Genomic DNA, 55,340 nt, shown 5'->3' on the forward strand with positions numbered 1-55,340 from the left:
ATACATCGCGCCGACCATGATTTTTGTGACTGCCATCGCGGTTTTTGGAGAGCAGATTGACCGTGGCCGCATGATTGCGTTTCCGCTGATCTGGGCCGCACTTGTGGTCTATTCGATCCCGATGATCCGGCAGATACGCGCTCAGGCCTGACGCAACAATTCGGCGGCCTCATGCGCCCAGATCGCATAGGCTTTGGGGCTGGGATGATAGCCGTCCGGTGCGGCCAACGCCGGGTCATCGGGTAAATCAATGGACAGATGGCGGATTTGCGGGAAGCCGGTCGCAATCTGTTGCAGGCCTTGGTCCAGGCGGGCTGCCTGACGCCCCAGCACCCAGGCAAGCGGTTGCGGCAAGGCGGGAAACCGACCCATCTGGGGAACGGCCGTTACAATGACACGCCGGGCTCCAAGCTGGTCGGTGATCAGGTGCATCAGACGGGATTGGTGTTCGACAAACCGCTTTTTAGTGACGCCACGGGTGACGTCATTGACGCCAAGCGCCGTAATGACGGCATCAAATTGATCTGTCAGACCCTCAAGGCGTTTCAGTGTATCCAGCGTTGTATGCCCTGTCGTAGCCTCGAGCCGCCATTCGACACTGTGGCTTTTTGCTAGTTGTGCGACCAACTGCCCGGACAAAGCCTGCGCCTGGGTGCCAGCGCCAACACCTGCTGCCGAGCTGTCGCCTGCGATTAGCAACCGCAAACGCGGGCCGCGCCCTTCACGGCCTTCGCGCGGCCCGGTCGGTTCGGGCAGGAACCGCGCCTTTCGTCGAACTGAAATCCCCTGTGCCGCCAATAGTGGCAACAGCGGTAATCTCAGAAACTGATCAGCTCCGATCCGGGCAGGCTTGGTCAACCCAAAGCGTCCTTGAAATTGATAAAGCGAGGGTCTTTTGCCACGCGTGCCATCATCTCGGTGCGCAGGGCTGCAATGGTTTTAAGTGGGCGCATGACCACTTCGAACTTTTCGATCAAGCCTTCATCATTCAGCCGGATCAAGTCCACACCAACCGCATCCAGATCACCAACCTTGCACTGAAATTCCAGCGCCCAGTCTTTGCCTTCACCCATGATCCGACGATAGCTGAAGTCCGAGAATACCTGCCCCACATGCCCCAGCAGAGCCGCCACGGGTTCGCGCCCGGCCCAAGTGCTGTAGTAGGTCGGTGGCAGAAAACGCACGTCTTCGGCCAGAAACTCGTGAATCAGACTTTCATCGCCTTTTGTGATGACATCTTTTAGTTGTTCGATTGTCGGGTGCATGGTTTCTCCTCCGAGTTGTCGCATGATTTGCTGAACTATTCAGTTCAGGCAAGCACGACGTTGCGGGAGGTTGTCGCTTGCGATAGGCAGACCCGCATGAGCGAGACCTACGATCCCCCGAAAACACCGCTGGATGTGCTGCACGAAGATGCGCATCTGATTGTGGTGAACAAGCCTTCGGGGCTTTTGTCCGTACCGGGTCGCGGAGAGCATCTGGCCGATTGTCTGTTGACCCGTGTGCAGGCGGCGTTCCCGCAGGCCCTGCTTGTGCACCGGTTGGACCGCGACACTTCGGGCGTGATGGTTTTTGCCCAAACCCCTCATGCGCAGCGCAATCTGAGCATGCAGTTCGAACAGCGTCAAACTCGCAAGACTTATATTGCCCGCGTCTGGGGCATAGTAGAGTCAAAGACCGGAACTGTTGATCTGCCGTTGATTGTGGATTGGCCCAACAGGCCGCTGCAAATGGTGTGCCATGAGACCGGCAAACCTGCGGTGACGGATTGGCGCGTGGTCAAATATGAAGGTAACACTACCCGCATACGCCTGTTCCCGAAAACCGGGCGCTCGCACCAGCTGCGGGTTCACATGCTGGCGCTAGGGCATCCGATTTTGGGTGATCCGTTCTATGCAAAAGGTGAGGCACGGGCCTTCCCGCGCCTCATGCTGCATTCCGAGGAATTGCGGCTGAAAAGCCCCGATAGCGGGACGTCGATGAAGTTTCGCGCCAAGGCCGGGTTCTAGGCTCAGGCGGGATTGGTCCAAAGCAGTTTGAGATTGCCCAGCGAAAACCGTCTGGTGCGTTTCTTTGGGGCGCAAGGCTGGCGGTTGGCCATGATCTCGCGTTCGATTTCAAAGGCGCGCAGGGTATGGTCCTGGGACCAGCGTCCCAGTTGCAGTGTCATCATTACGTGATTGTCGAGGCTAGGCATCAGTAATCTCCTGTGAATTGTTGAACCAGCATCCCACATCACTCCTGACAGCGCGTTGTCAGGGGGGTGTGCTAAGGTGTCAGCAGAGAAACCGGAGTTTGCCATGCGCCGTTCGTCCCGCCTGTTTGAAATCATCCAGATTCTGCGTGCCGCCGACGCTCCGGTTACTGCTGAGATGCTGGCGCAAAAGCTCGAAGTCTCGGTGCGCACGGTGTATCGCGACATCGCGGCACTGCAGGCCCAACGCACACCGATCGAGGGCGAAGCCGGCGTCGGGTATCTGATGCGGCGGGGCTATGACTTGCCACCACTGAACTTCGACGCTGAAGAGGTCGAGGCGCTTTGGGTCGGTCTGTCAATGCTGGCACGGACCGGCGACAGTACCCTGCAGGAAGCCGCCAAACGCATTTGCCGGAAAATAGAAGGCCTGCGCGCAAGTCCCGACTGGTTGCAGGTCGCGCCTTGGGGGGCTCCGGTTGATGATCCGGCCAAGGGCTGTATCCCGGTCGTGAATTACCGCGAAGCCATCCGGGACGAGCGCAAGCTTCGCCTCACATATGTCAGCTCGCAAGACGTTCGCTCCGAACGGGTCGTCCGTCCGGTTGCCCTGATCTATCACATCGAGTGCACGATGCTGGTTGCGTGGTGCGAATTGCGCAACGGTTTTCGCCATTTTCGGACCGATCGCGTCTGGGCCTGCGAAATGGTTGACGATCATTTCTGCGGCCAAGGGCAGCCGCTGCGGGAGATCTGGCAGGAGCAGAACCAATGGGGTTCCCCTGCCGAGGCCCATTGAGCGGCGGGTATTCGCCGATATCACCTGATTGTTGCTTGAGCCTGCGGGGGGGCAGCGCGATATACTGTGCCAAATAATGGGACCCGGCAAACGGGCCTCTGAGCAGAAGGTGATATCATGACGATTTCCAAGCTTGTTGTTTCTGCTGGGCTTTGCTCGGCCTTGTTCTTGGCGGGCTGCACCGACCCCGGAACGCTGAACTTGCCCTCGGACCCCAACCAAAATACCAAACAGGGTGCGCTTTTGGGTGGGTTGGTTGGTGCCGGTGTCGGGGCCATTGCGAACGACTCGGATCCGCTTCTGGGTGCGCTGGCTGGTGGTGCAATCGGTGCAGCAGGTGGCGGCCTTATCGGCAATCAACTGGACCGTCAGGCGGCTGAGTTGCGCCAGCAGCTGGCAAATGACGGCATCACAATCGTCAACGCGGGCGACCGCCTGATTGTTACTGTCCCCAACGACATCACCTTTGACACCGACAGCTCGACCGTGCGGCCTGCATTGCGTTCTGATTTGGTCCGGGTGGGTCAGAATTTGGTGAGATATCCCAACTCGGCCGTTCAGGTCATTGGCCATACGGACAGTGATGGCGAAGCCTCTTATAATCAGGCCCTATCTGAGCGTCGGGCTAGGTCCGTGGCGGATGTTCTGCAAGCCAATGGTGTGAACGGGGCCCGTATCAGCACCATCGGATTGGGTGAGAACCGACCTGCGGCCTCGAATCTCACACCCGAAGGGAAGGCGCGGAATCGTCGAGTTGATATCGAAATCATCCCCAACGGCAACACCTGATGTGACCGGGCACCGTCAAGGTGTCCGTTATTGCACATTGACTGCGCGTCAACTGGGCTTTGGCTGGCGGTGATCAGGGGCTACCTTCTGGAAAACGCCTGAACGGAGACCTTTTATGTCCGAACCGATCCTTCTGAGCCTGTCAGGTTCGCTGCGCCAAAATGCCACCAACCGAAAACTGCTTCGCGAGGCGGCGCGGCTGTTTGAGCCGGGCACTCATATCGAGGCCGATCTGAACTTGCCATTATATGACGGTGATCTTGAAGAAGGCGAAGGGGTTCCCGAGACCGTCCAGGTTTTGGCGGATCAGATTGCCCGTGCGGATGCGGTGATCATTTCGACGCCGGAATATAACAAAGCGCCGTCCGGCGTGTTGAAGAATGCGCTGGATTGGGTAAGTCGCACCAAGGATAAGCCCTGGGCGAACAAGCCGGTTGCGGTGATGTCTGCCGCTGCGGGTCGTGCGGGCGGGGAACGTGCACAGATGATACTGCGCAGCTATATGGTTCCGTTCCAGACGCGCATCTTGCAAGGGCCGGAAATTCATCTGGCCGACAGTTCGAACGAATTCGACGCGCAGGGCAAGCTGGTTAACGAACGCTATGAAAACGCCCTTCGGACCTTGATGCAGAACTTGCGGTCAGAGGCCGGTTTTTGAAACTGCCGGTTTGCTTGCCCGTATGGGGCAGGCCGCCTAATCTTGCGCTATGTCGATGGAAATTCAGACAGATGTGATGGACGCAGCCCGTGCTGGCGCGTTGCAGGTGACGCTTGGGAAACAGGCAACTGCGAGGGGCGGCACTGCGTTGCCGCCGTTTTTTCATCACCTGTATTTCTGGACTCCGCAGCCACCCGGCCAACTTGGGCGCGACGGACATCCCAAAGTCGGGGGCCTGATCCCCGATATGGGCCTACCCCGCAGAATGTGGGCAGGCGGACGCTTGGAGTTTTTCGCGCCTCTGATAGCAGGTCAGTTAGCCGAACGGCGATCGCTATGTGAAAGTTCGAGTTCGAAATCGGGACGCACCGGCCCCTTGGGCTTTGTCACGTTGCGCCACGAGGTTTGGCAGAGCGGTGCGCTGCGCCTGACCGAATGGCAGGATCTGGTTTACCGCCAAGACCCCTCGGCAGATACGGCCACCCCTCCGGCACCACTGGCCAGGCAGGATGAAACCGAACATCGCGAGCTGTCCTTCGACAGCACAATGCTGTTTCGCTACTCGGCCCTGACATTTAACGGACACCGTATTCACTATGACATCGACTATGCCCGTGATGTCGAAGGATATGCCGGGCTGGTCGTGCATGGCCCGCTTTTGGCGCAGCACCTGATGTTGTTTGCGGAAGATGTGATGGGCCCATTGGCGCAGTTTTCCTTCCGCGCAACCTCGGCATTGATGCATTTCGAAACTGCGAGCCTGTGCCGGAGGGGCAATACCCTGTGGGTGCGTGCGGCAGACGGGCGCCAATGTATGATTGCCGAAGCCTCAGCCTAAATGTTTCTGCATGGTAATCGAGGTCGCCCGGGTGAACCCGGGATGCGCCGTTTCCGCCGTTTTGACAAAGCCCATCCGGGCAAAGGAGGCATGGTTTTCGACCAATTCGACCCGTGTCTTCAGTTCCAGCGTCGCAAAACCTATTTTAGCCGCCCGCGCGGATGCCAGATCGACCAGACGCTGTGCCAGCCCCTGACCACGTCGGGTTTCGTCCACAGCCAGTTTGCTCAGATACAGACAGTCCTGTTTGGGTGTCAGAAAGACGACCGCATCCGGGCGATTGCCTATGATCCAAACCTCGTGGTCGCGGGCCTGTTGCCTAAGCGTTTCCTCGGTCAGGCGATGCATTGACGAGGGCGGGTCTATACGCCCCTCCATGAATGCAAAGCTGTGGCGGATCAGGCGTAACACCTGTGGCAATATCGGATCGTCCGGTTGCAGGCGAACTGGGGTGTCGTCGAGGGAGGTCACAAAGAAGCCTCGGGTTGAAAATCTGCGGGGATTTCATCGCGCCCTTCAAGCACCAGTTCGGCCATGACTTCTGCCACTTTGGGCGCCATACCAAATCCGATCTTGAACCCTCCATTGGCGATGAATTCTCCGGCGTACAGCGGATGTGCACCCAACATCGGCGCACGGCTTTTGCTGCGGGGTCGGACCCCGGCCCAGCGTTCGATCACTTCGGCACCGTGCAGGACCGGAACCGCCCGTGTGGCCCGGTCCAGGACATCATCCAGCGCCGCATCGGTGCTGGTCGGATTGTCATAATCCCGTTCCGAGGTTGATCCGATGGCCAATGTACCATCTGCATGCGGGACTATGTGAACGGCATCTGCAAACAGCTGGGAGACGTCCCCGGCATCGAACCGCAGCAAAGCCGCCTGTCCCTTGACGCCATTGCCGACCGTTTTGCCAAAGGCGTCGTTCAGTTCTAGCAGGCCAGAAAGCCCGGTGGCGTGAATGATATGCCCTTGATTGGCCGCATCGGTTTTGACCTCAACCCCCATCACCGCCAGCGCCGAAACCAGTGCAGAACATGCCCGCCTTGGGTGCATCCGGGCGCTAAGCGTGTCGTGGATCACAAAGCCGGTAGGGCTGGGAGGACACCACGACCCGACCTCATCCATTGCAACAACGCGCCATTCGGCCCGCCCCTGCCATAGCTCTGCGGCGGTGACCGTACGTGCATGGGCCAGATCCAGCGTGCGGCTATCTGCGATGGGCTGCAGCCTACCCAACCGGGCATATCCGGCTGAGACGCCTCCGGTCGCCTCAACCTGTTTCCAGAAGGGTTCGGCCATGATCAGGCTTTCGAATTGAAAAGCTTTCTTGGCATTCCAATTCTCGGGCACATGCGGGGCCAAAGCCCCGACAAGGCCGCCGCTGGACCCGGCACCGGGGCCAAAAGGATCTATGACCTGAACTTTTGCGCCGCGTCTAGCGCAGGCCCAGGCGATCGAAAGGCCAAAAATGCCCGCGCCTCGCACCGTCACATCGACCATTGCCATTCCCCTTTTCCTTGTTCAGTGTCGCGCCGCTTAGCTACAGGATTCCCCGATGGCAGACCAGCGCGCCGAACTGACCTGGAAAGACGGGCAGATACCTGTCTCAGGCCGTTTCGACGACCCCTATTTCTCGTTGCAGAACGGGCTGGAGGAGACGCGGCATGTGTTTTTGGCGGGCAATGACCTGCCCGCGCGGTTTGCGCCGGGGTTTCATATTGCCGAGCTTGGTTTTGGCACCGGCCTGAACTTGCTGACTGTCTGGTCCGAATGGGAAAAGGCTGGCCAAACGACCCCGCTGACATTCACCAGTTTCGAAGCCTATCCAATGGCGCCAGACGACATGACGCGTGCTCTGGCCGCCTTTCCTGAGTTGTCCCCTTGGGCCGACCGGTTCCTGTCCCAATGGCAGGGCGGTACCTGCGATCTGGGCACCCTGCAGCTTGAGGTTATCGAGGGCGACGCGCGGTCCACCCTGTCCGCATGGTCGGGGCAGGCCGATGCCTGGTTTCTGGACGGGTTCTCTCCGGCCAAGAACCCCGAACTTTGGGGTGCGGACCTGATGCAACAGGTATCCGATCACACGGCGCCCAATGGAACCGCCGCCACCTATACCGCCGCTGGGTTCGTCCGGCGCGGGCTCCAAGACGCGGGGTTCAACGTCACCCGCGCGCCGGGCTATGGGCGCAAGCGTCACATGACGCGGGCGGTCAAGCCATGACCCAACAGAACAACACTCGCGCCGGTATCGCGCTGATGATCGCGGCGACTGTGGTTTTTGCGCTGCAGGACGGTATCTCGCGCCATCTGGCCGGGACTTATAACACCTATATGGTCGTGATGATCCGCTATTGGTTCTTCGCAGCATTTGTCGTCGCTCTGGCGCTGCGTGCACCCGGCGGTATCGCGGCCACGGCCCGCACCAGTCAGCTTGGCCTGCAGATCCTGCGCGGGGTGCTTCTGGCCGGAGAGATTTGCGTCGCGGTCTATGCCTTTACCATCCTGGGCCTGATCGAAAGCCAGGCCGTGTTCATCTGCTACCCGCTGCTGGTGGCGGCACTCAGCGGCCCGGTTTTGGGCGAGAAAGTCGGTTGGCGCCGTTGGTCCGCCATCGGCGTGGGCTGCATCGGCGTGCTGATCATCCTGCAGCCGGGAGTGGGCGTCTTTAACCCTTGGGCGGTGATCCCGCTGATCTCGGCCCTGATGTTTGCCGTCTATGGCCTGCTGACCCGCTATGCGGCGCGGCGCGACACTACCGCCACCAGTTTTTTCTGGACCGGGATCGCCGGGGCGGTTGCCATGACGGCCGTGGGCGTGTGGTTTTGGGAACCTATGCAGGGCGGTGACTGGGTTTGGATGGGCCTACTCTGCCTGACCGGAGTTCTGGGACATTGGTTGTTGATTAAGTGCTACGAAATGGCCGAGGCCAGCGCCGTGCAGCCCTTTGCCTATTTTCACCTGATGTGGAGCGCCATTCTGGGAATCTCGGTCTTTGGTGAAAGCTTGCGACCCGCGGTTGTTGCAGGGGCCACATTGGTTATTGCCGCCGGACTGTTCACTTTATGGCGCGAACGACGCCAGAGTTGACCCGATCAGTTCCTCGGAAAATGGCACCGGCAACGCCTGCTGCCCCAACCGTGCGCGATACACAGGCAGGCTTTCGGCGACGCGCATGACATAGTTGCGGGTCTCGCTGAAGGGTATGAATTCGATCCAGTCGACGATATCGGCCTCACCCCGGCGCGGGTCACCATTGCGTTTCATCCACGAGATCGGCCTGCCCGGCCCGGCATTATACCCCGCAGCCATCATCACCACATTGCCGTTGAATTCTGCTGCCAGCTCGGACAGGTAATTCGCCCCCAGCTTGGCGTTATATCGCCAGTCCGAGGTCAGTTTTCCGGTTTGGTGGCTGCTTAGGATGCCCATATTCCGAGCCACAACTTTCGCCGTTGCGGGCATCACCTGCATAAGCCCGCGCGCGCCCGCGCCGCTGATGACAACCGGGTCAAACTCGCTTTCGCGCCGGGCGATTGCTAGCGTCATTTCCTTTGCCATAGGCAGGCCTAGATCTGCCACCGGATGAACCGGGTAATACGCGGCGGGCAGGACAACGCCGGTGGTCGCGGCGCGCTTGGCGATCATCACCGCCAGATGTGGTTCGTTCAGTTCGATGACCAAATCGCCCAGTTGACTTGCCTGAACGGGGTCGAGCCCCTCAACCAGATGGGTCAGGAACCGCTCGGATAGGTTTGCCTCACCTGCGCGCAACAGCAATAGCCCCGCTTCCAGAACGCTGGAATCGGCAAACTCCGCTTGTTTCCAGTGCGGTGCCCTTCGCGGGTTTGCCAGATCGCTGTCGAAGGGGCGCCCTATCCGTTCGGCGGCAAGAAGCCCGTAGAACGAGGTCTGGTGATCAGCACCCATGGCATAGGCCTCATAAGCCTTTTCCGCATCCCCCTGCGCGGCATAGGCCCGACCTAGCCAATACCCGCCGCGTCCCTTGGAAATCGGTGACTGCACCGCGCCCGAGAAGTTCTGGAAATGCCGCACAGCCGTTGCCGGATCATTCAACCGACGCAGGGCAAGGAATCCGGAAAGCCATTCAAGATCGGCATAAGCATAGCCCATGTCCGGCGTCATATGGTGTCTAGAGGCAATCTTGTATGCGCGGCTCACATCACCGTTGCGCATCTCAAGCCGTGCCAGTCGGCGACGGCCCTCGGCCCATTTGCCTGGCTCGCCCAGAGCATCCGGGCTGGATGACCGCGCCAGCATCAGATCAATCGCGCTGTCATCCAGTTCCTTTTTATCTCGCCAGACAAAGCGGTCAAAGGCAAGCCCTGCCGATCCGGCCACGGATTCGGGAACCGCCCCTACTTTGGCATCAACACCCGGCGCACGTTTTTGCAATGCAATCCGTGCCTCGGCCAGCTTGCGCTGATCGTCATTCACCAATGGCAGCATTTGTCCTGCGCTGATCAGATGACCGTCCCACAGCATCCGGTCTAACCGCGCCGCGTGGTGGGGTTTCAGCAATGTCGCGAAGTTCTCGATATAGTCTTTCTGCAGGCCCGATCCCATCGGCATCGTACGCCAGGCGGTGACGATATCCGCCTGCGCATCGCCCTGTCGCCCTTTAGCCTTCAGCGCTACGGCGAAATTCAGCGCCCCTTCCGCTGTTTGCGGGGCAGTGCCGGCGTAGAATTTCAACACCCGGTCCGGGTCAGCTCCGGTAAAGGCGGGTTCGCTTTCGCGCCGTAACCATGCCAGCCCCGGCCAATCCGGCCTGCGGTTCAGAAATACCAGCACATCGCCCGAGCTTCCGAACCCCTCGCGCAGCCAATGCCATACGATGATGTCACGTGACACAGATCCGCGCGGACCTGCCTCTTGCAGCGCGGCGTTCCAATCGCCCTTGCGCATTTCATACATGCCAGCGCGCAGATCGCCCACCGAGTCGGCTTGGGCCGGCCCGAAGGATGCCAGAATCACCGCTGTCAAAAGCGCCAGAACGCGTGTCATGCCTTGCATTTCCCAACCAACCAAGGATAGAGCCATTTAGGATAAACCTTGCGCCGGCGGGATCAACACACATTGCTAGGAATGTGATTGCCCAAGGCGCAAAAATTGCTAACCGCACAGCAAGGAGCGTGTCATGTTCAAAGGCTCGATGCCAGCCCTCGTTACCCCGTTTTCGAATGGCGAGTTGGATCTGGGCACGCTCAAACGTTTGGTGGAATGGCAAATTCAGGAAGGCTCGACCGGTTTGGTGCCGGTGGGGACCACCGGTGAAAGCCCCACCCTCAGCCATGAAGAACACGAAACGGTGGTGGCAGAAGTTGTCAGTGCCGCAGCCGGTCGTGTCCCGGTGATCGCTGGTGCGGGTTCGAACAACACGGTCGAGGCGATCCGATTCGTTCAATTTGCGCAGCAAGTCGGCGCGAATGCCGCTCTAGTGGTGACCCCGTATTACAACAAGCCGACCCAGAAGGGCCTAATTCAGCATTTCCGCACCCTACATGATTGTGCCGATATTCCGATCATCATCTACAACATTCCGGGCCGTTCCGTCATCGACATGACGCCCCAGACGATGGGTGAGCTGGCCGAGTTGCCAAGGATCGTTGGGGTTAAAGACGCAACCGGAGATTTGGGGCGTGTCAGCCAACAGCGCGCCTCTTGCGGGCCTGAGTTTTGCCAACTGTCGGGCGAAGACGCCACGGCGCTGGGTTTCAATGCGCATGGTGGTGTGGGCTGTATCTCGGTCACGGCGAATGTTGCGCCCAAGCTATGTGCCGAATTCCAGCAGGCCACCCTCCAGGGGGATTATGCCAAAGCGCTGACTTATCAGGACCGCCTGATGCCTCTGCATGAGGCGATCTTTATCGAACCCGGTCTGGTCGGGGCCAAATACGCCCTCAGCAAGCTGGGCCTATGCAGCGAAGAAGTTCGCTCGCCCCTGACCACGTTGGACGACAGCACCAAAACTACTATCGACGCAGCCATGAACCACGCAGGTCTGCTGTAACCAGGGGTGTTCTTGGCCTGATCCGATCTTCATCTGGCCAAAAATACCTCGGGGGATGAATTGGCCTGTCTGGGCCAAGAAGGGGGCTGGCCCCCTTCTTTACCGTTTGCCGTAATACAGACCCACGACATGCTCGGCCTGCGCAAAGAACAGCCAACGCGAAACTGCAACGCCGGCCACATGCGACAGCGCAGCCAGAAGAGCGAAGAAGTGGTTGAACGGCAGGATCAGCAGGATGACCGGCAATAGGAAGGCCAGCACAAACGAGATGACCCGCAATTTGTCCGCATGTTTCCTGCCAACCACGTGGACAAATTCGCGCAGAAGATAGTTTGTACCTGTATGTGGAGGCTCAAACGCACGCACTGCCCCGCGCTGCCCCAAACCCGTAGCGGTGCCAAGGTTTGTTCCTGAGTTCGCAAATGCCTTATCCCCTTGCCACCAGTATAATGTCTGCGCAACGGCAGCGATCACCAACAGAGGGACGGCAAGGCTGACCTGACCGGCCAGAAGCGAGCCACCGGCAAGGCTGAAGCTCAGAAACATGATTGGTGTCAGTTTCATGTTCCAACGTGGGATTGTCTTGAGCTGGGTGTAGATCATTGAGGTGGTGAAAACTGTTGCCAGCGAAAACAACGCGCCAAGGACGCCCAGAACACCCCAACGCTGACCAAAGATGACAGCGCCCAGCGCGTAGAAGCCCATAAGAATCAAGGCGATCACTGCGCACCAACCCTCACGGCTGAGCCAGCTTGACCGCCATTGGGTGAATGCTTTCCACGCACGTTCAGGATGGCCCAGGTGAAAGGTCGAGGCCATCAGCCCACCCACCGACAGGCCAAAGGCCATGGCATAGAATACGAAGGCCACCCACCCGGTGACATCCGGCATCCCAAGGCCCAGAAAAAACAGCAGCCCAAAGCCCAGACCGGACAAGGTAGTGAAGATAATGACGGATGGGGCCGGATGCATCAGAGCTTCTCCAGTGTCTTGTCGAGCCAACCCAGAAAGCCCTTGGGCTCTTCGGCTACCGGGGCCAGAAGGGGCGCGAGAATGTCGATCTGGTCCTCGATCTGATCTTTAGGGCGAGGTGGCAGGTATTTGTTGACGGGCTTGGTGCCCATTTCAGGCATCAGATCCATGCCACCACGTTCGGCGACCAATTTGCTGACATCGCTATCTGCGTCGCCCAGATCACCGAAATGGCGGGCTCCGGCGGGGCAGGTCCGCACACAGGATGGCACGCGGTCCACTTCGGGTATGTTCTCGTTATAGATGCGATCCACGCAGAGGGTGCATTTCTTCATCACGCCCTCGGCCATATCCATCTCACGCGCGCCGTAAGGGCAGGACCAGGCGCAAAGCCCGCAGCCGATACAGTCGCTTTCATTGACCAATACGATACCGTCCTCGACCCGCTTATAGCTGGCCCCAGTGGGGCAGACGGTGACGCAGGGCGCGTCCTCGCAATGGAGGCAGGATTTGGGGAAGTGGATCAGCTGGGCGTGACCCTGTTCGGGTTGGACCTCGTAGGAATGTACCCGGTTCAGGAAGGTGCCGGACGGGTTGCCGCCATAAGCGTCCTGATCCGACAGGGGCGCGCCGTAGTTTTCAGTGTTCCAACCTTTGCAGGAAATCACGCAGGCATGGCAGCCGACACAGGTGTCCAGGTCGATGACCAGACCCATTTTCTTGTCTGTGGATTGGGGGAGCTGGGTCATTTTCCTACCTTCCACGCCAGATCTTTTGGTCCGGTGCCGACCGGTGATTTGATCGGTTTGAATTCGGGCTGGCTTTCTGCATCCGAAGGTGGCGCCGCCTTTTCGATCCTGACCTTCAGGTCGAACCAAGCAGCCTGACCTGTAATCGGATCAGAATTGGCCCAACGCATTCCATCGCCTTTTGACGGCAGCAGTTCGTGGATCAGGTGGTTCAGCAAAAAGCCTTTGGTGGCCTCGGGCGCGTCTTCTTGCAGGGCCCATGCGCCTTTGCGTTTGCCGATGGCGTTCCAGGTCCAGACAGTGTTTTCGTTCAACGCGGCCATCTCCATGACCGGCACGGTGATCTCCCCGTGCGGAGAGGTGACTTTGGCCCAGTCGCCGTCCTGCAGCCCGTGTTCGCGCATCAGTTTGGTTGGGACGTATAGCGGGTTGCGCCCGTGTAGCTGGCGCAGCCAGGCGTTTTGGGTGCCCCATGAGTGGTACATCGCCATCGGGCGCTGGGTCAGGGCGTTGATGGTGAAGCCTTCGTTGCCCTGTTGGTCGGTTTCGTACCAGATCGGCAGCGGGTCCATGGTGTCTTTGAGGCGTTGACGCAGATTTTCCGGGGGCTGGCGGTCGCCATGACCCTCGGCGGCCAGTTGGAATTTGCGCATCGGTTCTGAGTAGAGCTGGAACAGATAGGGTTGCGGGCTGTCGTAGATTCCCATGCCCACGGCCCAATCCTGATAGGCAGCGTTCCAGGGTTTGTAGTAATCCGCCCCTTCGGGGATATGCGCGACGTAGAAGCCGCCATTTTCGATGTAGCGATTCAGCTGGTCGGGGTTGACCTCGCCACGACCTTCCTTGTCGCCATTTTCGCCTCGAAACCCGGCCAGTGGGCCAATACCGGGCTTTCGCTGATGGTTAACGATATAGTCAGCGTAGTCTTTCCACTTCGGCGTACCATCTTCGTTGGTAAAGCCTGGCAAGCTCATGCGGTTGGCCAGTTCCACCAGCACCGACTGAAAGCCCCGCACGTCGCGGTCGGGCTCGATCACCGGCCAGCGGATTGCGTCGGCGGCGGCGTCTGCCTCGCAGATCGGGCGGTCGAGCAGCGAGATGCAGTCGTGCCGTTCAAGATAGGTGGTGTCGGGCAGGATCAAGTCGGCATAGGCCACCATTTCCGAGGAATAGGCATCGGAATAGATGATGTTTGGGATGACATATTTGCCGTCTTCGGTCTTGGCGGTCAGCATCTCCATCACACCTTTGGTGTTCATGGAGGAGTTCCACGACATATTCGCCATATACATGAACAGCGTGTCGATCTTGTAGGGATCACCGGCGGCGGCGTTTGAGATTACCATATGCATCAGCCCATGGGCTGACATCGGGTTTTCCCATGTGAATGCTTTGTCGATCCGTTGGGGAGTGCCGCAGTCGTCCAGCAACAGGTCTTCGGGCCCGCGGGGGAAGCCTAGATGGGGGCCTTCCAGCGGTCTGCCGGGGCGGCGGTCGCCATGCGGGGTTGGGTGTGCCTCGACTGGTTTGGGATAGGGCGGTTTGAAGCGGAAACCGCCTGGAACTTCGACGGTGCCGAGGATGATCTGCAGCACGTGCAGCGCGCGGCAGGTCTGGAACCCGTTGGCATGGGCCGAGATGCCACGCATGGCGTGGAAGCTGACCGGGCGACCGATCATCTTAGCATGGGTTTCGCCGCGGAAATCGGTCCATTCCTGATCCAGCTCGATCGCCTCGTCAAAGGCGACGCGGGCGATTTCCGCCGCGATGGCGCGAATGCGACTGGCCGGGATGCCACAGCGGTCAGCCACGGCCTCAGGGGCGTGCTCGTCGCTTAGGTATTTCTCGGCCATCAGGTGGAAAACCGGGCGATGGGTGACGCCGTCCTTTTCGTAAGTAGCCGACAAGTCCGGGCGTACGCCCGGCTTGTCGAACGCAGTGAGTTCGCCTGTGGCCCGGTCGATCACCAGCGGTTTGCCGTCACTATCGCGCAAGAACAGACCTTTGTCGGGGCCTTCGGATGCGTTCACCAGAACAGGCGCGTTGGTATAACGGCTGAGGTAATCCAGGTCGATCTTGCCGGCCTTCATCAGCACATGGATCAGCGACAGGATGAACAGCCCGTCGGTGCCGGGCGTAATCCCGACCCAGTCATCGGCGACGGCGTTATAGCCTGATCGAATCGGGTTCACACCGATCACCCGTGCGCCGCGTGCCTTGATCTTGCCGATGCCCATCTTGATCGGGTTGCTGTCGTGGTCTTCGGCTACGCCGAACAGCATGAATAGCTTGGTGTGGTCCCAGTCGGGCTGGCCAAACTCCCAAAACGCGCCGCCCATGGTGTAGATGCCGCCTGCGGCCATGTTGACGGAACAGAAGCCGCCATGGGCCGCATAGTTTGGGGTGCCGAAATTCTGAGCCCAGAAGCTGGTGAAGCTTTGGCTTTGGTCGCGACCGGTAAAGAAGGCCAGCTTTTGCGGCGCTGTCTCGTGCAGCTCATTCATCCAGCCGACGGCTGTGCTGATCGCTTCGTCCCACTCGATCTCGCGGAACTCGCCCGATCCGCGCGGGCCGACACGGCGCAGCGGTTTGCGTAGGCGCGACGGCGCGTTGACCTGCATAATGCCTGCGCTGCCCTTGGCGCACAGAACGCCTTTGTTCACCGGGTGGTCTCGGTTGCCCTCGATATAGGCGACCTTGCCGTCTTTCATGTGAACGTTGATGCCACAGCGACAGGCGCACATGTAACAGGTGGTCTGCCGGATCTCGTCCGAGACTTTGGGCGAGGTGTCAATCACTGGCTGGTTCATAGGCGCCCCTGTAGTTTGCAGACTGGTATTCCCCCGAGCATTGCCGGGAACCGGAATAAAATTTGTTTTTCACGGACTTGTCGAGACTTATATTCCGTTTTCGCCATGTTGCGCTTGAACAGCAGTCACGGCGATCATGTGAAGGATGTCCTCTGCCGTACAGCCGCGCGATAGATCATTTGCCGGCTTGGCCAGGCCTTGTAGGACTGGCCCGATTGCCTCAACCCCTCCGATGCGCTGTGCGATCTTATAGCCCAGATTGCCCGCATTCAGGCTGGGGAAGACAAAGACATTCGCTTCGCCCTTCAGTGGCGAATCCGTCGCCTTTTGCGCCGCAACCTCGGGGACAAAGGCGGCATCGAACTGCAGCTCTCCGTCGATCAGAAGGTTCGGATCTTTTTCGCGTGCGATCCGGGTTGCCTCGACGACCTTGGATACTTTTGGATGTTCGGCGCTTCCCGAGGTGGAAAAAGACAGCATCGCCACACGCGCCGTGTTTCCAGTCAAAGCTGAATAGGATGCGGCTGATGCGCGGGCAATTTCCGCCATTTCTTCGGCGTTTGGATCCACCACCAGGCCACAATCGGCAAAGATGCGCGCGCCTTTGACCTCGTGATGATCCTGACAGAACAGCATGAGAAAAAAACTGGATACCATTGTTGTACCCGGCGCTGTTCCGATGATCTGCAACGCCGCGCGAACTGTGTCAGAGGTGGTTTCAACCGCTCCGCCCACGGTGCCGTCAGCGATACCCTGATGCACCAGCATGGCGGCAAAGGTCAGCCGGTTGGTGATCTGTTGCCCTGCCTCTTCAAGGGTCATGCCCTTGTGCTTGCGGCGATTAAACAGCGCTTCAGCCAGTTCCGTGGTGATTGAGGAATGCGCCGGGTCAAGAATGTCTATCCGAGTGGGATCAAATCCTTCATGCGCATCCAGAAGGGCCGAAATTTTGGCCCCGTCGCCGATCAGGATGATCCGTGCAATGTCCTCTTTTACGGCCCTGACCGCACCTTCCACGACGCGGGGATCATCGCCCTCTGACAGGGCGATGATCTTGTCCGACGCGCTGGCCGTCCCAAGAATGGCGCGCAGCGGTTTCACGCGGATTATACCCCGGCCTGCGGTTCCATGTCGTCATTGCTGATGCCTGCCACCGCGACCGGTTTCTTCATTGCGTCCCGACGGAACGGCTCGCCCAGTTCCTGGTTGATCATGGCTTCGATCAGCGTGGTGATCCCATTCTTCTGATCCTCAATGGCCTGATTCAGGGCTGCAGTCAGCTCATCCTGTGTGCGGGCCACGACACCTTTCAGGCCACAGGCCTGAGCGATACCGGCATAGGACACTTTGGTGTCCAGTTCGGTTCCGACAAAGTTGTCGTCGAACCACAGGGTCGAGTTGCGCTTTTCAGCACCCCACTGATAGTTGCGGAAAACGATCTGGGTGACTGCGGGCCATTCATCGCGGCCGATTGCGGTCAGTTCGGTTACAGCAATACCAAAGGCGCCGTCACCCGAGAATCCAACGACAGGCACATCCGGGCAACCGATCTTGGCACCCATGACAGATGGCAATCCGTATCCACAGGGGCCGAACAGCCCGGGGGCCAGATATTTGCGGCCCGCTTCAAAGGATGGGTAGGCGTTGCCGATGGCACAGTTATTGCCGATGTCGGACGAGATGATCGCCTCTTTCGGCAGGGCTGCCTGAATGGCGCGCCACGCCATGCGCGGGCTCATCCAGTCGGGCTTGGCTGCACGGGCGCGTTCGTTCCAGGTTGTGCCCGGATCGTCCTGCTCGTGGTCCATCGAAGTCAATTCCTGCGCCCAGCGTGACTTGGTTTCCGCGATTTTCGCTTTGCGTGCATCGCGTCCTTCGTCACCTGCGGTGTCTGACAGCTGTGCCAGGATATTGGTTGCAACGGTGGCTGCGTCGCCAACAATACCGACAGATACCTTCTTGGTCAGGCCAATGCGGTCGGGGTTAATGTCAACCTGAATGATCTTTGCATTCGCCGGCCAGTATTCCATACCATAGCCAGGAAGAGTCGAGAACGGGTTCAGGCGAGTGCCGAGACACAGAACCACGTCTGCTTCTTTTATCAGCTCCATACCGGCTTTCGAGCCATTGTAACCCAACGGGCCAGCAAACAGCGGGTGCGAGCCCGGGAAGGCGTCATTGTGCTGGTAGCCAACACAAACCGGGGCGTCCAGACGCTCGGCCAGTGCTTTCGAGGCTTCGATGCCGCCCGCAGACAGAACCGTGCCCGCTCCGTTCAGGATGACAGGGTTCTTGGCATCCGACAGCAGCGCGGCGGCTTCGGTAACGGCTGATGCGCCGCCAGAAGGCAGTTCAAATTCAACTACGGCAGGCAGCTCGATATCCACAACCTGAGTGAAGAAATCACGTGGAACATTGATCTGTGCCGGTGCCGAGGCGCGCTTGGCTTTGGTGATAACGCGACTCAGAACTTCGGCCATCCGCGAAGGGTCGCGTACTTCTTCCTGGTAGCAGACGCAGTCTGCAAACATGCGCATCTGTTCCATCTCCTGGAAACCGCCCTGACCCATGGTCTTGTTTGCGGCCTGCGGGGTTACCAGCAGCAGCGGGGTGTGGTTCCAGTAGGCGGTTTTGACGGCAGTAACAAAGTTGGTGATCCCGGGTCCGTTCTGCGCGATCATCATCGACATTTTGCCGGTGGCGCGTGTGTACCCGTCAGCCATCATCCCGCCCGAGCCTTCATGTGCGCAATCCCAGAACGTAATGCCAGCTTTTCCAAAAATATCCGAGATCGGCATCATCGCCGAACCGATGATCCCAAACGCATGCTCGATCCCGTGCATCTGCAGAACTTTAACAAAGGCCTCTTCGGTGGTCATTTTCATCTGATTTGTCTCCGCGGATTTGTGGATGAAGCCGGACGATCAGCCCAGCCTTTGGGTACGGTTGTGGCCCAAGGGACGGAATGGCGTTAGGTCCAAAACGAAATGCGGATTAGGTCCAGACGCGGGCTACTGCGTTTGGATGGCATCCGCGATCAGCTTCACGCCCGGAGCGATGCGGTCGGGCGCGATGGATGAGTATCCGAGCCGGTAGAAGTTCTGTGGCCTATCCGGCCCTGCGAAAAACGGTGCACCAGGCTCGATGTGAACGCTTTGGTTTTGCAGGCTGCGCGCCAGCTGGGACATGTCGACATGTTCGGGAGCGGACATCCACATCGAAGATCCGCCCATCACACCGCGCCCCGCCACCGACAGCCCGTATTCGTCGATAGCCTTGTCCATTGCATCCCGCCGCTTGGACAGCTCTTTGGACATGCGCCTGATCTGAGCATCGTAATGACCCAGAGACAGAAAATACGCTGCAGTGCGCTGAATGTGGCCCGGCGGGTGGCGCAGCACCAAAGAGCGCAGCGCGCGCGCCTCGCGGATAAATGGCTCGGATCCAACCATGTAACCAAGGCGCAATCCAGGGAACAGCGATTTTGAGAAGCTGCCCACATAGATGACACGTCCATCCCGGTCCATGGACTTCAGCGCGGGTGAGGGCGCCCCCAGAAACGCCATTTCGAATTCATAGTCATCCTCGACCACCATTGCGTCCAGATCCCGGGCACGATCCAAAAGTTGGCGGCGACGGGTGATCGGCATGGTTGCGGTTGTCGGACTCTGATGGCTGGGTGTGGTGAAAATGACATCCGTTTTATCGGGCAGCGCCTCGGGTGGCAGGCCATCCTTGTCCACGCCAATGGGTACGACCGCGCAGTCCCAATGGTTCAACAGGCTGCGCAGCGCATAGTAACAGGGGTCTTCGATGACGGCGGTGTGATTGTGAGTCAGCAGAATGCGCGACGCCAGCCAAAGTGCGTTCTGCGCCCCCAGTGTGATCAATATTTCTTCGGGGCGGGCCGAGATTCCACGGCGGGGCAGAGTGTGGCGGGCGATGAACTCGATCAGCAACGGATCGTCCTGATCGACATAGTCGCGGGTCAGCGATTCGAAATCCTTGTGCCCCAATGCCCGCACTGCACATAGCCGCCAGTTGGCATGATCGAACAGGGTTCGGTCCGCCTGACCATAGATAAAAGGATAGGTATAGTCCCGCCAATTCCAGGGCTTGGGCAACACATCTGAATCTACAAACCGGCGGGCCAGCGCCTTGTCCCAATCCACGGTCTCAGTGCCCCGTTGGATGGGCGTGTATTTAGGCGGTACTGGCGCATTTTCCGACACATAGTACCCAGATCGGCCCCGGGCGGTCAGGTAGTCATTGGCCAACAGCTCGGTATAAGCCAATGTCACGGTGATCCGGCTGACACCCAGATGCGTGGCCAGTTTACGCGACGAGGGCAGTTTTTCTCCGACATGGAACCGGCCTGACAGGATGCCTTCTGCAATCATCTGCTGAATCTGGGCCTGCAAGGTGCCTTGCCCATTCAGCTCTAGAAAGAAGGTATCTACTGAAATCCCCATAAGACCTTATAGAGTGGCCTTATTGATTGAGCAATCTGGACTCACGATCTTTTCACGAATTCTGACCAGAAATTGTTGACGGCAGCTTTCGATATATCTATATAACTAGAAATCTAGTTTATTGGAGTTGTGGATATGTGGGAAACCGCTGCAGCAGGATTCTCGGCGATGGGGTCAGAGGCGCGACTGAAAGTCCTCAAGACACTCGTTCGCGCCGGAGAGGCCGGGCTCACCGTAGGTGAAATCCAGGAGAGAACCGGCATTGCCCCGTCGACGCTGGCCCATCACCTCCGGTTTCTTGCGGCCGGTGATGTTGTCGAACAGGAAAAGATCGGGCGCACCACGATCAACCGTGCCCGGTATGACCATCTCAGAAACCTCGCGCAGTTCATTCTGTCGGAATGTTGTGCGGACGAAACTGGAAAGGCGGCAAACGATGGCTGACCTTACTCAGAGCCCTCGGGCCCCGTTCAAAACCGTCTTCGACCTGATCAAAACCCCATGGGCGGTGATTGTCGCCATTCTGATCGCGGTGGCGATACTCGACCCAGGCAATCTAACGGAGGTGATAACATTTGCCGGTAAGGCACTGGCCCATACCGGCCAATATATTCTGTTTGCTGTGCTGCTGTTGTCATACCTCAAGGCCACCGGTGCCGAAGTCATGGTGGCCCGAGCCTTTGAAGGCCGCGAGACGCGGATGATCCTTTTGGCTGCCCTGTTTGGCGGGTTGGCCCCATTCTGTTCCTGCGAGGTCATCCCGTTCATTGCTGGTTTACTGGCGCTTGGGGCGCCACTGTCTGCGGTTATGGCGTTCTGGCTCAGCTCTCCGCTGATCGACCCGCCGACGCTATTGATTACGGCTGGCGCATTGGGATGGCCCTTTGCTATCGGAAAAGCCGTAGCCGCAGTGGCACTTGGCCTGTTTGGCGGATTCGTCGTGCGCACCATGACGCGCAGCGGTGTGTTGACCCAACCTTTGCGGAACTACCAACCAACTGGATGCGGCAGTTGTGGACCTAAGCAAGAGGACAAACCGGTCTGGAAATTCTGGCATGACCCTGCGCGCCGGAATAGATTTCGTAGCGAGTTCTTTCGAAACGGCCTGTTCTTGTTGAAATGGCTGGCGCTTGCCTATGTTCTCGAGGCGTTGCTGATCAATTATGTACCCGCTGATCTGATCGCACGCGCGGTCGGAGGAGACGGCGTGTTGCCCATAATCATCGCAGCACTTGTTGGGATGCCGGCCTATCTGAACTCATACGTCGCGCCGCCGCTATTGGCAGGTCTGATGGAGCAGGGGATGAGCGCCGGGGCAGCAATGTCCTTTATGATCGCGGGTGCGGTCAGCTCGATCCCGGCCATGGCTGCGGTATGGTCGCTGGTCAGGCCGAAAGTGTTTGCGACCTATCTGGGTCTGGGAATAATCGGCGCAGTGATCGCAGGGATCATCTTTCAGATGATCTGAAGGAAAAACCGCCCGGTGTGGACACCGGGCGGTTTTGCTTTGTCAGCTTGCTTCGCAATAACGCGGAAGTTTGAAGCGATACCTTGGTTCGCCACTTTCCACATAGACCCGCTTTTCGACACAGGCGCTTTGGCCGACGGTCTGGGAAATCGGGGCCTCGGTCGAAGTGATCGACGTCGCGGACCCGTCGGGTAAACGTACCGAGGCAATCACCCCGTTCTTGAGGTCGCCGTTGATAGCGGTGGCGGACAGAACCGGGACGGTCATGAAGGCTTCGTGTTCATGCGTGCCGTCGTCGTTCAGCAACAGCAGGGCTGCGGCAACCGCGATAACGCCTACGACACCGAACACGAGCAGGCCCCAGGTTCTTAGGAAGGCATAGATTGTCACGGCGCGGTGTGGGCCAAAAATGGCAGACAGTATGTTCAGCATCAGAGTCTCGTCAAAAAAGCCCCGGCCAGTTTGACCGGGGCTGTCTGCGTATCAGAAACGCGGATCGCTTTCGTCTTCATCCTCGGCCTCGCCTTTGGGCAAGTTGAAGAAACTGTCGGCGTCGATGATCGGCTCTTCTTTCTCCTCGGGGGAGTCATCAGACAACGAGAAGGTCTCGAGACCCTCGATCGCCGTTGGAATTTTGGGCGCTGCGTCCATTTCCAGTGACTGCTCGGTCGAAACCAGCTTGCGGCGCTCATCATCGCTCATGACGCCACCTTCAGCGGCTTTCTTGGCGGCGGCTTTCTGCACGATTGCGTCCAGCTCGGACTGTTTACACAAGCCCAGAGCGACGGGGTCAATCGGTTGCATGTTCGAGATGTTCCAGTGCGTCCGCTCGCGGATCGACTGGATGGTCGGCTTGGTGGTGCCGACCAGCTTGGCAATCTGACCGTCGCTGAGTTCGGGGTGGAACTTGACCAGCCACAGGATCGAGTTCGGACGGTCCTGACGCTTGGACAGCGGGGTATAGCGCGGGCCACGACGTTTTTCCTCGCCACTGGCAGCGGGGTTGAACTTGAGCTTCAGCTTGTGCAACGGGTTGCCCTGCGCCACGTCAATCTCTTCCTGCGTAAGCTGGTTGTTGGCGATCGGGTCGAACCCTTTGACGCCAGCGGCCACGTCGCCATCGGCGATGCCCTGCACTTCCAACTCGTGCATTCCTACGAAATCCGCGATCTGCTTGAAGCTGATCGTTGTGTTGTCTACTAGCCATACGGCTGTTGCCTTGGCCATAAGCGGTTTTGCCATCAGCCCGTCTCCTATGCATACATCTTTCCCGTCGCCGGAATTCGGCGGCCCCGTGATCTTGGGGCAGGTTTCCGTTGTCGGGGAACTTGGGCTGTATATAGTCGCGGCAGGGCAAGAAGGGAAGAGGCGAATGCGCTGGCTGGTTCTATGGGTTTTCAGTGCAATGACGGCGCTTGCCGAGGGTGAAAAACCGGGCGCGTTCGACTACTATGTCCTGGCACTTAGCTGGTCGCCGAACTGGTGCGCGCGCGAAGGCGACGCGCGTGGGTCCGATCAATGCGATGTACGGCATGATCACGGCTGGATTCTACACGGGCTTTGGCCGCAATTCCATCAGGGCTGGCCATCTTATTGCCGCACGGCCGAGGCCCCGCCGACGCGGACCATGACCCGTGAAATGGAAGATATTCAGGGCAGTTCCGGTCTTGCCTGGCATCAGTGGAAGAAGCACGGCACCTGCTCGGGCCTCAGCGCTTCGGACTATTACACCTTGTCGCGGCAGGCCTATAGGTCGGTGGAGCGCCCAAAGGTGTTCCGCCAGTTGGACACATCTGTGAAGCTGCCCGCATCGGTCGTGGAAGAGGCGTTTCTGAAGGCCAATCCGGGCCTGGAGCGCGACATGATCACCGTCACCTGCAAACAAGGCTATATCGAAGAGGTGCGCCTGTGCCTGTCGCGCGAACTTGATCCGGTGCCGTGTGGCCGGGATGTGATCAAGGACTGCGCGGCCAAAGACGCGCTTTTTGATCCGATTCGTTAGGGTTTGCGGTAAAGGCGAGATGGTGGGTAATCGCAACTTCTACGTTGTTGCCACCGCATCCTGTTCAATAGCCAGATCGTGCCGAGGCTAAGGCCTACCTTGCTATTCCAAAGTCCTCAGGGCCACTGCGATACCATAAAGCTAGTCGGAATTGCGTTTCGGTTTTACTTCGGAATGGAACGCGCGCATGTTTCCCTTTTGGCGTGCGGCTGCCCGCCAGAGTTTCTTTCGCGCATCGCCCGGCTCTAAATGCGCGTATTCACCGCCGGAAAACTTGGGCCAGTCCAGAGCCAGTCCAAGTTTAACCAATTCTGCGGCGACATCAGTACCATCTGGAAGCGTGCACTTGGCGACGATCCGATCGTAGGAAACCTCTTCTTTGATTTCGGCTGTGATCACCATGCCTTTGCACATCTTGATCAGCGCAAACTTGGATTTCTTGCCCCAGGGATGCTCAAGCTCGGGCGCATCGATTCCGGCAACCCTGATCTTGGTGCCGCTTATCACGATCGTGTCGCCGTCGATTACGTGGCACTTGCCTTTGAGAGTCCGTGTGGTTGGATAAGCCGAGGGCGGCTGCTTTGACGGAACCGGTCGTGCTCCGGTGATCGCAGGTCGTTTAGTTGGTTGGAAGGGCACCACCCTAGATCGTTTGCGCGATGATCCGAACAGGGCCTTCAATATATATCTCAACATATGAAAAACGCATTCTAAATCTGCTTAATCGATGCGTAGAATGTTAGGCTGGATACAGTATTTGTGTAAACTTGATATTTGAATTCTACCAAGTGTCGAAGCTCAACTACAACTCCTTCCGCGCCCTCAGCGCCGCCGTAATCGTCCCGTCATCCAGGTAGTCCAACTCGCCGCCAATCGGCACGCCCTGCGCCAGCGAGGTCAGGCGCACCTGCCCGTCCAGTTGATCGGCTATATAGTGCGCGGTGGTCTGGCCATCGACAGTGGCGTTCAGCGCCAGAATGACTTCGGTGATCCCCTCGGCTGTGACCCGATCCTTGAGGCGAGGAATGCGCAGCTCATCCGGGCCGACTCCATCTAATGCCGACAAGGTGCCGCCCAGCACGTGATAGCGGCCTTTGAAAACCGCTGCGCGTTCCATCGCCCAAAGGTCGGCGACGTCTTCGACGACGCACAGCTCTCCGGTCGCGCGGACTTCGCTATCGCAGATGTCGCAGATATCCGAAGTGCCTACATTGCCGCAATTCAGGCACTCACGGGCAGTGATGGCAACCTGTTGCATCGCGTCCGCAAGCGGTGTCAGCAGAAGGGCGCGTTTGCGGATCAAATGCAGCACTGCGCGACGGGCCGAACGTGGGCCGAGGCCTGGCAGTTTGGCCATCAGGTCGATCAGATTGTCGATATCGCTGTTCGAACTCACTGCGCTTGCTCCTGCATAAGGGCCGGGCAGTTGGGCCCGGCCGGTATTTCGTCAGGAGTGCCTATCAGAACGGCAGCTTGATGTCTGCGGGCAGGCCCATACCTTCGGTCAGCTTAGCCATCTCAGCCTGCGACCGTTCTGCGGCCTTGGCCTGAGCATCTTTGACGGCGGCCAGGATCAGATCTTCGACCACTTCCTTGTCGTCGCCGTTAAAGATTGACGGGTCGATATCGAGACCTTTCAGCTCTCCCTTGGCCGTGGCTGTTGCCTTGACCAGCCCTGCACCGGATTCGCCGACAACCATGATGGTATTCAGCTCTTCCTGCATATCCGTCATCTTGGTCTGTAGATCCTGCGCGGATTTCATCATCTTGGCCATGTCACCCAGGCCGCCGAGTCCTTTGAGCATCGGTATTCTCCTAATATCCGGTTTGACGCCTAAATACGGGCGCGGTCGGCGCGGCACAAGGGCCGAGCTGGCTCCCGCCCGTCGTCAAGGCCTTTGGCAAGACCTTTCCTCTCGTTGGGCCCGGGAGGTTTCCAGTTGGGTAAGATGGGACGGTTTCAGTCTTCCTCGAACGGGTCCCATTCGTCTTCGACCTCGGGCAGCGCCTCGGTTTCCACCTTGGCGGCACGTTCTTCCGGTGTTTCAATCCGCTTGATGCGTGCCTTCGGAAATTGCATGAGCACCGCCTGAACCAACGGGTGTTTCTCAGCCTCTGCTTTCAACGCCAGCTCGGCGGCGTCTCGAATCTCGGCGATGGTCGCAACCTCACCATCGGCCACAATCGACACAGCCCAGCGGTTGCCAGTCCATCGTTGCAGTGACGAACCCAGTCTCGCTGCCAGATCTGTGGGTGCGTTCTGTGTCGGGGTGAACTCGATCCGCCCCGGTTGGTAAGAAACCAGCCGCACCCCGTTTTCGACCTCGACCAGGAGTTTCACATCCCGATTGGTGCGGATCAATTCAACCACGTGGTCAAAACTCGGATACCGTGCCAGCGCCGATTGGATATCATGGGCCAGAGCGGCCGAAGGTGCGCCGGCGGGGCTGCTAGTTGCGGACACGTAAGAAGATGATGCCGCTTGTACCGGAGCCTGAGAGGGCACGGCCATACCACCGCCAGGACCGCCATTCGGAGGCGGTGGCGGGTTGTCCTGCAGGCGCTTGATCAGCTCTTCGGGGCTGGGCAAGTCGGCAACATGGGTCAGGCGGATAACGGCCATTTCAGCAGCCATCATGGCATTTGGCGCGGCCGATACCTCTTCCAGCGCTTTCAGCAACATCTGCCACATCCGGGTCAAAACGCGCATTGGCAGGGCCTCGGCCATTTGCTGACCACGAGCACGTTCATCAGGGGAAACCGTCGGGTCCTCGGCTGCGTCTGGCGTGATCTTCACAACCGAAACCCAGTGCGTGATTTCGGCCAGATCGCGCAGCACGGATAGCGGATCGGCCCCTTCGGCATATTGCCCGCCCAATTCAGTCAGCGCGTTTGCTGCATCCCCTCGCAGGATCATTTCCATCAAGTCCAATACCCGGCCCCGGTCGGCCAGACCCAGCATCGCGCGCACCTGATCGGCGCTGGTTTCACCGGCCCCATGGCTGATTGCCTGATCCAGCAGCGAAGTTGCGTCGCGCGCCGACCCTTCGGCCGCGCGGGTGATCAGCGCCAGGGCATCATCCGCGATCTGTGCCTTCTCAGCCGCTGCGATCTTATTGAGCAGGCCAATCATGTCCTCGGGTTCGATCCGGCGCAGGTCAAATCGTTGGCACCGCGACAGAACAGTCACCGGGACTTTGCGGATTTCGGTCGTGGCAAAGATGAACTTCACATGCGCAGGAGGTTCTTCCAACGTCTTGAGCAGCGCGTTGAACGCGCTGGTCGAAAGCATGTGAACCTCGTCGATGATGTAGATCTTATAGCGCGCACTGGCGGCGCGGTATCGGACCGAGTCGATGATTTCGCGGATATCATTCACGCCGGTTCGGCTGGCGGCGTCCATTTCCATCACGTCGACATGGCGACCTTCCATGATGGCGACGCAATGTTCGCACTGGCCGCAAGGCTCGGTCGTGGGCTTGCCTTGCCCATCAGGACCGATGCAGTTCATGCCCTTGGCGATGATCCGTGCCGTGGTCGTCTTACCGGTGCCGCGGATGCCAGTCATGATGAAGGCTTGTGCAATCCGGTCGGCCTCGAACGCGTTTTTCAGCGTGCGCACCATTGCGTTCTGACCGACGAGGTCAGCAAAAGTTTCCGGGCGGTATTTCCGCGCGAGAACCTGATAGGCGGGGCTGGGCGTGTCGGTCATGTCTGCTCTGTTGGATTCGTGTCAGGTTTGCAGCGTAGAGACCCCCGCCGTCCGCGTCCACCGCGCGCGAAAAGGAATTTCGTTTTGGCAAGTTGCATCAGAGCCGGTAAATCATGAGGGGCTTTAGCCCCATGTGGTGATGCAGGTAAAGGAGCTGTGTTGGAGAGTTTTGCAATTCACCCTCTTGGATTGGGCAAAGGGCAGATCGCTCTGTGCCCACTGCCGGGTGTCACGGGCGATTATGCTGGGGATTTCGCAGTAATCCGGGATTGGGCGCCGGACCTGGTCATCTCGATGACGACCTCGGATGAGTTCCAGCACTCCGGCGCGCGTTCAATCGAGGAGGACCTGCAGCGCGAACGGATTGCCTGGGTCCACCTTCCGGTCTCCGATTTCGGCGCCCCCACGCCTGAGGTTGAGGCGCTTTGGCCGCAAGCCAGCGCCGCCGCCCAACATGTCCTTGCCAGTGGCGGCAAGGTGCTGGTGCATTGCCGCGGTGGGTGCGGACGCTCGGGGATGGTTGTGATGCGGCTAATGGTGGAATGCGGCGAAGCGCCTGGCCAAGCGCTTCGGCGGTTGCGTGCGGTGCGGCCCTGCGCGGTGGAAACCGACGCGCAAAAGGACTGGGCGGGGTTGCCGGCCCGAACCCTTCCCTGAATCAGGCAGACACTTGATACGGAATACTGTCGCTGCGCGGCGGCAGGGTCGATACGTCGAGCATCGCACAGGGTGGTTCTGACAGAAAACCAGCGGATTTCTGGATGAACTCCGGCTCGAACATCATGTCGCCATAGGCGTCCAGCTTTTCTGTCGGCGTGTCCGTGCTGGTGCCGCAATAGACCCTGATCTGTTCTGACTGGGCCCGAAAGCGGGCCGTGCAGCCTTCGGTGCAATGGGTCAGATCGCTGGTGCCTTCGACCTCGAATGTTTTGGATGTCGCAGGCCTTGCCGTCGCCATCGCCTCGGCCATGGCGCGTGCCATTCGGGCAAGGGCGGGGCAGGGTTTCCCGGTCCTCTGACAGATGGTTGCGGTGAATTCGTGTGTTTTTGTCTTCCAGATCATAATGCGCCCTCCGCGCGCAGGACGAAGGGTGAGGATCAGGTGTGACAGCGCGCTGACGACCTGCCCGGACACCCCGCCCGAGTTTCGGTTTCGATACGATGGCAGGTCTCCTGACTTGCGGGTCGTCGCTTTGCCGACCTTCCCAGCCCTGGGGCCAGTGGTATTTCGGCATTGCTCACCGCTTACAGTTGCGGGGGCAGTCGCGGAGTTGGCCCTTTCCGGCATCGCCGGGGCAGACCGCACCGTGTTCCCTTTTCATCCCGCCCCAATTCCGGGGCAAGAACCATCACCACATCGCTAGCGGCTATGCAGACCCCGAGTCAAGCCACCTGTTGGGGTGCAAACCGGACGTTTGGTCATCTTGATGAAATCTTGACTCTGGTGGCCGAAATCGGGCCGATTGTTGAGTGAACCGAGTAGTTCAGAATTTGTCGGAAGCGCCATGCTTGATACCACGCCCTGCGTCCAGACTAAGGACTTTGATTTTGCCTCAGGCTCTGCCAGCCTGTCGGCGCGGCTGTATCTGCCTGAAACCGAGCCGAAGGTCGCCGTGGTGATTCACAGCGCAACTGCAGTGCCGCGCGACTATTACCAGCATTTTGCCCGTTGGCTGGCCGCCGAACAGGGTATTGCCTGTTTGACCTATGACTACAGCGATTTCGGGCATTCGCTGCGCGACAAACTCAAAACCTCCGAGGTGACCATGGCGGATTGGGCCTTGGTCGACATGCCCGCCGCACGGGCTGAGATGCGCAGGCGGTTCCCGGAGGCTTTGCAGTGGAGCATCGGTCATTCCCTTGGCGGCTTGCTGGGGCCGGTGCAGCCGGATATTGATCAGATCGACCGGATGATCTGTGTATGTTCGGGGCTGGTTACTCTGTCCGACCATCCCTGGCCCTATCGCGGGCTGGCGTGGTTGTTCTGGCACGGCCACGGGCGTCTGGCAGTGAATGCACTGGGGTATCTGCCGGGCAAAGCTGTGGGGATCGGTGCCGATTTGCCGGGCCCGGTCTATTGGCAATGGCGCAGCTGGTGCACGGCGCCGCAGAATTATGTGCCGCAGATCGGTGACGCTCTGCCCGAAGCGAGATGGGCGCAATCGAATACACCGGTGGACCTGTTCGCCTTCGAGGACGACCAGATGGTGCCGCCAGACGCAGTCTGGCGGCTTGCCGATCTGTATGGGCCGAAGGCGCGGCGACATCTGTTGTCTCCGAATGAATTCGGAGCGCCTGAGATCGGTCATATTGGCGCTTTTGCCCGCAGAAACCGGGCGGTTTGGCCCCGGTTGATTGCCTGAAAACGAGGCGCCTTTTTGTCACGCTTAGTGTCTGCTGCGGGACTTTTTGTCGTGCATGACGGATCGCACCATTTTGCCAAAGGCTTTGTCACGTGCCCGTGACTGCGCGAGGGTCTCGGAATTCCTCTGATCTTCGCGCCGAAGCTTGTGCCAGCGCGCCAACCGGTCGGGCTCAATCACGCCATTGGCAATCGCCTCCTGCACAGCACAACCGGGTTCGGCCTGGTGCTGGCAATCTGAGAACCGGCACGTTGCAGCCAATTCCAGAAGGTCGGAGAAAACCTCATCCACGCCGTCTTGGGCATCCATCAAACGCAGGGCGCGCATTCCTGGCGTATCAATCAGCCACCCCCCGTTTCGCATCGGGTGAAGCGCACGATGGGTCGTGGTGTGGCGACCCCGTGCGTCATCCTCGCGGATCCCCGCCGTTGTCCCGGCCTGACCAGTCATGGCGTTCGCCAATGTGGTTTTGCCGACACCGGATGAGCCGACCAAAGCAGCAGTTTGCCCGGCAGGGCACCAGGACAGGATCGGATCAATCTCTGACGCCTCCAGCGCGTTGACGGTTAGAACGGTCAGAAACCGAGCCAGCGAACTGGCCTGACTGGCATAGCTCTCTGGGTCAGGGCAGCTGTCGGCCTTGGTCAGGACAACAACCGGATAGCATCCGGCCTGATGCGCCAGTGCCAGATAACGTTCAAGCCGGGCCAGATTGAAATCGGCATTGCAGGAACTGACGATATACAGCACGTCCACATTCGCCGCGATCAGCTGAACCTGCGCACCGGTGCCTGCGGCCCGGCGTTGCAAGAGGCTTTTGCGCTCCAAAAGATGCCGAATGCGGTTTTGATCATCCGCAAGGACCCAATCGCCAACCGCAAATTCGCCGGTTGATCGGTCAGGGGTCAGATCAGATGTGCCGCCAAGCGCATTCAGGCCGATCAGGCGATCACGATGGACGGCGTTGATGCGATGCGGTGTGCAGGTAGGGTTCACAGCATGTTGGGCTGCAAAATGAGAGGACCATCCCAGGTCCGAAAGTGTTTTGGACATTGTTCTGCCTGTGTTCAGATACAGGAAACCATCAGGGTGGCAGGCGCGCACCCATCGGTAACGTGTTCAGGCAAGAGCGGGGGTTAGTCCCGGAAACGCTCTGCCCGAAGGGTCATTGCTACAATCATAAAGTCCCTCCTGCGGCAGTCGTTGCGCGTAAGTGAGAGGTTGGACATCGACCCAAGCGGGGCTCGTTGTGGCTGCTTCCTTCCGGATCTGACCAGGTTGGCGAGGCGCTCGCCCGCGCCAACCTCTCGAGGGTGGATATAGGCAGTTGGCCGGAAAAACACAACCCGTCAGAAGGTCAGAAGAATCCGTAAAAAGCCATTTTCGTCGGTTCCAAGGACTTGTGGATCAAATTCCTTAATGTCCTGCAGATGTCGGTGGGCATTTGGACCGGTGCGTAAGATCGCCTGCGTACCAGTGTTACTGGTGATTCTGAAGGGTTCCTGGGCCTCTTCCAGCGGATCGCTGACCAAGGTGCCTGACAGATAATCCAGCAGGGCTTGCTGGACCGGCAGGATGGGCATGTCGATACGTTGCGCATTACCCGCAAATGGGAAATGCCCGCCCCCGCTGGCGCGATAATTGTTAAGCGCGACGGCAAATTGCTGATCCGGTGCAATGGGGGTGGCACCGACCAGAACCTCTGAAACGCGCCGGTTTTCGGCGTTGATCAAGGTGCCCATATCGTCGAAACGCGGAGGTTGTGTCAGATCAATTCTGCAGGACAGCCCGTATAGCACATCAAAGTTGTGACCCACCCGATTTTCGCAAATAAGTTCGGATGCAGATCCGGTCGAAATCTGGTTGAAAACAGCTGCGGACATCTCAAGCCAGTCCACGATTTGGTCACCGGATACAATGACACCCTGCAATTCGTTTGGAAAAACATGCAGGTCAACCACGTTACGCAGGAATATCTCGCCAGGCTTAACATCCGTATAGAATCGCGGCCCGGCCCGACCGCCGAATTTCGAAGGTGAAACCGCCGATAAAATCGGAATATCTGCCAGGTCGGTATCGGACATACACAGACGTAACGCGGCAGCCTGGGCGGCGGCGACCAGCCTCAGCCCACGGTCCTCGGTGCAAAAGCTGAAATAGCTGTGCAGATGGTGCGGGGTGCGGCCGACCGGCTGGCCCGCTCGCCTGCGGGTTTCGGCATGACCAGAGGAAAACAGATGCAACAATTCCGGATCTTCGGGCGCCAGTGATACCATTTCGTCGGGACGCCCCGCAGATATCGGTCGTAGCGCCGCCCGGGCTTCGCCAACGGTCCAGCCGCCGCGCTCTGCCGAGTGAAGTTTCAGGTCGACCACCCCCAGATGTGATCCGGCCGTTCCGGGTAAGACAACTGGTTTGCCATGCACCAGAGTGTTTTCAGAGCCGGCCTTGGCGGGATAGGTCAAATGGGAATGGCCAGCAATTATTGCGTCGATACCTTCGATTTCGGCCAGCGGAATAATCGCGTTTTCCATATTCTGTTGTGACGTGTCCGGTCCGAAACCGGTATGGGCCAACGCGATGATCAGGTCGCAATTTTCGTCTTGGAGCTTTCTGACTTTGTTTGCCGCACAAGTCAGGATGTCCTGAGTGGTAAGGGTGTCGTGCAGCTTGTGCGCCTCCCATTGCGCTGTCTGAGGGGGGAGGACCGAAAAAACACCAATTTTCAAGGCTATAGGTGTCGGCGCGCCAGGGATCTCTTTGTGCAAAATGACATGATCTTGCCAGATCTCTGGCCCATTCGTGCGCAAGGCATTGCTGCTGAGCACAGGGCAGGGGGCGTCAGAGATAACGCGCTGTAAGAATTGAAGCCCGAATCCGAAGTCGTGATTTCCCAGGCCAATCGCGTCATATCCCAGGCTGCCGAAGGCCTGCATCAGGATGTGCGGCGCATTGGCGGGATCGGCAGCCCAATCCCCCAACGGTGTACCCTGCAGAGCGTCTCCGTTGTCGAAGAGCAAGACGATATCTCCGTCTGCCTCAGCCTCGTTCCGCGCCTGCCGGATCAGGCTGGCCGTTCGGGTCAATCCGATCGTAGGTTCGTCTTGATCCGCGTAATAATCAAAACTGCACAGGTTCATGTGCAGATCGGTGGTCGCCAAAATCCGGATACCTACAGACTGATCAGACAAATGCGAAATTGTTTTCAATACTCTACTTTTGGCAGTTTTATGAATAACAACTTCAACAAAAAGCATAGTAAGTGCAAATTTTTTTATGCACTTGCGAAAATTTGACGGGATCGCCTCGGTTTTCGGTCGTGGAATTGTCGTTGCAACACCGACGCTGTCATGGCAGCCCTGTGCAGGCGAACCAGAGGAATTTAAATGAAGAACGCGGAACAGGTAACGTTTGGTGGATCAGGGCTGGATCGTGCCGCACATCTTCGTGGAGACGTCGACACGATGGCAGCAGCGCGAGCACATCCGAAAGCGAAATGCCTGTTGCTGTGGCGCGGAAAGCTGCTGGTTCAAGGAGAGGCCCTTGATCAACTCTGCTTGTTACCTGTCTTGCACGAGCTGATCGCAAATGGTCCCGGTGGGATCGTCCCAGCGCCAGTATTGCTTGGTCTCTCGGATGAGGTTCCGGTTTTTGCCTTTGATATATCCGATTGGATGCCCGAGGGCGTTGATCTGTCCGAGCTTGGGGCATTCTTTGACCGATCAGAGCAACAGCACCCGGATTTGCCTGAAGGTCAGGTTTTTGTCGAATTGCGCCGCATCATGGCGCGCCTTTCCCCACGTGATGCCGAACTTTCGGCTTCCGCCAAGGCGGTCATCGCCTGGCATGAAACCCATAGATTTTGCGCCCGTTGCGGCGCCGCCAGCGAGATGTCGCAAGCAGGATGGCAACGCAGTTGCCCGTCGTGTGGGGGGCAGCATTTCCCACGCACCGACCCGGTCGTCATCATGTTGATTACATATGGGAATTCGGTGCTGATGGGGCGATCCCCGGGATGGCCTGAAGGCATGTATTCGCTACTGGCCGGATTTGTCGAACCCGGAGAAACGCTGGAAGCGGCGGTGCGCAGAGAGGTGATGGAAGAGGCCGGTGTCCCCGTCGGGCAAGTAACCTATCTTTCCAGCCAGCCCTGGCCCTTTCCGGCGTCACTGATGTTTGGCTGTGCAGGCGAGGCATTGTCGCAAGAAATCACTATAGATCCGGTTGAAATCGAAGATGCGATATGGGTGAATAAGGCTGAAATGATGCAGGTCTTTGCTGGGGAACATCCCAGCCTTCTGCCAGCGCGCAAAGGCGCGATTGCGCATTTTCTGCTGCAAAACTGGCTTGCAGATACGCTCGACTGACAAAATACTGGTCGAATAGGCAAGAGAACGATAACCCACCATGCAATTCTCCGCACGTGAAGATATTCAGGCCCCTGTCAACGCAGTGTTCGAAATGTTTGCGGATTTCGAACGGTTCGAGCGGATGGCAATGCGCCGCGGGATCGAGGTCCGGCGTTTGTCAGGGCATATGGGCGTTGTGCCCGGTACATCCTGGGAGACCGAGTTCCGTATGCGCGGAAAGCCTCGGCGCGTGGAAATCAATATGGCCGAATGTGATCCGCCGACCCATATGCGGTTCGAGGCGGCAAGCAAGGGAATGAATGGCTCAACCAGGGTCGAGTTTCTGGCCCTGTCGCAACGTAGAACCCGGCTGACCGTGGATATGTCGCTATCGGCCAAATCCCTGCCTGCACGGCTGTTGCTGCAATCGCTCAGATTGGGTCAGTCGCGGTTCCGGCGACAGTTTCAGGCCCGCCTCAGCGAATTCGCGCGGGAAATGGAAGAACGTCATCTGCACGGTTCTTGAGAATTCCGAGACAAGAGGCCCTGAATGTCTGATGTGATATTGCGCAGCGCTGTTGTGGATGACGCCAAAGGTATTTCCGAGGTCCTGCAAGAGATCGTGACCGCCGGTAAGCGCACCAAACCCAGCGATGAGGGTTTTGCCAAAGAGCATTACATCAGCCACCACGGCAGCATCCAATGCACCGTGGCGGTGCAGGGTTCACAGGTATTGGGCTTTCAGGCGCTGAAACTGGCCGTCGACGGAAACCCTTATGGCGTAACAGCCGGTTGGGGCATCATCGGAACACATATACGTCCATCAGCCGCGCGCATGGGGGTCGGGCGGGCCCTATTTCAGGAAACGCTGCTGGCGGCCCGCGCCGCAGGTCTGCCTGCAATAGACGCGACCATTGGCGCGCAAAATGCCGAAAGCCTTGCCTATTACGCGGCCATGGGATTTGTCGATTACCGCTCACATGAAGGAGCGGTGTGCAAGAAATACCTGCTGGGTTGAGCTAGCCGCGCGGCTGGACTGCCGGATAGACGCCCAGAATCTCGACATTGGTGGTAAAATGTTCCAGCTCTTCCAGGGCCAGTTGTACATTGCGGTCATCGGGGTGTCCGACAATATCCGCATAGAACTGGGTGGCCGTAAATGACCCGTCGACCATATAGCTTTCCAGCTTGGTCATGTTGACTCCGTTGGTGGCGAACCCGCCCATCGCCTTATACAGCGCTGCTGGGATGTTACGGACCTGAAACACAAAGCTGGTGATCATCCCGTGCGCCCCGCGCCGCGACAGGTCCGCATCGCGTGACATGATCAAAAAACGCGTGGTGTTGTCGTCGCTGTCCTCGATATGGCGGGCCAGGACGTTCAGGTTATAGATCTCTCCGGCCAACTCGCTGGCCAGCGCGGCAGAATGCAGTTCGGCAGCCTCGGAAACCTCGCGCGCGGCGCGGGCATTGTCCGGGCTGACGCGTCCGTGAATGCCGTGCTGCTTCAGGAACCCAGCGCATTGTGGCAGCAGTACCAGATGCGAATGCGCTTCGGTGATGTCGCTCAGCTTGGCACCGGGGACGGCCAACAAATTGATGTGTACGCGAACAAAAGCTTCATCGATGATATGCAATCCGCTATGGGGCAGCAGGCGGTGAATATCGGCCACCCGCCCATAGGTCGTATTTTCGACCGGAAGCATCGCCAGGTCTGCTTTGCCGGACCGAACTGATTCGATCACATCCTCAAATGTGCGGCAGGGCAGGGCCTCCATATCGGGACGAGCGTTTCGGCATGCCTCGTGGCTATAGGCACCGGGTTCTCCCTGAAATGCGATACGTTTTGTCATTTGGTCGATTCCGTGCAACAAGTTCCAGAATTGGGCGTTTAGTCGCGGTGTCTATACCTTGCCTCTTGTAAGGGGAAGCCTTAGACACCCCGCAGACAGCTGAAATGGACTCGCGATCAATGTTCGACACGATGACAGTTACCAAGGCCGCAGCAGGCCTGTTTGGCACCTTCCTGGTGCTGCTTCTGGCCAAATGGGCCGCAGAAGAGCTTTACCACGCCGATGCCCATGGCGAGACGGCTTCGTACATCATCGAATCCGAAAGCGCAGGCGAAAGCGCCAACGGTGAAGAGGTAGTATTTGAAGAGCTGCTGGCCGCCGCCGACGTTGAGAAAGGTGCCAAAGTTTTCCGCAAGTGTACCGCGTGTCACAAGCTGGAAGACGGTGCAAACGGCACAGGCCCTTATCTGTATGGTGTCGTTGACCGCCCTGTTGCAACGGCCAACGGTTTTACCGGCTACTCGGCGCCGATGCAGGCCCATGGCGGCAACTGGACACCCGAAGCCCTGGATGCCTTCCTGACCCGGCCAGCCAGCTATATCTCGGGCACATCCATGAGCTTTGCTGGCCTGAAAAAACCGCAGGACCGTGCCGATCTGATTGCCTATCTGCAGACAATCGGCAACTGATGCCAGACCGGCACATCTGAAATTCAAAGCCGCTGCCCCGTGCAGCGGCTTTTTTTGTATGAAGAAACCTTCACAATGCGCTCACGCATTCTAAACTTGAATCAGTCAACGCTGGACCTTTAGCTTCGTTCAGGCGCAAGACTATAAGAAGTGACGCAACAGGGGATGAGCCAAATGGAATCCAACCGACAGATTGTTCAGGCACGTGCATTGGATTTCAGAGGTTGGTTGACCATACCGATTACCGGCTTTTTGCTGCTTACGCTCTTGACCTCTCAACTGTTTGCCGAAGAGACCATCATCAAAAGCCACGGATTCTCGGAATTTGGCGATTTGAAATACCCTGAAGGGTTTGCCCATTTCGATTATGTAAATCCTGATGCGCCGCGCGGCGGAGAGTTGTCTTATGCAGCGCAAGGGACATTTGATAGTTTCAACCCCTACACGCGGCAGGGCCGCGCGGGTGCGCGTTCTGCGGATCAGTATGAATCCCTGATGGTCGCGTCCTATGATGAAACGGCCACTTACTACGGTCTGCTGGCAGAAAGCCTTGAATACCCGGAAAGCCAGGATTGGGTCATCTTCAACATGCGACCTGAGGCGCGGTTTTCCGATGGAACCCCGGTGACTGCCGAAGATGTTGTGTTTTCGCATAATCTGCTGCTGGAACAGGGGTTAAAATCCTATGCCGACGCCGTCCGCGAGATGATTCCGCGTGCCGAAGCGCTGGATGATCATCGGGTTAAATTCTACTTCGCACCGGATATCCCGCGCCGTGGCCTAATAAGTCAGGTTGCCGGGACATCTGTGTTTTCCAAGGCCTGGTTTGAAGCAGACCCCGAAAACCGGCGGCTCGACAAATCCCGGCTTGAGCCCGGTATCGGATCCGGACCTTATGTTTTGGACAGTTATGACATCAACCGGCGCATCGTCTACAAGCGCAACCCGGACTATTGGGGCGACCACGTTAATGTGAATGTTGGCCGCAACAACTATGACTCCATCCGGATCGAATATTTCGCGGACTCGATTGCTGCGATGGAAGGGTTCAAGGCGGGCACGTTCACACTGCGCCAGGAAAACAATTCAAAAAGCTGGGCAACGGCCTATGATTTTCCTGCCATAACAAACGGAACAGTGGTTCGGGTAGAGCTGGAAGACGGGGATGTCCCCAACGCTTCGGGCTTTGTCATGAACCTGGACCGACCGCAATTTCAGGATCCCAAGGTGCGCGAAGCCGTCCAGTTAGGGTTCAACTTCGAATGGACGAATGAAAGCTTGCAATATGGCCTGTTTCAGCAGCGCGACTCATTCTGGCAGGGAACTCACCTAGAGGCGACGGGGCTGCCCGAGGGGCGTGAACTGGAGGTTCTGCAAAGCCTGGGCGATGCGCTGGACCCTGCGGTACTGACCGACCAACCGGTCGTTGCCCATGAATCCCGCGCCGAGCGTCAGAATGATCGTCGCAATCTGCGCGCCGCGATGAAGCTGCTGGATGAGGCCGGTTGGCAGGTGGGCGAAGACGGTATCCGCCGCAATCAAAACGGTGAAGTACTGGCCATAGAATTTCTGTCAGACCAGCCGACTCTTGATCGTATCATCCAGCCATTTGTCGCTAACCTTAGGACGATGGGCATAGATGCGACCTACAATCGTGTGGACAATGCGCAATTCACCCTGCGCCGCCGTGACCGGGATTTCGACATGATTTTCGGCGGGTACCCAAGTTCGCTGCAACCTTCGACGGGACTATACCAGCAATTCGGAACCGAGGCGGCCTCGTATTCCGTATTCAACCCGTCCGGTGCGTATGGCCCGGATATTGAACCGTTGATCGACAACATCGTAGCAGCGACCAACAGCGAAGAGTTGTTTGCCAATGTTCGCGCCCTGGACCGTGTTTTGCGGGCCAAGCGGATCATGGTGCCCACTTGGTATTTGGGCAAATACTGGGTTGCCTATTGGGACATGTATGAATACCCGGAAAACCTGCCGCCTTATTCATTGGGTGTCGAAGACCTGTGGTGGATCAACGCCGAGCAGGAAGCCCAGTTGAAATCCTCCGGCGCCTTGAGGTAATCCGCCCAAATGGGAGCATATATTCTAAGACGCCTGCTGCTGGTCATTCCCACACTGCTGGGAATCATGATCGTCAACTTCACCCTTGTGCAGTTTGTGCCAGGCGGCCCGATTGAACAGATCATCGCCCAGATGGAGGGTGGTGGAGATGTATTTGAAGGTATCGCTGGCGGTGGCGGCGATATCGAACAGCAGACCGGCGGCACAAATGACCGCTATATCGGCGGGCGCGGCTTGCCGCCTGAATTCATCGAAGAACTGGAAAAAGAATTCGGGTTCGACAAACCGCCCTTGGAACGGTTTCTGAATATGATGGGTAATTACCTGACTCTGGATTTTGGCGAGAGCTATTTCCGGTCGATCAGTGTGACCGATCTGGTGCTGGAAAAGATGCCGGTGTCTATTTCGCTAGGGCTTTGGTCGACGCTGATTGCCTATCTGGTGTCGATCCCTCTTGGTATTCGCAAGGCGATCAGGGACGGATCAAGCTTTGACACCTGGACCAGTGGCGCCATCATCGTGGCCTATGCCATCCCGGGATTTCTGTTCGCCATTTTGCTGTTGGTGCTATTTGCCGGTGGGTCCTATTGGCAGATCTTTCCGTTGCGGGGGCTTACCTCGGACAACTGGGACAGTCTGAGTGTATTTGGCAAGATTGCCGATTACTTCTGGCATATCGCGTTGCCGATCCTGGCGCTGACCATCTCGGCCTTCGCAACGCTCACCTTGCTGACCAAAAACTCGTTTCTGGACGAGATTAAAAAGCAATATGTCATGACCGCCCGCGCCAAGGGCCTGAGCGAAAGCCGGGTGCTGTACGGCCACGTGTTCCGCAATGCGATGCTGATCGTAATCGCGGGTTTTCCGGCCGTCTTCATCGGTGTTTTTTTCGGAGGGTCAATCATCATCGAAACCATCTTTTCGCTGGATGGATTGGGTCGCCTTGGGTTCGAGGCGGCGGTCGCGCGCGATTACCCGGTTATCTTTGGAACGCTGTTCATCTTTGGCCTAATGGGTCTGGTGGTCGGCATCATCAGTGATCTGATGTATGTGTTGGTTGATCCGCGCATCGACTTTGAAAAGCGGGAGGGGTAAATGGCGCTTTCCCCCCTGAATCAGCGCCGGTGGCGCAACTTCCGTCGCAATGGCCGGGCGTTCTGGTCGCTTATCATCTTCTCGATCCTGTTCGGCCTGTCGCTATTTGCTGAATTTATCGCAAATGACAAACCGATCCTCGTGAAATACCGCGGTGAGCTTTATACGCCGATCTTCAATTTCTACCCAGAGACCGAGTTTGGCGGTGATTTCCAAACCGAAGCAATCTATCGCGACCCCGAAGTGCGTTGTCTGATAGACAGTGGCGGTTTGGATCAGTGCTTTGACGATCCTGACGGCATTATCGAGCAGATCGAGGCCGGATCCTTTGCCGCCGACGGGTTCGAGCGCGGCTGGGCCATCTGGCCGCTGATCCCATACTCTTTCAAAACCAGCGTTGATCGGCCGGGCGCAGCCCCACTGCCGCCCAATGGCCAGAACCTGCTTGGCACCGATGACACCAAGCGCGATGTGCTTGCACGGGTGATCTATGGGTTCCGTCTGTCCATTCTGTTCACGCTGATGGTCACAGGTGTTGCCAGCCTGATCGGTATCTTCGCAGGCGCCATTCAGGGCTTTTTTGGCGGCTGGCTGGATTTGATCTTTCAACGGATCATCGAGATTTGGTCGGCCACCCCATCGCTTTATGTGATCATCATCATGTTCGCTATTCTAGGGCGCAGTTTCTGGTTGCTGGTGTTGCTTATGATCCTGTTCAGCTGGACCGGATTGGTTGGCGTTGTTCGAGCTGAGTTCCTGCGGGCGCGAAACCTTGAATATGTCCGGGCGGCACGGGCGTTGGGCGTCAGCAACAGGACGATCATGTTTCGCCACATGCTGCCCAATGCAATGGTCGCCACGCTGACCTTCATGCCCTTCATCGTCACCGGAACGATTGGCGGGCTGGCCTCGCTGGATTTTCTGGGCTTCGGCCTGCCGTCCTCGGCTCCGTCACTTGGCGAGCTGACCTTGCAGGCAAAACAGAACTTGCAGGCCCCTTGGCTGGCCTTTACCGCCTTTTTCACCTTTGCCATCATGCTGTCGCTTCTGGTCTTCATTTTCGAAGGCGTCCGCGATGCGTTTGATCCCAGAAAGACCTTCTCATGAGCCTGCTGGATGTAAACAACCTCAAGGTTTCGTTCCGGCAGGACGGGCAGGTCAGTGCGGCGGTCAAGGGCGTGTCCTTCACGGTGGATCGTGGGGAAACCGTGGCTTTGGTAGGGGAATCCGGGTCCGGAAAATCTGTGACCGCCTTGTCGACCGTCTCGCTGTTGGGAGACAGCGCGATTGTCGAAGGTTCGGTGAAATATGACGGGCAAGAGATGATCGGGACGTCCGAGCAACATCTGATGGATGTGCGCGGCAACGACATCAGTTTCATCTTTCAAGAACCGATGACATCGTTGAACCCGTTGCACACGATCCAGAAGCAGATGGCAGAATCGCTGGCGCTGCATCAGGGGGTGGTGGGCGACGCGGCCCGTGATCGGATTGTCGAGTTGCTGACGAAGGTTGGTATCCGGGACCCGAAGGATCGGTTGGACAGCTATCCGCACCAACTTTCGGGCGGACAACGGCAGCGCGTCATGATCGCCATGGCGCTTGCCAATAAGCCGGACATTCTGATCGCAGATGAACCGACCACGGCGCTGGACGTGACCATTCAGGCACAGATACTCGAGTTGCTGGCAGACCTGCAGAAAGCCGAAAACATGGGGATGCTGTTCATCACCCATGACCTTGGCATCGTGCGCCGGATCGCCGATCGAGTTTGCGTCATGAAGGACGGAGAGATTGTCGAAGCCGGTGCAACCGCGGACATCTTCGAGAACCCTCAGCATCCCTATACCCGGAAATTGCTGGCGGCCGAACCGTCGGGCCAACCCGATCCGGTCGCCGCGGATGCAGAAGAGGTCGCCCGCACTGATCATCTGAAAGTCTGGTTCCCGATCCAGCGCGGCTTTCTCAAGCGAACTGTCGGCCATGTTAAGGCGGTGAATGACGCCAGCCTCAGCGTGCGCGCCGGCGAAACCGTGGGGATCGTGGGCGAAAGCGGGTCGGGCAAGACCACGTTGGCGCTGGCCATCATGCGGCTGATCGCGTCCGAGGGTGGTATCACCTTTCGCGACCAGGATGTGCGCCGTTGGTCCACACGCGAATTGCGCCGGTTGCGCAAGGATATGCAGATTGTGTTTCAGGACCCGTTTGGCAGCCTGAGCCCGCGCATGACCTGTATGCAAATCATCGCCGAGGGTCTGGCAATCCACAAGGTTGATCCACACCGCGCCCCGCGCGATCTGGTGGCGGATGTGATGACGGAAGTGGGGTTGGACCCGGCGTCGATGGACCGGTATCCGCACGAGTTCTCGGGCGGGCAGCGGCAGCGTATCGCCATCGCACGTGCGATGGTGCTACGTCCCAAACTTCTGGTGCTGGATGAGCCGACAAGCGCGCTGGACATGACGGTTCAGGTGCAGATCGTAGACTTGCTGCGAGATCTGCAGCGGAAATACGGGTTGGCATATCTGTTCATCAGCCATGACCTAAAAGTGGTCCGGGCGATGTCACATAATGTCATCGTTATGCGGAACGGTGACGTGATTGAAATGGGCGCTGCCGAAGACCTGTTCGAAAACGCGCAGACAGATTACACCCGCGAATTGATTGCGGCAGCGGGCTGAAGCCCGCTCGCCGTGTTTTTCACGCGTTTGCGGTTTCCCGTGTTGCCGCTTTCGGTATCGGGCCGCGCAGTTCTTCATAGTGATCAAAGCTTAACTTTACCCAACCGGTGCCGCGCGTGGCGCTGGCCAGGGTGCGATGCAACTCATCCTCGGCCACGGCAGGAAGTTGGGCTTTGAAAATCTCCCAGCCCGAAGCGTTGGGGTTGCCTTCGAATCCCAGCACTTGACCCTGTAAGGAACTGATCGTGGGGACAAGGTCGCCGACGAAATCGGATGGCAGGTGAATCTCTGCGTTCAGAATGGGTTGCAGGACCACCGGTTTGGCCTGAGGCAGCGCCTCGCGTACGGCGTTCTTGCCTGCGGTTCGGAAAGCATAGTCGGAACTGTCCACATTGTGGTGTTTGCCGTCACTCAGCGTGATTTTGACATCAACAACAGGGAAGCCCTCGGGTCCCTGCTCCAGCGCGTCCTTGGCCCCGTGTTCAACTGAGGGAATATAGTTGCGCGGCACCGAACCGCCTTTCACGATCTCTTCGAACTGAAACCCTGATCCGCGCGGCATGGGCGTGACCGAGATCACGACATCTGCAAACTGACCCGCACCACCGGATTGCTTGCGGTGACGGTGGCGGTGTTCGATGGGCGCACCGATGGTTTCGCGATAGGCGGTCTCGATCGGGTCGGCCACGATTTCGATCCCGAAATCTTCGGCCAGTTTGGCGGTGATCCGGCGCATGTGCTGCGGGCCTTGAGAGCCCAGCACCGCATGGCCGCTCAGCTCATCCTGCTCCAGATGGAGACCGGGGTCGATCTCGACCAGACGGGTCAGGGCATTCGACAGGCGCACGTCATCTCGCTCATGCGCGGGTGATACGATCTGACGTTGGGCGGCTGGATGTGATGATGCCCATTCCGGTAACGGAGATTCGGATTTGCTGTCGTAAATATTGCCGGGGATCAGGTGATCGGATTTCACGGCCAGCCCGATCTGACCTGCCTCCAGCCCGGAAATCTGGGTCTTGGCGTCAAGTGTCGTCAGATTGCCGACTGTCTCACCTCCCAAAGCTTCATGCGCACGCACGCCATCTCCCAGGCCACGAAGGACGATGATCTTGCCGATATGTTTCTTCACGTCCGCGAATCCCGCAATGGCGCGGGCAGTCTCGGTGGCCTCATCGCGGTTGGCGGCAATGTTGAACTCAGGGGCTTCGTGCCGCAGGGCTTTCATCAGGCGGGTCAGGCCATTGCCATGGCTGGCCGCGCCCAGACAGGCGGGGATCAACTGGTGGTTCTGCAAAACCTGCGCGGCCAGATCGTAGATCTCGGCACTTGCGGGCTGTTTGTCTTCGATCAGCTGCTCCAACAGGTGATCGTCAAAATCCGACAGCGTCTCTAGCAGCTCGGTGCGGGCTTCTTGTTCGCGGTCCTCGACCGCGTGCGGCAGTTCGATCAGGGCCGAGGGCTGGCCTTCCTGATATTTCCAAGCCCGCTCCGAGATCAGATCGACCGCGCCGACTATTGTCTCGCCGTCGCGAATAGGGACCTGACGTAGGGCGATGTGGTGGGTGCAGTAGGTCTGTAGCGCGGCGATGATATCCCGGATACGGCCATTTGGGGCATCCATCCGATTGATGAACAGGAAACAGGGAATGCCCGCCTCTTCAACCAGCCGCAGATAGGGCGCGCACAAGACAGCCGCGTCTGGGTCCGGCGGGACAACCACAACCGCCGCATCCGAAATCGCCATGGCTGGTCCGACATAACCCAGATTGTCGCTGCCCCCGTCCACGTCGATCGCGCTCCAGGGCTCGTCCAAGTAAGAAAAACCGTGCAAGTGCACGGTTCCGGAGACATCGAATGTGGTGGGTCGGTCGTCGAGACGGCTTATGGCCTCGACCAGGGTTGTCTTGCCAGATTGGCTGGGGCCGAGGACGGTGAATACGCGCATGAGTGATGTCCCTCTTTTCAGGTTGCAGTAATACCTGCACGAAAAGGGCCGACCCACACGGCTGCGTGGGCGAGGACTGACTGCGAATTCACCTGCCTCAGGGTTCGGAGATCGTTCCGCCCAAGTGTGAAGACAACCAGAGGCTCGCGTCAAGCCCCTGTACTGGTATCTAAGCGGCGGGCCGCACAACCGGGCCCACCTGTAAGCGATCAGATCGCCGAGCTGTGGCCTGCCTTGCTTAGGTCATAGGCGTCAAAGCTGCGGGCAATCATTCGGGTCAGCGGCCGGGCCTCGGGTGGGATGAAGAGGCCATCCTTGGTGACGTGTAGCAGATTGTTGAAGTCGGCATTGGCCCTCTGGTACATCTCGTTCAGCTCTTGGGCGGATATGTTGTGGTCACGCAGAATCTCAGCCGAATTGATCTGAAAATCACACATCAGCGCTTCGATCAGACGTGCGCGCAAAATGTCCTGCCCTTTGAACAAATGCCCGCGCGAGGTCGAAAAGCGCCCCTCGCGGATGGCTTTCGTATAGGCCGATGTTGCCGGTGCGTTCTGGGCGTAGCCCTGAGGAAACCGCGAGATCGAGCTTGCGCCCACACCGATCAGCACCTCGGCCTGATCATCCGTATAACCCTGAAAGTTCCGTTTCAGTCGCCCGGCCCTGAGCGCATGTGTCAGACCATCATCCTGCGTGGCAAAGTGGTCAATTCCGATCTCGGCGTAATCATCCCAGAGGAACAGTCGACGCGCCGTCTCGAACAGCTCCAGACGTTGCTCGGGCGTGGGCAATGCGTCCGAAGGAATCAACTGTTGCCGCTTGGCCATCCACGGCACGTGGGCGTATCCGTACAGCGCAACGCGGTCGGGGTTCAGTGACAGCAGTTTCTGTACGCTTTCTGTCATCCTTGATTTGGTCTGATGCGGCAGACCGTACAGGATATCAGCGTTCAGGCTGGTAATGCCGCGGGCACGGATCATGTCCACAGCTGCGCGCGTGGTGTCATAGCTTTGGACGCGACCGATAGTTTTCTGAATCTCATCGTCGAAATCCTGCACGCCGATCGAGGCACGGTTCATGCCCGCTTCGGCCAACGCGTCCAGTCGGGCTTGGTCAATCTCGTTCGGGTCGATTTCGACCGAGAATTCAGCACCCGGGCCCAGCGGTACAACATCCAGAATGCGTGTGGCCAGATCCCGCATCAGATCGGGATTCAACAGCGTTGGTGTGCCGCCGCCCCAGTGCAGACGCGAGAGGGTGACGCCTTGAGGCAGGCACGCGGCTAGCAGATCAAGCTCGGCCTTGAGGACGTCGACATAGGCGATGACCGGGTTGTCAGTTTGAGTCCCCTGTGTTCGGCAGGCACAAAACCAACACAGCCTGCGGCAGAAGGGCACGTGTATGTACAACGAGACGGAGCTGCCGGGTTTAATGCTGGTAATCCAGTCTTCGTAAAGGTTTACCCCCACATCATTGTTGAAGTGAGGGGCTGTTGGATAGCTTGTGTAGCGCGGTACTTTCGCGTCAAATAGTCCAAGCTTTGCAAGTTGTGGTTTAACTATCATGGCGATACCGTTAGAGGACGGCACGCCTAGCAACCTTGATAGAGATCAAGTGGGAACGCGCATGACACAGATTTTCAAAATCGATCATACAAACTGTGAAGATTGTCCAATCCGCCACAGAGCAGTCTGCGCGCATTGCGATGTTCATGAGCTGGAGCTTCTTGAAGGCATCAAATATTATCGCAGCTTCGAGGCTGGGCAGACAATCATCTGGTCCGGTGATCAGATGAATTTCGTGGGCTCGGTCGTGTCGGGGATCGCTTCTTTGACTCAGACCATGGAAGATGGGCGCACGCAGATGGTTGGCCTTTTGCTGCCCAGCGATTTCGTCGGTCGTCCCGGTCGAGATTCAGCGCCTTACGACGTCGTGGCAACGACTGACATTGTCATGTGCTGTTTCCGTAAGAAGCCGTTCGAAGAACTGATGGGTGCTACTCCGCATATCGCGCATCGTTTGCTTCAGATGACATTGGATGAGCTGGACGCTGCCCGTGAATGGATGCTGGTGCTGGGGCGCAAGACTGCGCGCGAAAAAATCGCAAGCCTGTTGTCTATCATCGCGCGCCGGGATGCTTCGATTGGGCAGAACGGGAGTTCCAGCCCAATCGTTTTTGATCTTCCGCTGACGCGCGAGGCGATGGCAGACTACCTTGGCCTTACACTGGAAACCGTCAGCCGTCAGATATCCGCCTTGAAGAAAGACGAGATCATCTTGCTAGAAGGCAAGCGCCGTGTATCTGTTCCGGATATGGGCCGGTTGATGGAAGAGGCAGGCGACGATTCCGATGGCGGATATCTGGTGTGATTCACATACGGCGTGACCCGTTGTCTTAACCGTGGTTTAGTGGGACCAGTGAAACTGCGTCAGGAGTAAGTCATGGGATTCAGCAGCCTTTTGGCCATGCTGCTTATTGGTGCCATCGCGGGATGGTTGTCCGGAAAGATCATGGAAGGCCGGGGATTCGGCTTGATTGGTAACATCATCGTTGGCGTTGTCGGGGCATTTCTGGCCGGGCTAATTTTCCCAGCCCTTGGTTTTGCCGTTGGCGGCGGTCTGGTCTCGTCAATTATTTTCGCCACCATTGGGGCAATCATTCTGCTTTTCCTGATCGGCCTTGTGAAACGCGGATAAGAGCCGCCCGCTGGGCGGCTCTGCCGTTTCAATGTGCCATGAACACCGGAACAGTCGATTGTTCCAGCATATTGCGTGTCGCGCCGCCCAGGATGGCTTCTCGGAATCGGGAATGCCCATAGGCGCCCATGACGATCATATCTGTTTCGGTATCCGTCGCATGGCGGTTCAGGATGTCCGATACACGCGACATTGTTTTGCTGAGCACGTCGATTTCGCACTTAACTCCGTGGCGTGACAGCATCTGGGACAACAACCCACCGGGGTCCGAGCGATCCGGCCCATGCGTTGGTGGGTCGATCACCACGATCCGCACCTGATCGGCCTCGATCAGGAAGGGTAGGGCGCAGCGAATGGCGCGCATGGCCTCGACGCTTTCGTTCCAGCCGACCAAGACAGTACCGGGCTTGTCAAAAGGCGTCGTGTTTTCGGGTATGACCAGAACCGGAGCGTGACCTTCGAACATGGCTGCCTCGACGATAGGCTCTGCTTCGACGCTGCGGTCTTTTCCGTAAGGTTGCGGCAGAATAACAAGGTCCGAGAACCGCGCCCGATGGGCAACGTGGCGACCAATATCGGCAATCTGGGCCACGCCGCTTTCTGCAGACCAGCGTACGCCGGAACTGTTCAGATAGGTCTCTGCATAGTGCAGGGTGTCCTCCGCCTCTGCTTTGGCGCGGGACAGGGTCTCCTGCAGAATCAGCGCGTTGGCGCCAGCATAGTAATAACCGGTCTGACTGCGATCGACCCCCAGGCACAGGGCTTCGGCATGCGCATCCTGGGCTGTGGCCAGGGCTGCCATCTGTGCCAGCGCCGGGGCCGATTGTTCCGTTTCCGTTAGAACTGTGAGAAGGGATTTATACGCCATCTTGACCTCTTGCCTCCAGGGCCGTTCCGTCCGCGACATTCCGGCCAAATCATTTCTGTAGCCTTGTCACAATATTCGCTATTCTGTCTTGATACAGATCAAAGCAGTTTGGGCTGTCCTCGGACAAAACAACGACCAGTCAAATGGGTTCCGCGACAAAAAAGAATCGCGCGGAGCATGGCAAAGGGACGCAATATGTCAAATTACATCAAGCTGATCGTGCTTGGTCTGATCGTGCTGTTTGCAGCGATCGGGACCAATTATGCACGCGATTTGGCGTATCAGGTGCATGCAATTCTGGTGATGTTGATCGCCGCGGGATTGTTCATCTGGACGCTTAGAAACACGGATGAGCCAGATATCTTCATAGATCGTTCAGGCGAATACATGGACGATGTGGTCCGTTACGGCGTAATCGCGACGGCCTTTTGGGGCGTGGTTGGTTTTCTTGCCGGGACATTCATCGCCTTTCAGCTGGCCTATCCGGTGCTGAACTTTGAATGGGCACAAGGATATCTGAATTTTGGCCGATTGCGTCCGCTGCATACATCGGCGGTTATCTTTGCCTTTGGCGGCAACGCACTAATCGCTACGTCCTTCTACGTCGTCCAGCGGACCAGCGCCGCGCGCCTGTGGGGCGGCAATCTGGCATGGTTCGTTTTCTGGGGCTATCAGCTGTTCATTGTGCTGGCTGCGACCGGGTATGTGCTGGGTGGAACCCAGTCCAAGGAATACGCCGAGCCGGAATGGTATGTTGACCTGTGGTTGACCATCGTCTGGGTGGCCTATCTGGCTGTGTTCCTTGGGACGATTGTCAGGCGGAAAGAGCCGCACATTTATGTGGCGAACTGGTTCTACCTGGCCTTTATCGTTACCGTCGCCATGCTGCATCTGGTCAACAACATGACTATCCCTGTCAGCATCTGGGGTTCGAAATCTGTCATCGTCTGGTCAGGCGTTCAGGACGCAATGATCCAGTGGTGGTACGGCCACAATGCTGTGGGCTTTTTCCTGACTGCCGGTTTCCTGGGCATGATGTACTATTTCATCCCGAAACAGGCCGAACGTCCGGTGTTCAGTTACAAGCTGTCGATCATCCACTTCTGGGCGCTGATCTTCCTGTATATCTGGGCTGGTCCGCACCATTTGCACTATACCGCGCTGCCTGACTGGGCCTCGACACTGGGCATGGTGTTCTCGATCGTGCTGTGGATGCCGTCCTGGGGTGGCATGATCAACGGCCTGATGACCCTATCGGGTGCGTGGGACAAGCTGCGTACGGACCCGGTGATCCGGATGATGGTGATCTCGGTCGGCTTCTATGGCATGTCCACTTTTGAGGGCCCGATGATGTCGATCCGAGCGGTTAACTCTTTGAGCCACTATACCGACTGGACCATTGGTCACGTGCATTCGGGTGCGCTGGGTTGGAACGGCATGATCACCTTTGGTGCGCTGTACTTCCTGGTGCCCGTCTTGTGGAAGCGTGAGCGTCTGTATTCGCTGCAGATGGTCAGCTGGCACTTCTGGCTCGCCACTATCGGCATCGTGCTCTACGCCGCGTCGATGTGGGTGACAGGTATCATGGAAGGCCTGATGTGGCGCGAAGTGGATGCCAACGGTTTCCTTGTGAACTCGTTCGCCGACACCGTGGCTGCCAAGTTCCCGATGTATGTGGTGCGAGCTCTGGGTGGGGTCATGTTCCTCGCTGGGGCGCTGATCATGTGCTACAACCTGTGGATGACTGTGCGGAAAGCGCCGGCCAAAGAGGCCAGCCTGACCGTCGCGGTCCCGGCTGAATAAGGAGGGCCGGAGCAATGGCAATTCTCGACAAACATAAGATCCTCGAGACCAACGCGACCCTCCTGCTGATCTTCAGCTTTCTGGTCGTGACCATCGGTGGCATCGTGCAGATCACCCCGCTGTTCTATCTTGAGAACACCATCGAAAAGGTGGAAGGCATGCGCCCTTACACCCCCTTGGAAATGGCGGGCCGTGACATCTATATCCGCGAAGGCTGCTATGTCTGCCACAGTCAGATGATCCGCCCGATGCGGGATGAGGTCGAGCGCTATGGCCACTACTCGCTGGCGGCTGAATCAATGTATGATCATCCGTTCCAGTGGGGGTCCAAACGCACCGGGCCTGATCTGGCCCGTGTCGGTGGTCGTTATTCTGACCAGTGGCATGTGGATCACCTGCGCAACCCGCAGTCGGTGGTACCTGAATCTGTAATGCCGAAATACGGCTTCCTCGAGCATCGCAAGATTGACGGTAAGTACATCGGTGATGTCATGAAGGCGAATGCGCTGGTAGGCACGCCCTATACCGAAGAGATGCTGGAGAACGCCGTGGTGGATTTCCGGGCGCAGGCCGATCCCGACAGTGACTATGACGGCCTGCTGGAACGCTATGGTGACAAGGTCAGCGTGCGGAACTTCGATGGTCAGCCCGAGCTGACTGAAGCGGATGCGATGGTCGCTTATCTGCAGATGCTGGGAACGCTGGTCGATTTCTCGACCTTCACCCCAGACGCGAACCGGTAAAGGAGGGTGTGATGGAAGAATATACACTCTTACGGCAATTCGCGGATAGCTGGATGTTGCTGCTGCTCTTTGTTTTCTTTGTTGGGATCATAATTTGGGTTTTTCGCCCGGGTTCCAGCAAGGAATACAAGGACACCGCGAATATCCCGTTTCGGCATGATGATGCACCAGCGCCCCTGCGGGGCGACGACAATCCCGCCACATCCAAGGAGGCGCGGCAATGAGCAAGACACCTGAAAAACAGCCGGGTGATCCGAGTACAACCGGCCACAGCTGGGATGGTATCGAAGAATTCGAAAACCCGATGCCGCGCTGGTGGTTGTGGACATTCTACGCCACCATCTTCTGGGCGGTAATCTATACGATCATGTATCCCGCATGGCCCTTGGTTCAATCCGCCACTGCTGGCGTTTTGGGCTGGTCCTCTCGCGCTCTGGTACAAGAAGAGATGATTGCGTTTGAAGAGGCGAATGCCCCTTGGAACGCCAAGCTTGTGGAAACATCGCTTGAAGATATCTCGGCAGATCCCGAACTGCAGCAATACGCGGCGAATGCCGGGGGCGCGGTGTTCCGTACCTGGTGTGCGCAATGCCACGGCTCAGGCGCGCAGGGTGCACCAGGATTCCCGAACCTGCTGGATGACGCCTGGCTGTGGGGTGGTTCGCTTGAGGATATCGAGACCACAATCGCCTATGGCATTCGCAACGAGGAAAGCGACGATGCGCGCTATTCCGAAATGCCTGCATTTGGCGAAATCCTGGAACATGACGAGATCACCCAAGTGGTTCAATACGTGATGTCCCTGACCAATGCGCAGACTGATGACGTAGCTGCGCAGGCAGGCAAGGTTGTCTTCGAAGATAACTGTTCGTCCTGTCATGGCGAGGATGGCACTGGTGACGTCTTTCAGGGCGCACCCAACCTGACCGATGCGATCTGGCTCTATGGTGGCGACGCAGAGGCATTGACTGAGACCGTGACCAATAGCCGTTTCGGTGTAATGCCTGCTTGGGAAAACCGCCTTACCGACGCGCAGATCCGCGCTGTGACGGCCTATGTCCACCAGTTGGGTGGCGGTCAGTAAGGCCAAAAGAATACCTTCGGACGGTTCGCCGCCCGAAGGTTAAGGCACCGGCTGTTCTCTCTGTTCGCGCGTTTCCTGAACAGCCGGTGCTACTATTATCAGACTACAGGCCCCCATTGGTGCAGTCCAGATGCGCCTTTTCGCGCGGGCCAGACTTTTCAATCCACCAGTGATGGTCCGGCAGCCAGCTGCTGCGCGCAAGGTCGCGGCTATCTGTGCCAGTGCCTTTGCCGTTAGCCTCTGTTTTGGTGGCTACCATGAAACTTCGTGCCAGTATCGCAAGCATCTGATCCCTCCTGGATTGTGTTGCCGCTGTTATCAGGATTGATCTTTAGCCTGATAAATGCGACTCAATTACCATTCCAATATGTAAGTAGGACTTACAGATGAACTGGATAGATATGCCGCCGCTTGCGGCTTTGCGCGCCTTTTCTGCCTTTGCTGAGACTGGAAATGTTGTTCAGGCAGGGGCGTCGCTGAATGTCAGTCACGCAGCGATCAGCCAACAACTGCGTGCGCTTGAAAAACACCTGGATCTGGCCCTTCTGGACCGATCCGGTAAATCCATGACCCTGACGGCCGAGGGCAAGGTTCTGGCGCGTGCCCTGCATTTGGGATTTGGGGCCATAGGTGCGGCGGTCACTGACCTGAAGCGTACAACCGAGGATCGCCCGGTCCACGTATCGCTGACGGCCTCTTTCGCAGCTTCGTGGCTTATGCCGCGCTTGCCCGCATTTCAGGCCGAGCATCCAGGCATTCACCTTGCGCTGGATCCCTCGCCCCGGTTGGTCGATCTGCGCCCCGGCGGCGTGGATCTGGCGATCAGATATGGGGCGGGGGATTGGCCCGATGTGACGGCCGAACTGCTGTTGCAAAGTCCGATCGTGATTGTCGCCGCGCCATCCCTGTTGACTGGGCGGGCACCTGTGACACCTAAAGCACTCAGCCGTCTGCCCTGGCTTGAGGAGTTCGGCACAACGGAGGCAACGCAATGGCTGGCCCGTCACGGCGTGGACCACAGCCCCGTCGCTGGCCGCATCGCCTTGCCGGGAAACCTGCTGCTTGAGGGAGTGCGCGCCGGGCAGGGTGTGACGGCCACCGTGCGGCATTTTGTCGAAGCGGATATCATTGCGGGTCGATTGGTCGAACTGTTCCGCGAACCCGACGGGCGCGGATACCATATTGTCACTGGTAATATGCCGCTTCGTCCTGGGGTGAAGATATTTATCAGGTGGCTCAGGCGGCAAGCTGGTAAGATGTGACAAAAGGTGTCTTTACGATGCGCTTTTGACCCATGTCAAAGTGGCTGCCCGTATGATCTGGAAGAAGACGCCGTAGAACAGCTACATCTGGAGCCAGCCCGTGAGCGATTCCGACCCCGCCCCCAGCCTATACGCAGCGCGCGAACCGATCTTTCCCCGCCGCGTGTCCGGCCCGTTTCGCAACCTGAAATGGTTCATCATGGCGGTAACGCTGGGGATCTATTACGTCACACCCTGGATCAGATGGGATCGCGGTCCCAGCCTTCCGGACCAGGCGGTGCTGCTGGATCTGGCCAACCGGCGCTTTTACTTTTTCTGGATCGAGATCTGGCCGCACGAGTTCTATTTCGTGGCCGGGTTGCTGATCATGGCCGGTCTGGGCCTGTTTCTGTTTACATCGGCGCTGGGGCGCGTGTGGTGCGGCTATGCCTGCCCGCAGACCGTCTGGACTGATTTGTATATCTTGGTCGAGCGCTGGATCGAAGGTGATCGAAACGCCCGTCTGCGCCTGCATCGTCAGAAAAAGATGGATTTCCACAAAGCAAGGCTGCGTGTCACCAAATGGGTCGCTTGGCTGTTTATTGGTCTGGCAACGGGTGGTGCGTGGGTGTTCTATTTCGCGGATGCGCCAACGCTGGTCCGTGACCTAGTGACCGGAAATGCACATCCGGTCGCCTATACAACCATATTGATCCTGACGGGGACGACCTTTTTGTTCGGTGGGTTCGCACGCGAGCAGATCTGTATTTACGCCTGTCCTTGGCCGCGCATTCAGGCCGCGATGATGGACGAGGATACTCTGGTGGTTGGGTATCGCGAATGGCGCGGTGAACCTCGCGGCAAAGGCAAGCGAACCGCGGATTCCGATCTTGGGGACTGCATTGATTGCATGGCCTGTGTGAATGTCTGCCCTGTCGGTATCGACATCCGCGACGGTCAGCAGCTTGAATGTATCACCTGTGCGCTGTGCATCGACGCCTGCGATGACATGATGGCCAAAATTGGCAAACCGCGTGGCTTGATCGACTACATGGCGTTGAGCGACGAATCGAGTGAACGCGCCGGTCATCCGCCCAAGAATGTCTGGAAACACATCCTGCGGCCTAGGACCATCATGTATACGGGTATGTGGTCTGCGGTTGGCTTCGCGCTTTTGTTCGCCCTGTTCATCCGGTCTGACATTGATCTGACCGTAGCGCCGGTGCGAAACCCGACATTTGTAACCCTTTCTGACGGCACTATTCGTAACACTTATGATGTACGACTGCGGAACAAACATGGCGAGGACCGCCCATTCCAACTGACCCTGTCCGGTGATCCGGCCCTGAAGATACAGATCGAGGGGGTTGAAGGTGAGACTGTCAATGTGACGGCGGATACGGCACAGTTGACCCGTGTTTACATCGTCGCATCGGGCGACACCGGGCCAGCAACTTTGGATACGACGCCGGTCCGCATCTGGGTCGAAGACCTGCAGAGCGGTGAGCGCGCCTATAAGGACACCACGTTTAACGGACGAGGGAACTGAACATGGCTGAACGTAAATTCACCGGCAAACATGCGCTGGCTGTGTTCGTTGCATCCTTTGGCGTGATCATCACGGTGAACCTGGTTCTGGCCTATAGCGCGGTGAAGACCTTTCCGGGGCTCGAGGTCAAGAATTCTTATGTCGCCAGCCAGGAATTCAACGAACGCCTGAAGGAACATCAGGCGCTGGGCTGGTTTATCCGCGCCGAGATGTCGGGCGGCTTGCTGATCCTGCATATAACCGATCAGATGGGCGCACCGGTCAAGGTGGCTGACCTGCAGGCCGTTGTGGGCCGCGCGACCCATGTCAAAGATGATTTTGCTCCTGATTTCACATTCGACGGGACTGCATATGCGACTCCGGCGTCGCTGGGTCCGGGCAACTGGAACATTCGGCTGGTTGCCAAAGATCACAGCGGGGCCGAGTTTGCACAGCGCGTGCCGCTTTATGTGAAGGGCTAGGGGATGTCTGCGCAGATGTCCTCTGGCACCGCAGCTTGCCCCGGCTGTATCGCCGCCCCGGCAGAGCCCGCAAGGCCGATCCCGCAGGATGTGCAGATCGCGCTGTCATTGCCGGGAATTCACTGCTCGGCCTGTATTTCCACGGTCGAGCGTGAATTGAATGCCCAGCCCGGGGTCGAGGACGCGCGCGTGAACCTGACCTTGAAACGTGCGATGGTCAAAGCCGCGCCCGATCTGCGGGCCGCCGATCTGATCCCGGTGCTTGAACGCGTAGGCTTTGAGGCGCACGAGCTGGACCCTGGATCCCTGTCTGCCACGCAGTCCGACAAAGCTGGTCGCGACCTGTTGATGCGGTTGGCGGTGGCTGGTTTTGCCTCGATGAATGTAATGTTGCTGTCTGT

At 58.1% G+C, this 55,340-nt stretch carries 58 protein-coding genes, 1 other RNA gene and 1 riboswitch (2 of these 60 cut by a window edge); of the genes, 32 read left to right on the plus strand and 27 right to left on the minus strand.

All coding sequences use genetic code 11. The features are described from left to right. Positions 1-151 carry the 3' end of an EamA family transporter RarD gene (gene rarD, locus AC2FH9_RS14545; protein ID WP_496697633.1) on the plus strand. 752 nt of this gene lie to the left of the window's left edge, so only the last 151 of its 903 coding nucleotides appear in the window; the start codon falls outside the window, past its left edge; the stop codon is at positions 149-151. Here rarD and AC2FH9_RS14550 read toward each other — a convergent pair. Further along, positions 142-858, minus strand: coding sequence for an SGNH/GDSL hydrolase family protein (locus AC2FH9_RS14550; RefSeq protein WP_496697635.1), 717 nt, complete (start codon positions 856-858; stop codon positions 142-144). The genes rarD and AC2FH9_RS14550 overlap by 10 nt on opposite strands. After that, positions 855-1,265, minus strand: coding sequence for a nuclear transport factor 2 family protein (locus tag AC2FH9_RS14555; protein ID WP_142637264.1), 411 nt, complete (start codon positions 1,263-1,265; stop codon positions 855-857). The genes AC2FH9_RS14550 and AC2FH9_RS14555 overlap by 4 nt, the downstream gene beginning before the upstream one ends. Before the next feature lie 60 nt (positions 1,266-1,325). Between AC2FH9_RS14555 and AC2FH9_RS14560 the strand changes: the two genes are divergently transcribed. Then, positions 1,326-2,009 carry an RluA family pseudouridine synthase gene (locus AC2FH9_RS14560; protein WP_496872051.1) on the plus strand — a complete coding sequence of 228 codons (684 nt, stop codon included), beginning with the start codon at positions 1,326-1,328 and terminating at the stop codon, positions 2,007-2,009. A 2-nt stretch (positions 2,010-2,011) separates the two neighbouring features. Here the strand turns inward: AC2FH9_RS14560 and AC2FH9_RS14565 are convergent, their stop codons facing one another. After that, positions 2,012-2,197 (minus strand): hypothetical protein, encoded by a 186-nt coding sequence (locus AC2FH9_RS14565; protein WP_496697636.1) that lies wholly within the window; start codon positions 2,195-2,197, stop codon positions 2,012-2,014. 103 nt (positions 2,198-2,300) lie between these two features. Here AC2FH9_RS14565 and AC2FH9_RS14570 point away from each other — a divergent pair, with 103 nt between their 5' ends. From AC2FH9_RS14570 to AC2FH9_RS14585, 4 genes are all read left to right on the plus strand, one after another. After that, positions 2,301-2,993: a helix-turn-helix transcriptional regulator gene (locus AC2FH9_RS14570; protein WP_271949714.1), complete on the plus strand. Its 693-nt coding sequence runs from the start codon at positions 2,301-2,303 to the stop codon at positions 2,991-2,993. A 117-nt stretch (positions 2,994-3,110) separates the two neighbouring features. Next, complete coding sequence (locus AC2FH9_RS14575; RefSeq protein ID WP_142637036.1) at positions 3,111-3,782, plus strand: YiaD family glycine zipper/OmpA-like lipoprotein; 672 nt, start codon at positions 3,111-3,113, stop codon at positions 3,780-3,782. A gap of 115 nt (positions 3,783-3,897) precedes the next feature. Next, complete coding sequence (locus tag AC2FH9_RS14580) at positions 3,898-4,440, plus strand: NADPH-dependent FMN reductase (RefSeq protein WP_282021960.1); 543 nt, start codon at positions 3,898-3,900, stop codon at positions 4,438-4,440. 49 nt (positions 4,441-4,489) lie between these two features. After that, positions 4,490-5,278 carry an HTD2 family dehydratase gene (locus AC2FH9_RS14585; RefSeq protein ID WP_496872018.1) on the plus strand — a complete coding sequence of 263 codons (789 nt, stop codon included), beginning with the start codon at positions 4,490-4,492 and terminating at the stop codon, positions 5,276-5,278. Here AC2FH9_RS14585 and AC2FH9_RS14590 read toward each other — a convergent pair. Together AC2FH9_RS14590 and AC2FH9_RS14595 are read right to left on the minus strand one after the other, a co-directional pair. Then, positions 5,270-5,749 carry a GNAT family N-acetyltransferase gene (locus AC2FH9_RS14590; protein WP_282021958.1) on the minus strand — a complete coding sequence of 160 codons (480 nt, stop codon included), beginning with the start codon at positions 5,747-5,749 and terminating at the stop codon, positions 5,270-5,272. The two genes, AC2FH9_RS14585 and AC2FH9_RS14590, sit on opposite strands and share 9 nt — an antisense overlap. Further along, positions 5,746-6,786, minus strand: a complete 1,041-nt coding sequence (locus AC2FH9_RS14595; protein WP_281973082.1) for an NAD(P)/FAD-dependent oxidoreductase — start codon at positions 6,784-6,786, stop codon at positions 5,746-5,748. Before AC2FH9_RS14595 ends, AC2FH9_RS14590 begins: the two co-directional genes overlap by 4 nt. A gap of 49 nt (positions 6,787-6,835) precedes the next feature. On the opposite strand from AC2FH9_RS14595, the gene mnmC2 reads away from it, so the two are divergent. Continuing rightward, positions 6,836-7,501 (plus strand): tRNA (5-methylaminomethyl-2-thiouridine)(34)-methyltransferase MnmC2, encoded by a 666-nt coding sequence (gene mnmC2 / locus AC2FH9_RS14600; protein WP_496872021.1) that lies wholly within the window; start codon positions 6,836-6,838, stop codon positions 7,499-7,501. Then, complete coding sequence (locus AC2FH9_RS14605) at positions 7,498-8,367, plus strand: DMT family transporter (protein WP_496697645.1); 870 nt, start codon at positions 7,498-7,500, stop codon at positions 8,365-8,367. The genes mnmC2 and AC2FH9_RS14605 overlap by 4 nt, the downstream gene beginning before the upstream one ends. Here AC2FH9_RS14605 and AC2FH9_RS14610 read toward each other — a convergent pair. Then, on the minus strand, positions 8,341-10,305 hold the full coding sequence (locus AC2FH9_RS14610) for a lytic transglycosylase domain-containing protein (RefSeq protein ID WP_496697707.1): 1,965 nt from the start codon (positions 10,303-10,305) through the stop codon (positions 8,341-8,343). The genes AC2FH9_RS14605 and AC2FH9_RS14610 overlap by 27 nt on opposite strands. 133 nt (positions 10,306-10,438) lie before the next feature. On the opposite strand from AC2FH9_RS14610, the gene dapA reads away from it, so the two are divergent. Continuing rightward, positions 10,439-11,311 (plus strand): 4-hydroxy-tetrahydrodipicolinate synthase, encoded by an 873-nt coding sequence (gene dapA, locus AC2FH9_RS14615; protein WP_496872023.1) that lies wholly within the window; start codon positions 10,439-10,441, stop codon positions 11,309-11,311. A gap of 99 nt (positions 11,312-11,410) precedes the next feature. Here dapA and AC2FH9_RS14620 read toward each other — a convergent pair whose 3' ends face one another. From AC2FH9_RS14620 to pdxR, 6 genes are all read right to left on the minus strand, one after another. Beyond that, a complete protein-coding gene (locus tag AC2FH9_RS14620; RefSeq protein WP_496709398.1) occupies positions 11,411-12,283 on the minus strand; it encodes a dimethyl sulfoxide reductase anchor subunit family protein in 873 nt (290 codons plus the stop codon). Then, positions 12,283-13,032, minus strand: coding sequence for a 4Fe-4S dicluster domain-containing protein (locus tag AC2FH9_RS14625; protein ID WP_271949727.1), 750 nt, complete (start codon positions 13,030-13,032; stop codon positions 12,283-12,285). The genes AC2FH9_RS14620 and AC2FH9_RS14625 overlap by 1 nt, the downstream gene beginning before the upstream one ends. Further along, complete coding sequence (locus tag AC2FH9_RS14630; RefSeq protein ID WP_496703350.1) at positions 13,029-15,842, minus strand: molybdopterin oxidoreductase family protein; 2,814 nt, start codon at positions 15,840-15,842, stop codon at positions 13,029-13,031. The genes AC2FH9_RS14625 and AC2FH9_RS14630 overlap by 4 nt, the downstream gene beginning before the upstream one ends. A gap of 87 nt (positions 15,843-15,929) precedes the next feature. Next, entirely contained in the window at positions 15,930-16,943 is a 1,014-nt protein-coding gene (gene pta, locus AC2FH9_RS14635) for a phosphate acetyltransferase (RefSeq protein ID WP_496692488.1), read from the minus strand. Positions 16,944-16,948: 5 nt separating this feature from the next. Continuing rightward, entirely contained in the window at positions 16,949-18,727 is a 1,779-nt protein-coding gene (xsc, locus tag AC2FH9_RS14640; protein WP_142637005.1) for a sulfoacetaldehyde acetyltransferase, read from the minus strand. A 126-nt stretch (positions 18,728-18,853) separates the two neighbouring features. Further along, entirely contained in the window at positions 18,854-20,314 is a 1,461-nt protein-coding gene (pdxR, locus tag AC2FH9_RS14645; protein ID WP_496697654.1) for a MocR-like pyridoxine biosynthesis transcription factor PdxR, read from the minus strand. Between the two features lie 135 nt (positions 20,315-20,449). On the opposite strand from pdxR, the gene AC2FH9_RS14650 reads away from it, so the two are divergent. Continuing rightward, complete coding sequence (locus AC2FH9_RS14650; RefSeq protein ID WP_142637001.1) at positions 20,450-20,758, plus strand: ArsR/SmtB family transcription factor; 309 nt, start codon at positions 20,450-20,452, stop codon at positions 20,756-20,758. Further along, positions 20,751-21,782 (plus strand): permease, encoded by a 1,032-nt coding sequence (locus AC2FH9_RS14655; protein WP_496697656.1) that lies wholly within the window; start codon positions 20,751-20,753, stop codon positions 21,780-21,782. Before AC2FH9_RS14650 ends, AC2FH9_RS14655 begins: the two co-directional genes overlap by 8 nt. 42 nt (positions 21,783-21,824) lie before the next feature. Here AC2FH9_RS14655 and AC2FH9_RS14660 read toward each other — a convergent pair whose 3' ends face one another. Both AC2FH9_RS14660 and AC2FH9_RS14665 read right to left on the minus strand, forming a co-directional pair. Next, on the minus strand, positions 21,825-22,214 hold the full coding sequence (locus tag AC2FH9_RS14660) for a hypothetical protein (RefSeq protein ID WP_142636997.1): 390 nt from the start codon (positions 22,212-22,214) through the stop codon (positions 21,825-21,827). Between the two features lie 51 nt (positions 22,215-22,265). Next, a complete protein-coding gene (locus tag AC2FH9_RS14665) occupies positions 22,266-23,024 on the minus strand; it encodes a DUF1013 domain-containing protein (RefSeq protein WP_142636995.1) in 759 nt (252 codons plus the stop codon). A 130-nt stretch (positions 23,025-23,154) separates the two neighbouring features. On the opposite strand from AC2FH9_RS14665, the gene AC2FH9_RS14670 reads away from it, so the two are divergent. Next, on the plus strand, positions 23,155-23,784 hold the full coding sequence (locus tag AC2FH9_RS14670; RefSeq protein WP_496872053.1) for a ribonuclease T2 family protein: 630 nt from the start codon (positions 23,155-23,157) through the stop codon (positions 23,782-23,784). A 141-nt stretch (positions 23,785-23,925) separates the two neighbouring features. Here the strand turns inward: AC2FH9_RS14670 and AC2FH9_RS14675 are convergent, their stop codons facing one another. From AC2FH9_RS14675 to AC2FH9_RS14690, 4 genes are all read right to left on the minus strand, one after another. Beyond that, positions 23,926-24,423: a thermonuclease family protein gene (locus tag AC2FH9_RS14675; protein ID WP_496872025.1), complete on the minus strand. Its 498-nt coding sequence runs from the start codon at positions 24,421-24,423 to the stop codon at positions 23,926-23,928. Positions 24,424-24,586: 163 nt separating this feature from the next. Beyond that, positions 24,587-25,180, minus strand: a complete 594-nt coding sequence (gene recR / locus AC2FH9_RS14680) for a recombination mediator RecR (RefSeq protein WP_142636989.1) — start codon at positions 25,178-25,180, stop codon at positions 24,587-24,589. Between the two features lie 64 nt (positions 25,181-25,244). Continuing rightward, entirely contained in the window at positions 25,245-25,589 is a 345-nt protein-coding gene (locus AC2FH9_RS14685) for a YbaB/EbfC family nucleoid-associated protein (RefSeq protein WP_142636987.1), read from the minus strand. Positions 25,590-25,744: 155 nt separating this feature from the next. Then, entirely contained in the window at positions 25,745-27,496 is a 1,752-nt protein-coding gene (locus AC2FH9_RS14690) for a DNA polymerase III subunit gamma/tau (RefSeq protein ID WP_496697659.1), read from the minus strand. A gap of 156 nt (positions 27,497-27,652) precedes the next feature. On the opposite strand from AC2FH9_RS14690, the gene AC2FH9_RS14695 reads away from it, so the two are divergent. Then, complete coding sequence (locus tag AC2FH9_RS14695) at positions 27,653-28,153, plus strand: protein-tyrosine phosphatase family protein (protein WP_496697660.1); 501 nt, start codon at positions 27,653-27,655, stop codon at positions 28,151-28,153. Between the two features lies 1 nt (position 28,154). On the opposite strand, the gene AC2FH9_RS14700 is transcribed toward AC2FH9_RS14695, so the two are convergent. Further along, positions 28,155-28,559, minus strand: coding sequence for a hypothetical protein (locus AC2FH9_RS14700; protein WP_496872026.1), 405 nt, complete (start codon positions 28,557-28,559; stop codon positions 28,155-28,157). An 83-nt stretch (positions 28,560-28,642) separates the two neighbouring features. After that, a riboswitch (cobalamin riboswitch) is annotated at positions 28,643-28,862 on the minus strand. A 139-nt stretch (positions 28,863-29,001) separates the two neighbouring features. Here AC2FH9_RS14700 and AC2FH9_RS14705 point away from each other — a divergent pair. Then, the gene (locus AC2FH9_RS14705; protein WP_496872027.1) at positions 29,002-29,859 is read left to right on the plus strand and encodes an alpha/beta hydrolase family protein; all 858 of its coding nucleotides are present in this window, start codon (positions 29,002-29,004) and stop codon (positions 29,857-29,859) included. Between the two features lie 24 nt (positions 29,860-29,883). Here the strand turns inward: AC2FH9_RS14705 and rsgA are convergent, their stop codons facing one another. From rsgA to AC2FH9_RS14720, 3 genes are all read right to left on the minus strand, one after another. Beyond that, the gene (gene rsgA / locus AC2FH9_RS14710) at positions 29,884-30,912 is read right to left on the minus strand and encodes a ribosome small subunit-dependent GTPase A (RefSeq protein ID WP_496706757.1); all 1,029 of its coding nucleotides are present in this window, start codon (positions 30,910-30,912) and stop codon (positions 29,884-29,886) included. A 158-nt stretch (positions 30,913-31,070) separates the two neighbouring features. Beyond that, positions 31,071-31,169, minus strand: an RNA gene (ffs, locus tag AC2FH9_RS14715) — signal recognition particle sRNA small type. 39 nt (positions 31,170-31,208) lie between these two features. After that, positions 31,209-33,050, minus strand: a complete 1,842-nt coding sequence (locus tag AC2FH9_RS14720; RefSeq protein ID WP_496872028.1) for a 5'-nucleotidase C-terminal domain-containing protein — start codon at positions 33,048-33,050, stop codon at positions 31,209-31,211. A gap of 195 nt (positions 33,051-33,245) precedes the next feature. Between AC2FH9_RS14720 and nudC the strand changes: the two genes are divergently transcribed. The 3 genes from nudC to AC2FH9_RS14735 are packed head-to-tail and all read left to right on the plus strand — an operon-like array spanning position 33,246 to position 35,226. Beyond that, a complete protein-coding gene (gene nudC, locus AC2FH9_RS14725) occupies positions 33,246-34,226 on the plus strand; it encodes an NAD(+) diphosphatase (RefSeq protein WP_496692479.1) in 981 nt (326 codons plus the stop codon). A gap of 40 nt (positions 34,227-34,266) precedes the next feature. Beyond that, positions 34,267-34,734 (plus strand): SRPBCC family protein, encoded by a 468-nt coding sequence (locus tag AC2FH9_RS14730; RefSeq protein WP_142636970.1) that lies wholly within the window; start codon positions 34,267-34,269, stop codon positions 34,732-34,734. A gap of 24 nt (positions 34,735-34,758) precedes the next feature. Further along, entirely contained in the window at positions 34,759-35,226 is a 468-nt protein-coding gene (locus tag AC2FH9_RS14735; RefSeq protein WP_496697670.1) for a GNAT family N-acetyltransferase, read from the plus strand. A gap of 1 nt (position 35,227) precedes the next feature. Here AC2FH9_RS14735 and AC2FH9_RS14740 read toward each other — a convergent pair whose 3' ends face one another. Beyond that, the gene (locus tag AC2FH9_RS14740; RefSeq protein WP_271949791.1) at positions 35,228-36,061 is read right to left on the minus strand and encodes a prephenate dehydratase; all 834 of its coding nucleotides are present in this window, start codon (positions 36,059-36,061) and stop codon (positions 35,228-35,230) included. Between the two features lie 119 nt (positions 36,062-36,180). Between AC2FH9_RS14740 and AC2FH9_RS14745 the strand changes: the two genes are divergently transcribed. From AC2FH9_RS14745 to AC2FH9_RS14765, 5 genes are all read left to right on the plus strand, one after another. Next, the gene (locus tag AC2FH9_RS14745) at positions 36,181-36,690 is read left to right on the plus strand and encodes a c-type cytochrome (RefSeq protein ID WP_496697708.1); all 510 of its coding nucleotides are present in this window, start codon (positions 36,181-36,183) and stop codon (positions 36,688-36,690) included. A 174-nt stretch (positions 36,691-36,864) separates the two neighbouring features. Beyond that, on the plus strand, positions 36,865-38,769 hold the full coding sequence (locus tag AC2FH9_RS14750; RefSeq protein WP_496872029.1) for an extracellular solute-binding protein: 1,905 nt from the start codon (positions 36,865-36,867) through the stop codon (positions 38,767-38,769). Positions 38,770-38,778: 9 nt separating this feature from the next. Beyond that, complete coding sequence (locus AC2FH9_RS14755; protein WP_142636962.1) at positions 38,779-39,864, plus strand: microcin C ABC transporter permease YejB; 1,086 nt, start codon at positions 38,779-38,781, stop codon at positions 39,862-39,864. Beyond that, positions 39,865-40,971, plus strand: a complete 1,107-nt coding sequence (locus AC2FH9_RS14760) for an ABC transporter permease (protein WP_142636960.1) — start codon at positions 39,865-39,867, stop codon at positions 40,969-40,971. Next, positions 40,968-42,545 (plus strand): ABC transporter ATP-binding protein, encoded by a 1,578-nt coding sequence (locus tag AC2FH9_RS14765; protein WP_496709407.1) that lies wholly within the window; start codon positions 40,968-40,970, stop codon positions 42,543-42,545. The genes AC2FH9_RS14760 and AC2FH9_RS14765 overlap by 4 nt, the downstream gene beginning before the upstream one ends. 19 nt (positions 42,546-42,564) lie before the next feature. Here AC2FH9_RS14765 and AC2FH9_RS14770 read toward each other — a convergent pair whose 3' ends face one another. Further along, positions 42,565-44,493 (minus strand): elongation factor G, encoded by a 1,929-nt coding sequence (locus AC2FH9_RS14770; protein ID WP_496872032.1) that lies wholly within the window; start codon positions 44,491-44,493, stop codon positions 42,565-42,567. A 209-nt stretch (positions 44,494-44,702) separates the two neighbouring features. Then, positions 44,703-46,058, minus strand: coding sequence for an oxygen-independent coproporphyrinogen III oxidase (gene hemN / locus AC2FH9_RS14775; protein ID WP_496872033.1), 1,356 nt, complete (start codon positions 46,056-46,058; stop codon positions 44,703-44,705). Between the two features lie 61 nt (positions 46,059-46,119). Between hemN and fnrL the strand changes: the two genes are divergently transcribed. Together fnrL and AC2FH9_RS14785 are read left to right on the plus strand one after the other, a co-directional pair. Continuing rightward, the gene (fnrL, locus tag AC2FH9_RS14780) at positions 46,120-46,863 is read left to right on the plus strand and encodes a transcriptional regulator FnrL (protein WP_281973102.1); all 744 of its coding nucleotides are present in this window, start codon (positions 46,120-46,122) and stop codon (positions 46,861-46,863) included. 72 nt (positions 46,864-46,935) lie between these two features. Further along, the gene (locus tag AC2FH9_RS14785) at positions 46,936-47,190 is read left to right on the plus strand and encodes a GlsB/YeaQ/YmgE family stress response membrane protein (RefSeq protein WP_142636950.1); all 255 of its coding nucleotides are present in this window, start codon (positions 46,936-46,938) and stop codon (positions 47,188-47,190) included. Between the two features lie 28 nt (positions 47,191-47,218). Here AC2FH9_RS14785 and AC2FH9_RS14790 read toward each other — a convergent pair whose 3' ends face one another. Beyond that, complete coding sequence (locus tag AC2FH9_RS14790) at positions 47,219-48,058, minus strand: universal stress protein (RefSeq protein ID WP_271949806.1); 840 nt, start codon at positions 48,056-48,058, stop codon at positions 47,219-47,221. Between the two features lie 195 nt (positions 48,059-48,253). Here AC2FH9_RS14790 and ccoN point away from each other — a divergent pair, with 195 nt between their 5' ends. From ccoN to ccoP, 4 genes are read left to right on the plus strand one after another with little or no spacing between them, the layout of a single operon-like run. Continuing rightward, positions 48,254-49,861 carry a cytochrome-c oxidase, cbb3-type subunit I gene (gene ccoN, locus AC2FH9_RS14795; protein WP_496872034.1) on the plus strand — a complete coding sequence of 536 codons (1,608 nt, stop codon included), beginning with the start codon at positions 48,254-48,256 and terminating at the stop codon, positions 49,859-49,861. A 14-nt stretch (positions 49,862-49,875) separates the two neighbouring features. Then, positions 49,876-50,604, plus strand: coding sequence for a cytochrome-c oxidase, cbb3-type subunit II (gene ccoO, locus AC2FH9_RS14800; RefSeq protein ID WP_496872035.1), 729 nt, complete (start codon positions 49,876-49,878; stop codon positions 50,602-50,604). 11 nt (positions 50,605-50,615) lie between these two features. Further along, positions 50,616-50,828, plus strand: coding sequence for a cbb3-type cytochrome oxidase subunit 3 (locus tag AC2FH9_RS14805; protein WP_142636941.1), 213 nt, complete (start codon positions 50,616-50,618; stop codon positions 50,826-50,828). Beyond that, on the plus strand, positions 50,825-51,688 hold the full coding sequence (ccoP, locus tag AC2FH9_RS14810) for a cytochrome-c oxidase, cbb3-type subunit III (protein WP_142636939.1): 864 nt from the start codon (positions 50,825-50,827) through the stop codon (positions 51,686-51,688). Before AC2FH9_RS14805 ends, ccoP begins: the two co-directional genes overlap by 4 nt. A 103-nt stretch (positions 51,689-51,791) precedes the next feature. On the opposite strand, the gene AC2FH9_RS14815 is transcribed toward ccoP, so the two are convergent. Further along, a complete protein-coding gene (locus AC2FH9_RS14815) occupies positions 51,792-51,974 on the minus strand; it encodes a hypothetical protein (protein ID WP_281973103.1) in 183 nt (60 codons plus the stop codon). Between the two features lie 100 nt (positions 51,975-52,074). Here AC2FH9_RS14815 and AC2FH9_RS14820 point away from each other — a divergent pair, with 100 nt between their 5' ends. The 4 genes from AC2FH9_RS14820 to AC2FH9_RS14835 form a co-directional block, all read left to right on the plus strand. After that, positions 52,075-52,950 carry a LysR family transcriptional regulator gene (locus AC2FH9_RS14820; RefSeq protein WP_496872036.1) on the plus strand — a complete coding sequence of 292 codons (876 nt, stop codon included), beginning with the start codon at positions 52,075-52,077 and terminating at the stop codon, positions 52,948-52,950. A 100-nt stretch (positions 52,951-53,050) separates the two neighbouring features. After that, positions 53,051-54,478, plus strand: a complete 1,428-nt coding sequence (ccoG, locus tag AC2FH9_RS14825; protein ID WP_281973105.1) for a cytochrome c oxidase accessory protein CcoG — start codon at positions 53,051-53,053, stop codon at positions 54,476-54,478. 2 nt (positions 54,479-54,480) lie between these two features. Continuing rightward, positions 54,481-54,939, plus strand: coding sequence for a FixH family protein (locus tag AC2FH9_RS14830; RefSeq protein ID WP_496872038.1), 459 nt, complete (start codon positions 54,481-54,483; stop codon positions 54,937-54,939). Between the two features lie 3 nt (positions 54,940-54,942). After that, a protein-coding gene (locus AC2FH9_RS14835; protein WP_496872039.1) for a heavy metal translocating P-type ATPase crosses the window boundary here: on the plus strand, positions 54,943-55,340 show its 5' portion. 1,780 nt of this gene lie beyond the right edge of the window; only the first 398 of its 2,178 coding nucleotides appear in the window; its start codon is at positions 54,943-54,945; its stop codon lies beyond the right edge, outside the window.

It is taken from the genome of Ruegeria sp. CDSC081 (assembly GCF_059610485.1).

Bases quoted from the DNA above. Each gene is read 5' to 3' on its own strand.
- AC2FH9_RS14665 (WP_142636995.1), bottom strand. From the start codon at position 23,024: ATGGCAAAACCGCTTATGGCCAAGGCAACAGCCGTATGGCTAGTAGAC.
- AC2FH9_RS14740 (WP_271949791.1), bottom strand. From the start codon at position 36,061: ATGACAAAACGTATCGCATTTCAGGGAGAACCCGGTGCCTATAGCCAC.
- AC2FH9_RS14570 (WP_271949714.1), top strand. From the start codon at position 2,301: ATGCGCCGTTCGTCCCGCCTGTTTGAAATCATCCAGATTCTGCGTGCC.
- ccoO (WP_496872035.1), top strand. From the start codon at position 49,876: ATGGCAATTCTCGACAAACATAAGATCCTCGAGACCAACGCGACCCTC.
- AC2FH9_RS14730 (WP_142636970.1), top strand. From the start codon at position 34,267: ATGCAATTCTCCGCACGTGAAGATATTCAGGCCCCTGTCAACGCAGTG.
- AC2FH9_RS14580 (WP_282021960.1), top strand. From the start codon at position 3,898: ATGTCCGAACCGATCCTTCTGAGCCTGTCAGGTTCGCTGCGCCAAAAT.
- AC2FH9_RS14655 (WP_496697656.1), top strand. From the start codon at position 20,751: ATGGCTGACCTTACTCAGAGCCCTCGGGCCCCGTTCAAAACCGTCTTC.
- fnrL (WP_281973102.1), top strand. From the start codon at position 46,120: ATGACACAGATTTTCAAAATCGATCATACAAACTGTGAAGATTGTCCA.
- AC2FH9_RS14670 (WP_496872053.1), top strand. From the start codon at position 23,155: ATGCGCTGGCTGGTTCTATGGGTTTTCAGTGCAATGACGGCGCTTGCC.
- AC2FH9_RS14830 (WP_496872038.1), top strand. From the start codon at position 54,481: ATGGCTGAACGTAAATTCACCGGCAAACATGCGCTGGCTGTGTTCGTT.
- AC2FH9_RS14735 (WP_496697670.1), top strand. From the start codon at position 34,759: ATGTCTGATGTGATATTGCGCAGCGCTGTTGTGGATGACGCCAAAGGT.
- AC2FH9_RS14565 (WP_496697636.1), bottom strand. From the start codon at position 2,197: ATGCCTAGCCTCGACAATCACGTAATGATGACACTGCAACTGGGACGC.
- AC2FH9_RS14585 (WP_496872018.1), top strand. From the start codon at position 4,490: ATGTCGATGGAAATTCAGACAGATGTGATGGACGCAGCCCGTGCTGGC.
- AC2FH9_RS14770 (WP_496872032.1), bottom strand. From the start codon at position 44,493: ATGCGCGTATTCACCGTCCTCGGCCCCAGCCAATCTGGCAAGACAACC.
- AC2FH9_RS14595 (WP_281973082.1), bottom strand. From the start codon at position 6,786: ATGGCAATGGTCGATGTGACGGTGCGAGGCGCGGGCATTTTTGGCCTT.
- AC2FH9_RS14555 (WP_142637264.1), bottom strand. From the start codon at position 1,265: ATGCACCCGACAATCGAACAACTAAAAGATGTCATCACAAAAGGCGAT.
- AC2FH9_RS14690 (WP_496697659.1), bottom strand. From the start codon at position 27,496: ATGACCGACACGCCCAGCCCCGCCTATCAGGTTCTCGCGCGGAAATAC.
- AC2FH9_RS14630 (WP_496703350.1), bottom strand. From the start codon at position 15,842: ATGAACCAGCCAGTGATTGACACCTCGCCCAAAGTCTCGGACGAGATC.
- AC2FH9_RS14815 (WP_281973103.1), bottom strand. From the start codon at position 51,974: ATGCTTGCGATACTGGCACGAAGTTTCATGGTAGCCACCAAAACAGAG.
- AC2FH9_RS14790 (WP_271949806.1), bottom strand. From the start codon at position 48,058: ATGGCGTATAAATCCCTTCTCACAGTTCTAACGGAAACGGAACAATCG.
- AC2FH9_RS14750 (WP_496872029.1), top strand. From the start codon at position 36,865: ATGGAATCCAACCGACAGATTGTTCAGGCACGTGCATTGGATTTCAGA.
- pdxR (WP_496697654.1), bottom strand. From the start codon at position 20,314: ATGGGGATTTCAGTAGATACCTTCTTTCTAGAGCTGAATGGGCAAGGC.
- AC2FH9_RS14785 (WP_142636950.1), top strand. From the start codon at position 46,936: ATGGGATTCAGCAGCCTTTTGGCCATGCTGCTTATTGGTGCCATCGCG.
- rsgA (WP_496706757.1), bottom strand. From the start codon at position 30,912: ATGTCCAAAACACTTTCGGACCTGGGATGGTCCTCTCATTTTGCAGCC.
- AC2FH9_RS14765 (WP_496709407.1), top strand. From the start codon at position 40,968: ATGAGCCTGCTGGATGTAAACAACCTCAAGGTTTCGTTCCGGCAGGAC.
- AC2FH9_RS14705 (WP_496872027.1), top strand. From the start codon at position 29,002: ATGCTTGATACCACGCCCTGCGTCCAGACTAAGGACTTTGATTTTGCC.
- AC2FH9_RS14650 (WP_142637001.1), top strand. From the start codon at position 20,450: ATGTGGGAAACCGCTGCAGCAGGATTCTCGGCGATGGGGTCAGAGGCG.
- ccoN (WP_496872034.1), top strand. From the start codon at position 48,254: ATGTCAAATTACATCAAGCTGATCGTGCTTGGTCTGATCGTGCTGTTT.
- AC2FH9_RS14620 (WP_496709398.1), bottom strand. From the start codon at position 12,283: ATGCATCCGGCCCCATCCGTCATTATCTTCACTACCTTGTCCGGTCTG.
- AC2FH9_RS14820 (WP_496872036.1), top strand. From the start codon at position 52,075: ATGAACTGGATAGATATGCCGCCGCTTGCGGCTTTGCGCGCCTTTTCT.
- AC2FH9_RS14760 (WP_142636960.1), top strand. From the start codon at position 39,865: ATGGCGCTTTCCCCCCTGAATCAGCGCCGGTGGCGCAACTTCCGTCGC.
- AC2FH9_RS14575 (WP_142637036.1), top strand. From the start codon at position 3,111: ATGACGATTTCCAAGCTTGTTGTTTCTGCTGGGCTTTGCTCGGCCTTG.
- AC2FH9_RS14745 (WP_496697708.1), top strand. From the start codon at position 36,181: ATGTTCGACACGATGACAGTTACCAAGGCCGCAGCAGGCCTGTTTGGC.
- AC2FH9_RS14685 (WP_142636987.1), bottom strand. From the start codon at position 25,589: ATGCTCAAAGGACTCGGCGGCCTGGGTGACATGGCCAAGATGATGAAA.
- AC2FH9_RS14605 (WP_496697645.1), top strand. From the start codon at position 7,498: ATGACCCAACAGAACAACACTCGCGCCGGTATCGCGCTGATGATCGCG.
- xsc (WP_142637005.1), bottom strand. From the start codon at position 18,727: ATGAAAATGACCACCGAAGAGGCCTTTGTTAAAGTTCTGCAGATGCAC.
- AC2FH9_RS14625 (WP_271949727.1), bottom strand. From the start codon at position 13,032: ATGACCCAGCTCCCCCAATCCACAGACAAGAAAATGGGTCTGGTCATC.
- mnmC2 (WP_496872021.1), top strand. From the start codon at position 6,836: ATGGCAGACCAGCGCGCCGAACTGACCTGGAAAGACGGGCAGATACCT.
- dapA (WP_496872023.1), top strand. From the start codon at position 10,439: ATGTTCAAAGGCTCGATGCCAGCCCTCGTTACCCCGTTTTCGAATGGC.
- AC2FH9_RS14700 (WP_496872026.1), bottom strand. From the start codon at position 28,559: ATGATCTGGAAGACAAAAACACACGAATTCACCGCAACCATCTGTCAG.
- hemN (WP_496872033.1), bottom strand. From the start codon at position 46,058: ATGATAGTTAAACCACAACTTGCAAAGCTTGGACTATTTGACGCGAAA.
- AC2FH9_RS14610 (WP_496697707.1), bottom strand. From the start codon at position 10,305: ATGACACGCGTTCTGGCGCTTTTGACAGCGGTGATTCTGGCATCCTTC.
- AC2FH9_RS14755 (WP_142636962.1), top strand. From the start codon at position 38,779: ATGGGAGCATATATTCTAAGACGCCTGCTGCTGGTCATTCCCACACTG.
- nudC (WP_496692479.1), top strand. From the start codon at position 33,246: ATGAAGAACGCGGAACAGGTAACGTTTGGTGGATCAGGGCTGGATCGT.
- AC2FH9_RS14805 (WP_142636941.1), top strand. From the start codon at position 50,616: ATGGAAGAATATACACTCTTACGGCAATTCGCGGATAGCTGGATGTTG.
- ccoP (WP_142636939.1), top strand. From the start codon at position 50,825: ATGAGCAAGACACCTGAAAAACAGCCGGGTGATCCGAGTACAACCGGC.
- AC2FH9_RS14660 (WP_142636997.1), bottom strand. From the start codon at position 22,214: ATGCTGAACATACTGTCTGCCATTTTTGGCCCACACCGCGCCGTGACA.